Origin of the sequence: Enterococcus sp. 125944, from assembly GCF_051909435.1 — a bacterium.
GTDB classification, from domain to species: domain Bacteria; phylum Bacillota; class Bacilli; order Lactobacillales; family Enterococcaceae; genus Enterococcus_D; species Enterococcus_D gallinarum.
Map to the genome: position 1 here is coordinate 1 of NZ_JBQASY010000005.1, position 57,671 is coordinate 57,671.

The window sequence follows — 57,671 nt, forward strand, 5'->3', positions numbered from 1 at the left end:
AAACGAAATAATATTCCTAGAAAATCACTGGATTATCGAACACCTTTGGAAGTATTTTTGAGTTACGTAAGTATTGATGATCTGTCTAACTTAATTTGACAATTAAGATAATTAGAAAACTTCTTCAGCTCGTCAATTGACATCTTTTCACGAGAGATCTTTTCCTGGTCTTGTTTTGGCTCTAATAATAATAACGTAAAATAAAACATGCCCTTCACCTTTCTCATTTTCTAAATAAATTCATAGCCATGTGCATCATACCCATGCCGCCACCTTGACGAACTCTTGTTGAATACCACATATTTTGTAACGCACTCGGTGTTTTTATTAACAACAATGCACAACCAATCATGACCATGAAATTTCCTATCGAAATCTTTTCGCCCAATAACAAATACAAAAGCACGCCATATAAAATCAGTTTGACCAACATCGTTAACGTTTGCGATAACAATTCTTTGATCCAAATCGAAAAATAATTTTGTTCGTCAGTCAGTAAGGACAATGCGACAAAAGGCGTTAACATCGTCAATACTAAAAAATCTGCGTAGAATACGCAGATTGAGACAAAGTATTTTGCAATGGAATACGCAAAAAAGACAAACAAAATAAAAAGGATCACTGCTGGCAACTGTCCTCCAGAAAAAAATCCTGAAATGATCGTGTTAGTCAGCTTCGATCCTAGTGTATCGATATCAATTGTTTTAATTACATCTTGAATGACGTATTCTCCTAATGGCGTGACGATTTTAGTAATAAAAAATTTCAATACCCAAGGAAGAATGGCTAATCCAATGGCAGAATAAATGATTCGTTCCACTACTTTTGCGGCTAGGGCTTCTCCGCTTCCATTAGAGGCTTGTATCTGTGCCTCGATAACTTTGTATAACACAATACAAATCGCAAAAGTGGTCGTTGTCACGGTAAATACATTGGTAATCGTAGAAATTACTGAAATATTTGGAATATCGAACGTTACTTTATTGGCAAGATTCAATGCCCCTTCTAATAAATCTGTTCCCCAACTGCCTAATAACGTGTCAATGGGGTGAAGAGCCGCATCGACGCTTTCCTTCACCCCATTGACGATATCACTTATTTTATCTCCAACCGTATTAGTTATATTTGATATTGTTTCTGATAGGTTCATTGTTTACCGCCTCCCATTGTTCCCGTTAATTGCCAGAAACCTAGTTTCTCATTATATTGCATTACCGCAAAAACTCCAGCTAAATTTTCAATATTCTTTTTATCATTTGCCGTTAAAATAGTAATTACTTCGTGAGAAATATCATTGTCCCAATCAATTGAATTTAGCACATTCCCAAATTTATCTTTGTTTTGTTCTTTCTCTATAAATTTTTTCCAGTCCGTCCATTCATAAGGAAAATCATTACGTATCACAATTTTTGTATTTTTTTTATCTTTCTCTGTATCAAACAACCAAGTAATCAACCAATTATCAAAATCTCCTTCAAATGTCCACGTCAATCCTTTTTCTGGATCAATGGTTAGTGGATTCGCATTTAAAGCGTCTCTTAGAGAATTATAGTAGCTATCTGATAATAACGTGCCAAACTTATCTTTCATGTTCGTAACTAATTTTTCTTGTAAGTCATACGGACTTGTGCCGCTAGGATTTTTTAACAACTCTTCATTGATTTCTAGAATTGGCGTATCATTTTTAAACGAAGTGTACCAGTTTTTAAATGCTGCTGTAGCTTCATCTGCTCGTTCTTTGGCACTTAACTTTAATAAATGATCTGCTCCCATATCAACAGTAGTTTCAGTTGTTTTTTCTTGTTGATTGGTTTCTTCTTTCGTAGAAGAAACCACGGTAGAGGAAGCTTGTGGTTGATTTTTATTGTGAAAATAAAGCAATCCTGCTCCCAGAGCCAAAACGAATGTTGCTAGAATACCAATCACGACATGTAAGACTTGTCGGCTATGTTCCAATTTCTTCACCGCTTCTGTTGGTTGGATTCCCTTCTCTTCTAATTCTTTCTCTACACGACGATCAAAAATTTTCACCGCTTACTCGCCTTCTTTCCTTAATTCTTTTTCTAATTCGTCAGTCGTTGTTTTGATTTGTTGACTATGTTGAATTAGCACTTCTCGCGCTTGCATGTATTGTCGATCCAAGTATTTCTGATACGCTTTCGCTCCTGGTGTTTGAATCGGTCGATAATCTTGTTGTGACACACGATAAGCAGACAATAGATCCCCATATACTTCGAATTGAGGAACTTTAAACATCAAAAATGGTTTTCCTTGAATCACGACAATACTACGACGCCCACCGTCTAAATTTTGCAGATTGATAATTTCGCCTTCTGTCATTAGATCTCTTCCTGCAAAATTAAAATTGTCTGACCGTGTACTGCTTCGGTGTTGGGCAGAAGCAGTAGGAAGATTCCGGCTGGTTCCTTGGGTATGGATTTTCACGGTCGTTTTTCCTAATAGTTCTGAAAAATAACGTGCAGTTTCCTTTTCAACCCCTCCTAAACATATCCGTATCGCATGATTACCGATAATCGCTTCGGCAGTTTCCTTCCCATATAATTTTACCAACTGCGGAATCGATTGTAAAATCGTACTAACAGAAATCCCATACCCTCGACAAGTCGCCAAAAAGTTTTCATATGTTGGAAAATAACCTAAGTTAACAAGCTCATCTAACAATAGAACCAACGGATTCGGTAGCTTTGCATGGTGTAGATCTCCGAATCGGAAAAGTTCATTGAACATTTGTTGAAAGAATAGATTGACCAAGCCGTCCCAGGTACGATCTAATGGCGAAATCAAAACATATAACGCGATTTTTTCTTTTCCTAATTCCTCAAATAAGAAGTCATTTCTACTTGTCATTCTTGCTACATCTGCGTCTAAGTAATCCGTCAACGTTGTTAACAAGCTAATCAGAATATTCGAACGAACTTCGCTTTCTGCCTTTTGAAAGCCAAGTCGATAGCTCCGCTTGGCTGGGTGTCCTTCTGGAAGCTGTTCAAACTGCTGATCCAATTCAGAAACGCCTTCTTCATTATGTCGTGGATCATAGGCTTCTAAGAAGTCCAAAATACTTTCTATCGTGCGGGCGGAAGGTTCAAATTCATAATAGACATACTGAATCAACGAATTTAATAGACTTTGTTGGACATTGAACCAAAAATCTTTCTTCTTTGGATCATTTTTTGCAGAAACAATGACATTCGCAATCATATTGGTATCGGTTGGCTTACGAATATACGCCAATGGATTATAACAAGAACTGATGGCTAAATCTTTGAAATTCATCATAATTACTTTGTAGCCTTGTTTTCGTTTGATCTCACTCGTTAATTCATAAACTTCCCCTTTAGGGTCTGTTGTGACAATCGAACTTTTTCGGTTATTTACGACATTTGTTAAAATGTAACTTTGTGTTTTAAAACTACCTGGGCCACCAACCACGAATACATTTCGGTTACTAATTTTGCTTTTCTCGTGCTGAATGACATATTTTCCACTAGGCATTTTCCCCAATAACAATCCATCAGAATAGTTTGTAAAAAAGGGGATTTTTTCAGCGAGGTTTAGCATTTTTTTCACCTAATTCCATTGATTTTTCTAAATCTCTTTTGAGTCGTTTGCTACTCTTTCGAAAATGAACATTTTTTGGAGATCTTAATTCTTTATCAATTCCCCAACAAGCACTTCCATGAATAGGCATTGTTCGCCCAACAACTTGATATCCTGATTCTCTTTTAGGATTCAAATAAAGAATGAGAATGAACAAACCAATGACCTCCATAATGACAAAGACATACCAATATTTGTTGTTCGGAATTTCTTTGATTTTCTGGAGTGGCTGCTGAAAGGTTTGTTGAATATGCACCAATAGATCTATTGACTTATTCTCAATAATATAAGGTGTTAATTGATAGCCGACCAATGCAAGTGGGGTAAAAAAGAAAAAATACAATACGAAAAAAAGAATCCCTTTAATTTTTGAACGTCCTTTTTTCTCATCCATTTGCTTCACTTCCTTCTCTTGAAATTATTTGTCTTTGAACAATTTTTTTCGTGTAAACATCGAATGAAAGAATGTCTGTTTGTGTAAACCTTGTTTCTTCTCCATTAATTTTTTGAAGAACAGGAACAGAAACAAGATAGCTCAGTCGATTTTCTGCTGATTTTAAAAATGGGACAATTTCAATCTCTTTGGATTGAATCATCGACGAGCGAATAATATTTTGTTGCGGTGTTCCTTGTTGCGCTACATCAATTTCTTTTTTTATTTCTGCGTATACAGCTGAATCAGTCCATTGATTTAATTTCTCCAAATCAACTGTTTTTGCATTGTCTTGATACGTGTAGAGGGTTCGATAGAAAGAAACAATCGTTGATTCAAATTGTCCTTTTTGTGTCATAGCAGTTGTTGCTTTCTTTTCTTGAATGGCTAATTTATTTTTTAATTGATTGTTTTTGTATAGAAAATAACCTGTCGAACAAAAAAATCCCAAACTAAAAATTAGTGTGAGAACAAATAAAAATACTTTAGTTTTATCATACATCTTGTTTATCTCCCTTCTACATAGCTTGCAATAGCCGCGATCCCTTTTGGTACGACACGATAGGAAACCGTACCACTTCCTGGATTGACAACATTACATTCTGAAATTAATAATGTACCGTCCGAATTGACCACTTCCACAAATGCCACGTGACCATAAACTGGACTAGAACCAAATGAGCCTGGAGGAAAAGAAATTGCCGTTCCTACTTTTGGGGTGTTGGTCACTTTATAGACTAATGCACGCCCTTTTGTTCCCCATTCACCACCGTTTCCCATGAAGTCATCGACACGTTTACCAATTTGCGCCATGCGATTGTAAACGTACCAAGTACATTGTCCAAATGGATAACTGCCACTTGTATTGTAGTTGTGTCCGTCGTATTTAGGATAACGCAACTTGCTCTTGTACTCACTAGGAACTTCTAACACAACAGAACCTGTATTGTTTCCGTTGTTTTGTACACTTGATCCTCCGCTATCCTCGACGAGATATTGCAATAAATTTGGCACATAAAACATATTTCCGTAGTTATACCGATAGTTATAACCCATTGAAGTTGAAATAGCATTAATATATGTCACAGTAACTCCAGAAGCCATTTTCTTTGAAAATTCCTTTGCCAATTCAAAAGTGTATTTCCCCCCTCGTTCCTTGACGAAATGAATAAATCCTCCGCCGTAATTATAAGCTTGGAGTGCTGTATGCAAATCAACTCCTTGAGCTAATGCTCCTTTCACATTTTGAATAAAAAATTTGACACCTTGTTCAATTGAGCGAACAGGGTCTTGAATCGTGTTTGGTGGTAAGCCTAAACTTTCACTGGACTGCATCGGATCACCTCCACGACCTCCAGATTCAACTTGCATAAGTGCCAAGATATACGGAACATATTCTGACCCACCATATTGTTTGGCGTATTTTTCTACCAACGGTTTATATTTCAAAACTTCGGCACTCAAATTTTGTGTGTCTGTGGCTATTCCTCCATCTTCAATCGACTCTCGATTGAAAATCAGTAGAAAAGACACAATAATGAATACAAAAAAACCAATCACAACTTGTATGATTGGTTTTCGATACTGTATGAATAATTTAACTACGTAAGGATTCATTCGATTCCTCCTTATAGAAATGACCTGTTTTTAATCACGATAATATTACTGCTTCTGAGTCAATTGCTTTGTTAACTGATTGATTTCTTCTTGTATTTCATCGTTGAGCCGATTTAAAAAGCCTAACGACTCTTGAATCGCTTTTTGTTTGTCAGTCAATGAATCGAGTTGATGGTCTTCTACATGTGAAAATCCATTTGATAGTTGTTTTTCTAACTTTTCTGAATGCTTCTGTTTTTCTTTTAAATGATTTTTAGATTCTTCCAATAGTTGGAGTTCTCTATTTTTTTACGTTATGAAACTTACTGCAAATACTACTACCGTTGCTATCGGTAGTAGCAATAACAATAAAAAATTGTTCATTGTTTGATTTTCTCCTTTTGTTATTCCCTTGCTTTTTCTGTTAATAATTCATTATTCTCTTTTAACAGCTCGTTTGTCTTGGTTTTCTTCTGTTCTTCAGACAAACTAGAATCACTGTAAATTTTTTCAAGTTCGTCTGTATTCAGTTGGATCAACGTATCATAGATCGTTGAAACCAATTTTTGAGGCAATGTAATAGAAGAATTGTCGAGAAGTTGTGTACGTATCGTCGTTAAAATAGTGGCATCTTCTTGCTCAATGGCTTTTTTCGCAATTAATTCAATCAAGAACGAATCTGTATCTACTTGCAACAATGGCAATAAATCAGATAAGTCCTTGGTATTTAGAATCGTTTGAACGTCTTCTAAATAGGCACTTCCTGCAAGAGAAAGTTCGTTGATTTGATCGATTTTTCCTTGCTTATATAACATTTGGGTAATTTCCTTATCCGATTTTTTATCGATTTCATAAGCTTTTTCATATTCTCCAAGCTGAATATAAATACCAACTTGTTTCTCTTTGGATAGATTCATTTTTTTCATATCTGATTCAATATTTTCACTGTCGCCTTCAATGATTTTATTCAAAAATTGAACTTCAACCTTATTTTCCTCTTTGACTTGTTTAATAGCTTTTTCTTTGCTTTGGATCAAGAACAAGGTGGTACAAGAATAGAGTAAAATTCCTGCAACGATCAATGAGGATTTGAACAAACGATTGGTTCGTTTCATCAACTTATCTCTTGATTCTTGTCGTTGAATCTCTTCAAAGTAAACACGCTGTTCCGTCGTCAAAGAATCCCGAATCAATTGTTCAATTTCTTCAACTGAATGGCACTCAATCACCTGTAATAATAATGGATGATTTTCTTTCTTCACCGTTCGTTCGATATCCTTCTGATATTTTTCTAAAGAGTATTGACCAAATAAACTACAAATAAACACTTTGATTTGGTCGATCTCTCCCAATCGAGAATAAGGCAATTCGCCGTAATGATCTGCTTTGTAAACAAACAAAATATCTTTCGTATTTTTTACTAGAATATTTGCCATGTGATAAAAGGTTGGTTCTGTCGGACGTTGGTTCAAAATCGTTTGAACGATTTCTAGCTTGTAAAAATCTGCAAACTGCCTGTATTGATATAAAGGGCTATAATCGTTAGGACACGCGTAGAGTATCTCTAATTTCTTGTCTTTAAAGGTCATTTCTTCGATTTCTAAAAAGCCGTCTACAGATTCTTCAATATCAAAGATATGCTCTTGTTTCGGTAATACTTTTTCATTGATTTGAATCAAGACTGTTTCTTTCTGATAATAAACTTGTAGTTGATCGATTAATCGATAACGCATGCGTATTCCTCCTTATTGAATTCTTGCCAACCAATTGATAGATTGCGTAGCTGGTTGTTCGTATTCCTCGGTATAACGCACCGGATTCAATAACCGCAATTCCTCTGGTGTTAATTTCACCGTAAGCTTGGCTCGCTTGGTTCCATGGAAAATCAATCCTTCTCCTTGTCGTCTGGCAGTCAAATGGGCAGCTTCTTTTCTTGTGAGAGGCAAGCGCAACTCACGAATAATTTCCTCTGCTTCCGACTCTTCCAACCCAAAGAAGATTTTGGTAAAACTATTTCCAACAATCGCTTTTCCGACATTGTTGGCTGCTTGGAAGATATCCGCGATTTGTTGCGACGAAGCAGTACAAGCTGCGTTGTATTTCCGGAATCGTTTGTACGCTTGAAAAAAGAAGTCGGCACTCACTTCGTTTTTCAGTAGAAAGTGAAACTCGTCTGCATAAACCCACGTGCTGATTTCTGGATGGTTTGTGATATCTTCGAATAGATACTGAAAGGCGTTTAGATACGCAAGGTCTCGTATACCTATCTCTGTTTGTAAATCTCTCAATGAAAAACAAATCAATGGATTTCTTAAATCAATGTTGGTGTATCCATTAAAAATCGTTCGTGTACCGATCGCAAAATCTTCCAATGCGTCCACAAATGTCTCAATTTTTTCAAATCGACGATGATCTTCTTGTTTTAATGCATGTAAATGCTTGTATAGATCAGAAAAAATAGGAAAGTCTTCATTCGTTAATTTTTCTAAATTACGTATGTCATAGACTTTTTGATATAGCTTTTTGGCTTCTGTTTTGACAATGCTTAGTTGACTATCGGTTAATCTCGAATCGATCAACGTCAAATAAGGAACTAGGCTGTTTAATTTTTTATTGACCAATCGATCCACTTGTTCCAAAGACAAGGATTGACCAAAAGCATATCCTTCGTAATTCTCTATATAGTTATCGTATGCTTCATCCGTTGAAAAGGCACTCCGTTCTTTGTCTGGCAGTTGGTTTGAGAAAATCTGAAATGGATTGATTCTTATATCACTCATTGAGGATAATGGAATCACTTCGCCACCAAATAACTTTACACGTTCGACTTGTTCGTCTTCTGGATCAAAAAGAATCATTCGTTGTTGTAACTTCTTGGAATTGTCCGCAAACGCGAGTTTTTTCATCCAGTCACTATTGATGTAGGTTGTTTTCCCTCCACCAGAAGAACCAAAGATAAATTTGTTTCGATTAACGACAACTCGTTTGTTCGTGTAATCAATGGAAATAATATTTTCTGTGTCTTTGTTAACACCTTCAATCATCATATTCTCCGTAAACACACTTAATTCATTGTCATCGAATGGAAAAATACTACTTGCACTGATTGAATTTGCAATCGTATACGTATATTCAGGAACTTCATTTGTTTGTAATGGCAAACAACTCCAAAAGGCCTCATCAATACGTGTACAAGGTGTGATTGCTTTAATTCCAATTGCCGAACAACAGGTTTCAAACTTATCACACAAAGCATTGAGTCGTTCTTCGGTTTTCCCTTGAATCAAGGCATACGTGTAGAGATACAAATACGTCGTGTTTTCTTCTAACGCTTGTTCTAATTGCGTTGTGGCGATTCGTAATTCATTTTTTAATCTTAAAAGTGTCGCAGGATCATACGTCCGTTCAATTTGTGCTTGTTTATTCTTGATCGTTTGATTGTAGAAGTCATTTAAAGAATTTCCGTTTGCTTTCGTGTAATAATGTGAAAGCGTAATATCTCCGCTTAATTTCCGTAAACGACTAAACCAATTTCCTTTGGGTTTGTTATTGTATTTAGTGATTACATACGGTCTACTGTGCTGATTGTCACAAATCACTTTCTCTCGATTAAACTCAAAAATAAATGGCGCAAAATCTGAGACTATCTCTGTATCAATTTCTAAAATATCTTGTAATTGTTCTCTTGGAATGTATAAGTTTTGTTCTTTCATGTTTTCCCTTCCTATCGCATAGTCTAAAAATACTTATGAAAAATATTACGCGTTTCTTGGATCGTACAAATCGTTACCTGGCAATCAAATTTCCCCATAAATCCTTGTAGCCCTGAACGTACACCTCGTACCTTATCCCTTAAACTTTCATAAGCGATTTCAATTCCTTCTAGCGAAAGTTGTACTATTTTTTCACTTAACGTCACATAATGTTGCTTTTTAGAGGTTTCCATTGTTTTCTGTAATTTTTGATACTCTACCAAGTAGGAAGCCTTTAATTGTAATAACGCTTCATTAGGATTGCTTGCCTTCCGATAATTTTCAACTGATTTTTCCCATTGATCCAAAAATGGTTGAATCGTAATTGGACTGTTTAATGACGTGATTTGTGGTTCATACAAAATATTTTGAGATAAAAATGTCCCAAAATCTTCATTCAATCCTGCTTGTTCATGGACACTCAAACTATCCATATTCACCCCATCGACTCTTAGTAATTGGATCAAACAAAATTGTTTCTTTTCTACTTGATAAACTACTAATGCATCTTTGTATACACCTTGTATCCTTGAATCATCCTCAAAATACCGCTGCTGATTTTTCGTTGTTCGTAGTGTCTTTTCACCAATTGGTCCTTTTAGAAAATCAAATACCATTCATTACACCTTCTCTTTTACTTGTTCATTCGGGCGACAATAATAAACTTTTTGTTTTTGTTGGAAGACTTTTTGTTCTTTTCGATAGTCTGAAATAGATATGTTTGGGCGATCCGAAATCGGTTTAAATACTTTATAGCCCCACACACTAAAAAAACCAATTCCTCCCGCAAAAATATAAAGCAACAATGCCCAAATATTCGCACTTCTAAAAAGGAATACCATCAGAAGTAAACTACCAATACCTGTACTAATCGCTTGAATACTTTCTTTGACGGTAAGACCAAGTAGCAAAAGATAATGTTCATTTACATTCGAAGGGAAAAACCAAGTTTTCCCCTTCTCTGTATCTTCATGAAGAAGTTCGAGCAAAGCATTTCTTACATCTTCTGTATTCACAATTCCATCCCTTTCTTATTTGAATAAGCCGTATGCCCATGGAACAATCCATACCAATGCGCCACCAATTGCTGTTACAAGAAGAACCGTTGTTAAACTTTTGGACATATTATTCTTTTCCATCGGATCATCTAAGTAAGGTAAATACTTCACCACGATTTTCGTTGCAGCGATTGCCCCAACGACCATAACTAATGCCGTTAAAATCGCTTTGATTGTATTCCCTGCTTCTACAAGTTTTGCTAGAGGATCAACCGCATAAACAAATTCTGGAATGCCAAACGTACATCCTAAACTAAAAACAACTACTTCTAATTTCCAGTTTCCTTCTTTGATGATTTTGATTCCTTTTTGTAGTTGATTCATTAAATTCTTCGCTCCATTTCTACTTTTATCTTTTTGGACGTTTTTGATAACGTTCCTGTAGTTCTCGTTGTTGTTTGTCTTTACTTTTTGTTTCTCGAATCCATCGATCCATGTTTCGTTTCTTTTGTGGCACACGTCGTCCAAGAAGTGATTGAATCTGAGCCGTTAGACGGTAAAGGATCGTCTGTTCGTGATAGTGAGTCAATCGCTCCGTTCGTTGTTCTTCAATATCTTGAATAAAAAGTTCCTTGTCTTTTGGTGCAAGGTATCGATTCTTCTCAATCATTCGCTTTAAGTTTGATTGTGCCAATGGTGATAACGAATCAAGGTCTTGCATGCAATCTTGAATAAAGTACACACCGTGACAATCATTTAGTTGTTTACATGCTGGAATGTTTGAGAAGATTCCTCTTGACACTTCTAACATTTGATTTCTCTCTTCAATCGAGTAAGGAGACAACGGTAGTCCGTCGACAACTTCAATCGAATGATCTTCTACTTGGTAATACTTGAGATATGCCAAAATCATTTCGCCTTGCATAGTAGACGAGTCCAACTTGATTCCTAATTCTTCTAATTCATCGTTCACATATTGATTCAAGTTGTCTTTCATCGATTCGAATTGATTGATTTTAATTTGTAGTATTGCTCTTTCTTCGTCAGAAGTTGTTGGCTCGTTCATTTGATCAGTAAGAGTCTGGATTTTCTCTTCTAAGAAACGTGTCGTTTGAAACGGTTGATCTTTGAACAGCTGATACTCTTTTGCTTGTTCAATCATGGATTCTGTATCAGAAAGTTGTTCGATCATTTCTTTTGTTAATAATTCTTTTTGATCAATGGTTTCTGCCACGATTGCTTGTAATACTTTCGGCGAATAATCTTCTGTTTGAAGTTCTGGATAATGCTTTTGACAAAACCGTACCGCTTGTTTTGTTAAAATCTCTTCCGCTTGTTGGATCTTTTCTCGTTCATCTGAGATTCTCGAAAGTTGGAGACGTTGTGTTTGAATATCTTTTTTATTTCCAAATAGAAGTGAGTTCTCCCAACGTTTCAATTCATCCCAACGTTTCTCTAGGTTTTCACTGGAAACAAAAAAGCGTAGCTCTTTGGCTAACGCTTTGAGTTCCTTTTTCTCCATTGGCGAAAAAGTTTGGTTATAAAATTGTTTGGTTGGCTGTTGTTCCTGATCGATTAGAAGTTCTTTCTTCTCTTCCAAGTTATTCAGCTTTTGAACCGATTGATTATGTTCTCGAACAAGCTGATTGTGTTTTACTTGATCTGTAACAATCCCTCGTTCTTCCAATTTTCTGGAAAGAACCCCTTCATGAATCGTGGGTAATTCTTTTCTCCCCAGTTCTTTATGTGATTTATCTGTGATTTGTTCATTGATTCCACGTTCACGTAACAATTTGTTCGTCACATTCGCCCATTCTTTTCTTGCCTCTAATAACAATTCTTTCTTGTCCCAATCTGTCGTTTTAATTGATACGGTTTTTCGATGACCTTTTTCGTTGTAAACTTGTTTACCATGTTCATCTAAGAGCGGAACACGTTTACGCTTGTTTAAAATTTGTCCATTCTCGTCTACTTTACGCATCGTTAACATGATATGGACATGTGGATTATTAGAATCATCACGATGAATCGCAACATCTGCGATCATTCCTTTCGACACAAACATCTTTTGGACATATTTCGTCACCAATTCTTTTTGATCCTCATTGGAAAGCTCAACAGGCAATGCAATATTCACTTCTCGACATAGTTGCGCATTAGAAGAAGTTTCAGCCAACTCCATTTTATTCCATAAATATTCTCGATTACCAAATTCTTCTGGAACATAATCTGGCTTTAAGATAAATGCGTCTGGTTTAACTGAACGATGACCATAGTAATTTTCTTTCTCGTACAACTCACTATACAACCGTTCTCCACTTCGGTAAGCCGCCATCGCAATCAAACTTCGTTTCCCATTTCCTCTTTTAGCGACTTGCATTGAAAAGTGATAGATTGCCACTTTCTCCCTCCTTCTTTTTTCATTTTTGAATTTTCTATTTAGTACAGAAGCACTCATATTTTATTTGAACTGAACATGAGCGTAGCGAATTTTTCCACACGCCTGACGACACCGATGAACTTCATCGGTGTAGCACGACTCCATCAAACTCCGTTTGGTGGGTATAAGTGCGCACTAGTGATTTTCAGAGGGGCTCCGATTTTCGTTTTCAATTGAAATAGGGTCAAAATTTTGCGAAAAATCGTTCATTGCTTATTTCCTTTTCCCCCTCATTGAATATTTTTTTGACTTTTTTATTTCATAAGCTATTGGCAAGAAGTTGTTTATCAAAAGCAAAGAAATTTTTTGTATTTCCACAAGTTTTTCTTTACTCAATTAAGAGAAAGAAAAACGCTGCTCTAAAATACCCCTGTTTAAATGAATCACGGTTCTTTTGGATTCCTTTTTAAGTAAAACATCGTAGAATTTTTGCCAATCTTTTTCTAACTAGAGATTTTTTTCGACTTCTTTTCTTTCTTGTATCGTTGTGGAAGATTTCCTCGCACATAAGCAGAGAAAATCTTTAACACTTCTTCTGTTTCCTCTACAGTCAAATGAGAAAGATCAAAATATTTTTCTAGTAACGCTCCTTTCTGAATCAATCGACGCGTGCGTTTCTTTCGTTCTGTGGATTCAGTCGATTGCTTTTTGAGTAATTGTTGTTGTATTTTCTTTTTTTGAATCTGTTCTTCTAAAGTTAAAATTTCTTTGTATCGCTTTTTCATCTAACTAAGAACCGCTTTTAAATTTTCTTTGTTTTGTTCAATCATTTCTTCTAATTCTGAGAAAAACAAATCTGATTCTTCACTGATCTCCAAAAATGAAATATCGTTTCGTTCCAAAATCGCTAACACTTGTTTTCCTAATTCAGCGATTTGTTTCTTGTATAAAGTTTCTCGACGACGTTTCAACGCTTCAATCTCTTTATCCAAATCACGAACTGTTTTTTTCCGTGGTGACTTCTTTTTCTTTTCAACTTCTTTTTCTTTAGGTGATTCTTCTGTTGCTTTTTGAACGTGGGAGTGATTCGTTTCATTAGCGATTCGTTGATCACTATTTTCTTGATGAGCATTCTCATGATTGATTTTTTCTTGATTCATTGGTTACTTTCCTTTCTTCGTTGATTTCTTTTTTGTCTGCGCAAATGAAACAAATTCAAGATAGCCGTTTTCATTCTGACACACGATGGCGTCATAAGTTTTCTTTTCTTTTGTTTTAATTCCTGTGACAGTAGTTTCTTTTCCAGCAAGTAGCTCTTGAATATTTTTCTTCGTTAACTTCTTATGTCGGAAATTGTTTGTTAAAGTATAACGACAGGTTGGATAATTGGAACACCCATAAAAATCTTTTCGTTCAAGCAGAACACCTTCGCACTTCGGACAAGAACCAACGTTCACTGCTTTTTGTTCTTCTGAATGTTCTTCTTGATAGATCGTTAGATCCAATTCAGAAACAAAAGAAGGAACTTCTTTGATCAAGTGAACGAGAAACTTTTTAATGTTCGTTAAGAAGTGTTCTTGCGTACCTTCTCTTTGGCCAATTCGTTTCAGCTGCTCTTCCCATTTTGCTGTCATTTCCGCACTCGTAAACAGCTTCTCACCAGACACCGCCTGACAAAGAACCTTTCCTTTAGTCGTCATAAAAAGTTTATTCTTCCGTAATTCGATATACCTTTTGCTCTTTAGTGCCTCGATAATTGACGCTCGTGTGGCTTCTGTTCCGATTCCTTCCACTTCTTTTAAAATTTCTTGTTCGTTCTCATCGGCAACAGTCTTCCCCGCAGTCTTCATAGCCGTAATCAATGTACCTTCGGTATATGGTTTAGGTGGGATTGTTTCCTTTTCTACTACGCTAATAGAAAGCGTGACTGTTTCATTAGAGACTATCTTTGGGAGTTTGGTCTGAATGAAAATTTCTTCTTTCGTGTCTGTCTTTGTGTCTTCTTTTTTATGTTGAAAAATGCCTTTCCACCCTTGAACGGTTGGCTCTTGACCTTTTGCTTGAAACAGTAACTCTCCAACAGACACTTTCACAATGGTTTCTTCATACTCATAATCCGAAAGAAACATCGCAACCGTTGTTCGTGCGACTAAGAGATAAATATTTTGTTCCAAAGAAGAGAGTTTTTGAAACTGTTCATTCGTTGGCACTTGTTTCGTTAGAATGATTGCATGGTGTTCTTGTACTTTTTTATTGTTCACATATCGTTTTCTTGGTTCGAGTTGCGTCAATGGCAAGTCGACGGATAAGAAAGAACAATACTTCTCCACATGATTCTTTAAATAATCAAATTCATTTTCTGTAATATAAGGAGTATCTGTTCTTGGATACGTTAATAGCTGCGCTTCATATAATTTCTGAACTGCTTTTAACGTGTCATTGGCACTGGCTTTAAACTGTTGATTTGCTTTTGACTGTAAACTACTTAATGAAAACAATGCCGGACTTGTAGAACGCTTTTTTTCTTTTTCGACAGATTGAACGGTCGCCTCTTGTTCGCCAATTACAACGTTTTTTTCTTTTGTAAAAGAAAAAACCTCCTCTTTCGCTTTAAAGCGCTGAGAAGGTTCTAACGTGACTTTAAAGGATTGTTCTGGGTGTAACACAGTTCCTTCCAATTCAAAGAATGGTTCTTTTTTAAATTGATCGATTTGTAATTGACGTTGATAGATCATATAGAGAGTGGGTGTTTGAACTCTCCCCAAGGAAAATGTTCCACTTACGCCTTTTTCTTGTAGCAACAAACTATACAAAGGACTTGCGTTCATTCCAACTAACCAGTCACTGATTTGTCGTGTTTGTGCTTCTTCATAATAGGGCAGATAATCTTTTCCTTCTCTTAAATGTGTAAACCCGTCTCGAATCGCTTCTTTTTCTAAGCTATTGATCCACAAACGTTTGTAAACTTTATCTGGCGTATAAGCTTTCGCATGATGAATGATACTCCATGCAATATTTTCTCCTTCTCGGTCGCTGTCTGTTGCGACAATAATTGTGCTTGCTTTTTGTAATAATCCCACTACAATGGTAAATTGTTTTTGTTTGTCTTCCGGCACACTAAATTGATACCGTTCTGGAAAAATTGGCAACGTTTCTAGCGCCCATTTTTTCCATTCTTCCTTGTACTTATCTGGCGAATCTAATTCGACTAAATGTCCAAAACCAAATGTGATAAAAGTTTCGTCGTGGAAGATAGAATCTTTTACACGAAAATAGCCGTCTTCTTTTGTATACGAAGAAAATGCTCTCGCATATGCAAGGGCTTGACTTGGCTTCTCTGCTAGAATCACAGTAATCATAACAATCTCCCCCTTATTCATAATAAAAATCAATATGTTTAATTGTTTTTTTCCATAAATGAGTCATTAAAACTTCGTTCGCATCAGAGTGTTCAGTGGTTTCTTTTTCCCTGTCCCCAAAATTATGCAATGATTGTGCGTAGTGTTAATCAAAATACCAATACGTGTAAATGAAAAACTGTTCAAATTCTCTTTTTCAGATATATTTAAACGATCAACATGCTACTTTATATTTTCACCGCTGGAAACTTTACATAACAGTAATTACTTCTAAATACATGTTTTTTCCTTTCTGTATAATGTCATGCTAGTCAATAGGCTTTATTTTTGATTCAAAAAAATAGGAGCTTTCCTTCATCAAGAAAGCTCCTCATCGTTTTCTTATACTCGTTTTTTCCACCAAACAAAAGCTGAACCTAACGTGAGAAGACTACCTAATACCGTCATCATAACTGTTTGTTTTGTTCCTGTTTTTGGTAGAACTTTTAATTGGCCATCTGATCCTTTGACTGTAATATTTCCACTAGGTAATTGCTTCACTTCTGCCGTTATAGGCGTCAACGTTCCATCATTTGCTTGTTTGTATGCCACACCGTCTACAACGGAAACGATTTTTTCTCCCGTATCGGTTTCAACTGGCGTAGAAGCTGTTGGAATGTGTGTCAATTCATTCACATCATTCGTTTGAATAGGAGTCATTTGTGCTCCATTTCCCGATGAATTGATCGTCCCGTCTGAATTTACTCCCACATGAGTTGTAGGTGGAGTCGTTCCTGTATGTCCAGTGTCGGTATTTTCTGAACTTGGTGAGGTTGGTTTATTGATATCACTACTACCTGCATTACTATTCTCTGTATTTGGTGGCGTTGCTTGGCTTGGCTCACTATCGCCAGTGTTACCACTACCACCTGTTTCTAGCGGTGGGGTTGTACCTGTATCACTGCTTCCAGTTCCACTATCTCCTGGTTCTGGTGGCATTGTTGTATCTGTATTGCCTCCTTCAATTCCACTATCTCCTGGTTCCGGTAGCGTTGTTATACCTGTATCACCACCTTCAGTTCCACTATCTCCTGGTTCTGGTGGAAGAACTGGATCACTTGGGCTTGTACTGTCTTCAGTAAACGGTGGAATCACTTCTTCACTTGGTGGGGTTGTAGGATTACTAGGTAAATTTTCCTCCGCAAAAGCAGTGTGAGACACACCTCCTACTAATAAAGTTGCACTAAACAAACTACTTAATATAAATTTCTTCATTATTTCTCTTCTCCTTTACATTGATGGCATTTTTATTGAACGTTGTGGTGCTGATTGTATTTTAGATGTTTCTTGTGATTGAGTAGGTTGCCTATTTGGTTCGTTGAGTGATAGTGATAACTTCTTCAAATGTGCATTATTCGGATCATTCATTATCTCTTTTCCAAAGGAAAGCTCAATTTTTGTGAATAACGATTTTAACTGCTTGTTTTCTTCTGAGCCAATTATTGATTTTCCGATTTGATAATCAAGCTCTCTAGCAAAGACAACTGCTTCGTCACTTCGATTGAGATTGGGAAGAAACGGTTGATATTGATTAATTTTTTGAAACAACTCTGCTTCTCGTTCACTTAGCCCTTTATAAGTTTCTTGAATAGCTCGTCTTTGTTCTGTCTGGTTATCAAAATATCTATCGGTTACTTTGGGATTTCCAATTCTTAATTCTTTATACCGAGCCAGTGATTTGGAAAATTCTTTTTTATCTTGACGCAACGTACGTCTTTCTTGTAGCCCCAAACGACTAAATCGTTTCACCTTTTTCAGCTGTTCTTGACGTCGATTGATACTGACAGACAACATATTGATCTTTGATTTCAAAGAATTCATGATAAAATCATAGTAGGTCAATACACGTCCTCCTCTCTTTCTAAAAAATTGCGTTTTATCAAAAAACAACCTCGAAATCGCGTTCTCCGAGACTTTAAAAACATTTTCGACTGGGATTCTTCATCGATCACTTAAAACGCCTGAAATCGCAAAATACAGCTTATTTCCATAAATCAATGAACAGAACTAACACCTAATTCCTCTGCCGTATAACAAGCACAACAAGAAAACATCCCGATTCACCTCCACTTATAAATAAAAGACAGTACACCCATACATGAGTTGTGCTGCCTTTTACAGAAGAATAAGCAGTAAGGAGCTTTCCCCCTTTTAATATTTGGATTATTGTAAGTAATCCAATAACCAACTCTCATACTCTTACTTGATTATCCAAATCGTCTGAAAAAATTTAACCAAAAACAAGCGGCTAGTTGTCTAACCGCTTGTTCGTTCATTTTAGTTTTTGCCCTTGTATAATTCATAACCAATCAAGCCTGCCGCAAGGACAAAGATCGTGCCAATCATGATCCATAACCCATTGTCTTCAGACCCTGTTTTTGGCAACATTGGAACCATAACTGCTTCTTTGACTTCTGGTTGTGGTTGTTCTGGTTTCACTGGTTGTGGTGGTTTTGGCGCTTCCACAATTTGAACCGTTTGATCTTTATTCGTTAGATCGACATTGTGTTTCGCCACTTCTTCAAATGTTTCTTTCTCATCTTCCGTTTTCGCTTGGAGCCATTCCGCAAAACTCAAGCCTTTTCCTGCAAGATTACGTCCGTCCACTAAGAATTCAAATAAGAATTCCATGGTTTCTTTGTCTGCCGTAAAGATTTTTTCTGCATGTGTGCCTTCAAATGGCGTGCCGTCTGGTGTTAAATAGCCTTGGACAATCAATTGATAGATTTGACCGATTGCTAAACCGTCTACTTTGACCCATTCCAACACAGTTTGATTTGGCAAGGCTAAGATCTCTTTTCCACCATTTTTATTGGTGGCCTTGGTCGTAATGGTTGGATTGACGATTTTGATGGTTTGGTCTTTATCGGTAATATCCGCATGAGAGGCTAATAATACGCCTTCTCTGAAGAGATTTTCAAAGACAACCACTTCTTTTCCACGTAACGCACGTGCGTCTAGGATAAAGTCTAAGTTGACTGTACCGTCGGTACTTTCTGCCACAAACGTTAAGGTACTTGTGACTTCTTTTCCATCTACTAGTACTGGTTTTTCCGTTACTTTATCCATTAGAACACCGTTGACTGTGTATGTTTTTCCAACGATCAAATCGTGGTATTTCACAGCGTCTGTAATGGTGACTTTCGTTAATGGATTAACCACTTTTAAGCCAGTTGGTTTATGCGTAGCCGTTGTACGTACACTTGGGTTCGTCACACGTACAGTCTGGCCTTGATCATTGATGTCTCTGTGGTTTGCTAGTTCTTCGTCATTTCTAAAAAGACTTTCAAACACGACAATTTCACGACCATTTAAACCTGTCAAATCAAAGGTAAATGGTACGATTACCTTTTCATTTTCTGCTTTGGCAATAAAGCCAACAGCACTTTCTACCGGTTGACCATGAACAAGTAAGGCTTCACCGGTTGCTTTATCCATTAAGATTCCTTTGACCAAGTAAGCTTTTCCTGGAAGGATCTCATTAATTTCAACGGTATCATTTAAGGTGAACAGCCCCGTTGGGTCTGCGATCGTCAACCCGTCTTCGAATACAGCTGTGGTATGAACCGTTGGATTGTTTACCCGAACACTTTGATTGTCATCATTGATATCCGCATGTGTCGCAACTTCAATGCCATCACGGAAAAGTTTTTCAAAGACAACGATTGTTTGACCTTTCAGAACACTAGCATTAACCACAAATTCAAGATCTTTTGTGCCATTGGCTTTGTCTGCAATAAAGGTCAAGGTACTTGTGATTTCTTTGCCATCTTGTAAGATTGGCGCATTCGTTGCCTTATTCATCAATACTCCTGAAATAGTGTATTCTTTTCCGACAAACAAGTTTGTATACGAAACACTGTCTTTAATGACGATCGTTTCTATTGGATCAATCACTTTTTCACCATCGGCTTTATTTGACGCTTGTGTTTCTAGTTTTGGTGGAATCAAGTAATTACGTACAGAAACCACTAACGTTTCGCCATCATCTGGCGCATTTTGTTTGAATGCAACAGTGAATGCTTGTTTGTCTGTATTTGGTTGGAAACTTTCTAACGGGGCATTTTCCAAGAAATAATAATCCCCGAATACTAAGTCTTTAACTAGAATTTCACCGTTCTTATCAGTGGTGTATTCACCAAGAGCTTTTCCTGCTTGATTATACAGAGTAAAGGTGACCCCTGCAAGCGGTGTTTTCTGCTTGTTCCATTCTTCATACTTGAACAATTTCACGTTTTTCCGTGCTTGACGGTTCGCAAAATGAATCACTTTGATTGGTTCTGTATCATTGGTAATCGAGAACACCAATGGGTTTTGATTCAAAACGTAATTTACGGGTGCTTTAATTTCTTCCAAACGATAACGATCTTTTCCATAAGTAAGTGTACCGTTAGTTAAGAAAAAGCCTTTTTCATTGGTTTTAAAGATATCCGTCGTTTCTGTATCATTTGGAATCTCCATTGTGACATAACGATTGGCTAAGGTATCAAAAATCTTGAATTCTGTATTGGCAATTGGAATCACTTTTCCTGTTTCTTTATCCACTTTCACCACTTTAAGACGTTGTTCGATTACTTTGTCTTCTAAAACATAATGGAAGGTTTGACCTTGTTCAGAAATTGTAACTTCGAATGGTTCAAATAGTTTATACCCTTCTTTTCCTTTGGTTTCAGAAAGAATGTACGTATCAAAAACAACAGCATTTTTACCAAAGCTAGCGTAACCATCTTTATCTGTCACAACTGTTTTCACCACTTGACCAGTCGTTTTTGACGTCAAAGAGATTTCAATACCAGCTAATTTTGGTTTGTTGTCTGGATTGGTTGAATCGACTAAGGCTTTATTAGCAACTTTCACTAAATTAATGGTTCCTTTGATCACTTGATCTTTTACGGTCGCATTGACAGTTTTTCCAGGTTCAACGACAATTTCAATTGTTTCATCAGAAAGTACATAGCCTTTCGGCGCTTTGATTTCTTTTAAAACATATTTGCCAGGATCAAGATCTTTGATTTCTGCCTGTACTTTGCCATTGATATTTTTCATCGTGAATTCTTTGATTTTCTTCCCATCGGCTTGATACAATCCATACACCGCATTTTCTAAAGAAGCTGCGCCTTGTGCTTTCACACCGGTTTCTGCATCTTCTTTAAAGACACGAATATTTCCTTCTTTTAACACGTTTAGTTTTAAAATTGAAGAAAGAGGATCTGGATAGTTTAATATCCCAATAGTTTGAACTCCTGCTTTTTTATAAACCATTGGAGCACCATAAACTGTTAAACGATCTAAACTTATTGTCGCTTTTTCTGGTGCTTCTTTTGTTGCAGTAATCACTAGTTGATTCCCTTGAATTTTGGCAGTAATTCCTCTTGGTGTGTTGATTCTCACAACATCTTTTAACACATTATTGGTATCTGGAACTTCAATTGTTTGCCCAACTTTTACAGTTTTTGTTTGATTATTAAAAGAAGCTTTTTTTGTTGCGTTATTGATTTTTTGATCAATTTCTTGTTTAAATGCTTCAAAATTTAAAACTGGATTAGTTCCGTAAAAATTAGAGTTCAAAACTTCGTGAATATAAAACTGTGTCGCAATCCGACGTTCTAACGATTTATCTTTACTTCCAACATAACCAAAATAAGAAATCAAGGCAATTTTCTTTCTAATAGCCGCATCTTTGATATATGTTTCTAATGCAGATTTGTTAAACGTACCTGATCCACCCGGAACCCCTGGTTCCACACAAAATGCCACATGACCATCTACATCAAAAATTTCAATACGGTCATAAGTAAAAGATCGTCCATTCGGTAAAATTGTACTCCCCCAATTTAACCCATTACTTGGCGTAACTAATTGTGAATGAACTTGTCCAGTACTTACAGCACGTTTCATACGTACAGAACGCGTTGTGGACTCTGCCACAAATAAAGTAAGCTGTTCTTCTGTTTTCTTTTCACTTTCTTTTGATTCATTCACTACTTTGTCGGCCTCAGTTTTTGTTTCTTCAGAAACAGCGGCCTTGTTTTCTTCTACTACTGGTTGTGTAGGTTCTTCTAGAATTGACGCATTAGAAGGTGCTACGCCAATCGTTGCTTCATCTGTTTCTTTCTTCGTTTCTTCTGTATCTATATCAGAATTAGACACAGCTTTCTCTACAGATTTCTCAAGAGCAGTTGGTACTTCTGCTGGTTCAGAAGGTGCTCGAGGTGTTGTTTCTGGCGTTGTTACAGCTGACATTGGTGTTTCAACTGGACTATCCCCGGGTCGTTGACTTTCCCCAATAGTTTCATCAAGGACTGCTTTTTCTGTTGGTGCAGGTGCTTCTGTAGCGGGTGTCACATCTGCAGATACTTCTGGGCTCGTTACTTCTTCAGGCGCCGTTACTTTCGCTTCTTCAGAAGTTGAAAACACTTGAGAAGCTGTAACAGAAGGTTCTGTTTCTTCTGCATGTGTTGTCATAGTTCCTGTAAGAAAAGCCACTTGACAAACCACCGCTAGTAAAGCAAACTTCAACCAACTTGTTTTGTTTCTCGTCATGACAAAAACTTCTCCTTTGCTTTATTTTTTGTTTATATAAAAACGTCGCTATTTCAAATAATAACGACGTAAATAAGATTCTATTCCATTCAATCCGGAGATCTCACTCGTGGTAGTTCATTCATACTGATTCCTCCAAACAAAAAAAGCGAGAAAAATTCTCGCTTTTTTCACATCACTATTTTATTGATCTGTTTCATAAAAATCGACTGACCATTTATTAATCGGATCATGGTCTTTATTTAATAAACTAGGAACTCCGAAACCATAACCAAACCATTTACTATTTTCATCTTTGATTTCTTTCCAACCATATGCCATAGCCTCTTCTTCAGAATTAAAAACTTTCCCACTATTTCCAATCATTGCTGGAATAGGCTCCTGATCAACTACTGCAGAAGGATCAATTGCTTGAGTCGTGGTCGATCCACCTTGTTCACCACTTGTACTTGGTTGTGTCGGCGTCGTTGGTTTTTCTACTGATTGATCTGATTGCGTTGGTTGATTATCTGCTGGCTTACTTGGTTGAGCTGGTGTTTCTACTATTCCTGGAGAAACTGTTGTCCCAGCAGTAGAGCTAGTTGCCCCCTCAACAGAACCGCTTGTCACGGTTTGACTGCTGTTTGTATCACTAACAGCACCACTCATTTCTTGACTGCTTATAGCTGTTTTACCGCTATTTGCAGTTGTTCCTTGTGCTTTTTCTTCCGCTTGTTTGGCAGGCTCTTGCTTACCTACAGGTTTATTCGCATCATTCTTATCTTGTGGGGTTACCACTGATTGCGCAACCGTTTCTCCCTTATCATTCTTAGCTGTCACAACATTCCCATCAAAGACTAACGTATTGCCTGCGTAAATCAAATCGACATTCGCAATCTTGTTCAAATCTGCGAGTTTTTGTACCGTCAAATTCGTCGCTTGACTGATTCCCCACATGGTATCTCCCCAGACAATCGTATATTTGTTTCCTTGTGTTTTTGCAATGTCTTCTTTAATTTGATCGACTGTACGAGGTGTCCATTCAGCTGCTTCTGCTTTTTCAGTATTCATTGCTAACGCAAGTCCTCCCACAGTCACTCCAATAGCCAATACTCGTAAAATCTTCATTACACATTCCTCTTTTCATTGTTATTTTTTATTTTAAGCAATTATTATTGCTTATTTCTCTTTTTCATCTAAAGCATTTAGTTCTTCTTGAATTGCTTGATACTCACGATCTACCAACGTATCAATCACAATTCGATTAGAAATACGCACCTCAAAGTCTTTGGGTCGTGCATTCCATACACGCTTGATTGCATTTGGCTTTTCATGTGTCTCAGGGCTAATTGCAGCACTTGTTTCAGCCATCTTTTGAACTCCTCCTTACTCAATTTCTATATTCATTAGATCTACATAAGAAAAGGGTTTCAATAGGTTTTACTTTTTTTAGTACCGAATACATTTTATTTATTTTTCTATCTTCAAATCCCCTCAGCCATGACGAGCACGTCTTCGATTGGATTCTAAAACGCTCAAAACTTTTTTCGTATTGAATTGGTTATGAAAGAAAAGTAACGAATGACTTGCTACAATACTACTGTCAACAATTGCCCGACTTTGTTTCTCAATCATATCCTCATTCTTTTTCATTACATTGATCAATTAGGATCTTCACAGCGCACGTGCTTTACGGCGTGTTTAAAAATTGTCATATATGTTCCTGTTCGTGTTCCTTCTTTGTCTAGTAACGCGATCATAAAATCGTACGTTGAGATAAAGTATAGAATCCCCTCAATTCGCTTACTGTCCATAGTCACAATCGTTACTCTTTTATTCAAGAAAAAGTTTAACCCTGTAGGTGTTCGTTGCTGTCGTCGTTCATCCGTTCTTGTGTGCTTTGGTCCTCTGACTGCCACCCTAGGCTCTTTATTCTTATTCGTTTTTTTTATTGACATATTTCCATTCCCTTCCAATCGTTTTCTTTTGTAGACTAGCCTTTTTTCGTTTGCTAGTTTGTCTTTTTTACTTATTTTGACAGAAAAAACAAAGAAATGTCTGACCTCGCAAGGTTTCTAGCGTTCGCAACCTCAAACTCGTAGAAAGAAAGAATCGCTCCCTTGAAAACAAATGAACGATTACTCGTCATCTTTTGTTTTCGTACTAGCTGAGTCTTCGCAACTCTCCTCCCTAGTATGTGCCTCACCCATCCAAACGCACCGCTTCTTCTAGCCGTACTATTTTAGGCGTTTTATCCTTCCTAAGCTCCGAATAGGCACGCTGATCAGCTTAGAAAGTTCTGTTGATATTCAGTTGTCAAGGATCTGGAAAAACATATCAAAAAACAGTTTACGTGTGTCGCTTCAGTTCAACCCTAGTTCAAGGGATTCCTTCCACCAGGTAGCTTTGCTTTTTATCATCAAATGTTTCTGAAAAGCAAGTACGTTTCGTGTCCGTGCGCTGCTTTTTAATAGCTTTTCACGCTAGTTTTAAATAAACTAACAAACGAAAAAAGGCTAGTTTGTTGGTTCAGTATATTTCTTTTAATTTTGCATAGTGCTCTCGCAAAGTGGTTAACGGTTGTTGCGGACAACCACGACAAGCCACAATCTTTCCATCTAAGAAAATCGACTTGATTTGCGAAAAAAACAGTTCCGCTTCTTCATCAATCCCTAGGTCTCTTGTAACAATTACTTGCTTCTTTCCTGAATCATCCACAATAATCCGACTAAGCTTCCGTTGAGAGATTTTCCATCGCTGCCGATTGAATAGCGTTACTTCACAACAAATTCTTTCTAAATGTAAAGGCGTTAATTCCAACAAAATACCACCTCCTTATCATAGATATATTGTAAAAGGCAATTGGCGTATTTTACTTTCAGCCTGTATCGGCTTCAAATAAGTCTAGCTGATCACTTCTACGATACGCTTTAAAAAAAGGAGCGATTGTTGTTTCTAATTCTTCATTTGTTAGCAAGAATAACTGCTTTAGCCGAAACAAATACACTTGTTGCTTATCTCGCGTGCGTTTTAAACACTGCTTTAAAAATGTTCGTATCGACATCAAAATAATTCCTCCTCCTTTTCCACGCTTACTACGATAAAAAATTTTTCTTTCTTCTTTTAATTCTTTTAAAAGTCGATCAAGACTACGTGCAGGAATGCCTATCTTCTCTTGTAGCTCTTTTTTGGTACTTTCTATGTACGCTAATCCTTCGGCTTCTACTCGTTTTAGATAATCTAAAAGATCTACTCGCCATTCATGTTTGTGACTATATTCTCGTTGTTCTCGTGGCTTTTTGAACTTCCACCATCCTCGTCGCTGGATAAACAACTCTTTTTCCTGGATATCTGCAGCAATCCATTCTTGACACAATTCTAGGATAAAATCTCGTCGAGCTGCTCGATAATTGCTAGAGTAGGCACTCTTTACAATCGTTTCTACTTCTTTTTCAGCTAATGGTTCTCTCAAGCGTTCGTTGAATTCAAACATGTTGTACTCACAAGTTTCTTGCCCATAACCAGAAGAAAAATAGGCGAGAGAAAGAGTGAAAATCACATTATTTCTTCCTAAACGTCCCTCTCCTCCGATAATGTTGGCTTTTCGTAGTAACAAATCAAACCAAGGTTCGTCCACTTGGCGATATACTTTTTTCTCAGGAAACACAATTAATTTCGCGTTTCTTTCTGCTTCACCTCTCTGGTTAGAGGCTGTTTTCATCGACCAATTGATCCACTCTGAAAATGAATACTGATTCTCTGATTCGTAAAACACAATATTTCTTTTATTCGGAAATCGAGCAATACCAAAATGATTACAGCCACTATCTACACCGACTAACTGTTTTGCCAGCTGTGATCGGATAGTCATTGAAATTCGCTTTGCTACTTCGATTACTTTGAAATTGCTTTTACTTGTAACATAAGCCGGTGAACTTAATAAAAAATAGACTTGATAACCAAAATCGGATTCTAGAATCAACGTTGGCATAAAACCTAGCTGATCGATACATGCCAGGATAATTTCTCCTTCATGATTTTCTTTTGAATCGATATCAACAACAAACGTATTGATTTGACGCAGATTTTTTTCAAAATGTCCTTTAACAACTAATCGTCTTGTGTCAGTATATTCTCCATATCGATAAACATTTGGCGTCCAGTGTGTAATCGTATCAGCTTGTTCTTCAATCGCTTCTAAAGAAGTAATGACGATTCCTCTGGAAACAGATAAGGCTTCTTTTGAATAGTAAATAAAAATCGAGCCTTTCTTTTCTTCTTCAACAAAGCCTATCGGCTTCAGCTGACTATTCCTAAACTTGTAAGTACGTAATCCATTTTTCAAAAAAATTTTAAGCACTTTTTTTCTCCTTTCTGTTTTAAAATTGAGCAAACAAAAAACTCTGTATAAGGTTGCTTACACAGAGTTTTTAATCATTGTTATTTAATTTTTTGAGAGAATTCCAATTATTAGAAATTTCTAATTTAACGGTTGGCATTCAGGTAAAAATTAGACACTTACACTATTTTTTTTCAGAATTTTTTGGCAATGCTAGAATCTGGGCATAGCGATCTTGCCAGATCCGCTCATACCAATGAATGATTTCAGCAGCTGACCAGCCTTCGGATGCATAAGTAGTCGTTGCTTGCTGATACAACACATTCTGATACCCTAATCCATGGGCAAATTTGATCGTGCCATCCATACAAAATTCAGTCTGCGCACCGATCCATTCGATGCTGCGAACATGGTGCTTTGTCAACAAGGACTGTAAGGAGGTATTGAAAAAGCTATTCGCATGAGTCTTGCGCAAAAACAAGTCGGTTGCTTGCACAGCCAAATCTGGATGTAAGAGCCATTCATCTGTTTGGTAGCCGAGTTCTTCTTCCTCATGCTGCACAAATAAAACGGGGCGTTGTGCATGACGGTAAGTTTGGATCCGCTGGTTGGCAAACAACAGCAGCGAATCGAGATGATCCAGTTTGGTGCCATTGTTTGAACACACACCTTTTTGTAAATCAACGATGATCAGAATATCTTGCATCCACTTCTCCTTTAGTTTTGGTATAAGATTCCTTTATCAGCCAACAATTGCTTTGCTTGCTCTAACTCTGCTGCTTCTTGGTAGCGTAACGTATGGAGATGGATCCCATTGGTCAAATCAGAAAGCAGGCGGGCTTGTGAATGCTGGTATTTCCGCATAAAGTCTGCGACATCTTGTTCCGTTTTGATCCGCAGATTCCCTGTTAATTCCCCATAAATCTCATGTTCAACGATCACATCAATCACTTCGATTCCGCAAGAGACAAATGTCAACAATTCTTCTTCTGTTTGTTCCGGACGGTGTTGCACAGCAAGTTTGCTGACATGACCTGTCTCACTTGCAGCTTCTAAGCGGTAACCGCGAGCGGTAGCCACGATAGCCTCTCCTGCTGCTCGCAACAAGGCAATGTCACCAACGATGATTTGGCGGCTGACACCTAACTCTCCCGCTAATTTACTAGCACTGATCGGTTTCTCGGCGGCCTGCAACTGCTTGATGATTGCTTCCCGTCGTGTTGCTCCATCCATCATTATCCCTCCAATTGATTCTTTTGATAAGTGCGAGAATGTTCCATGATCGACTCAAAGGTTGCGACAATCGTTTCTTCGAAGGCTTTATTGGAAACGGACTGGCGAACATTGTTCAAAACAGCTTCTTCCCGAGATTCATCCAGAACTGCTGTCTGTTCCTGTTTTTTCCATTGGACGATTTCACTGACTGCTGTCATGCGTTTTTCTAATAATTCTGTCAGTTCTCGATCAATCGCATCGATCGTCTCCCGTTGATGATCGATAGCAGCAACGACTTCTGTCGTGCTTTTAGTGGCGGGAGCGACATCTTTTGCGATCTCTTCGATGGTTTCACCAGATTCAATGGTTTTGATGATCCGAGCTGGATTTCCAGCGATCACCACGTTATCAGGGAAGGATTTAGTCACGACACTTCCCGCACCAACGACCACGTTATCGCCTAAACGAACACCTGGAAGGATAACTGCACCGCCACCGATCCAAGCATTGTCGCCAACTGTAATTGGTGCGCCATACTCAAGGCCACTATTACGCTTGACTGGATGCAATGGATGAGAAGCTGTAAAGAGACGAACATTTGGTGCTAGCATACAGTTATCACCAAAGGTAATGGGACAAACATCTAAAAAGATACAGTCATAATTGGCATAGAAATTTTTTCCAACTGAAATATTATAGCCGTAATCAAAGCGGACATTCGGTTCGATATAGATACGGCCAGCCACTTGACCAAATGTCTCTTTTAGCAGTTGTTCTTTGATCATCGGTTCGGATTCCCGATTGATCAAGTGCATTTGTTCTCTGGCAAATTTGCGATCGGCAACTAATTCTGGATCTGGTGAAAAATACAATTCACCAGCAATCATTTTTTCTTTTTCTGTACGTTCTGTCATAATGTGCCTCCATACTCCTTTTCAATTTTAGTGTGAGAGTTTTGCAAAAACTGTTTCCCCACTTGCTAAAACTTGAGGAGTCGTATTTTGTTCAAGCATTGTTTGGTTGATGATCAAGCAATTCTGGCTATTTTGATACTGCAACAAACCAGCAAAAGGATAGACTTGTAATGAGGTGCCTACCACGACCACTAGCTGTGCATTGGCAACAGCGTTGATAGCTGCAGTAATTGTTTCTTCGCTGAAACCTTCTTCATACAAGACGATCGCTGGACGAATCTGTCCACCGCAATCGGCATGATGCCAGTCTGTCAAATAGGTTTGCCAAGGAACTTCTGCACCGCATTGACGGCAGTAACAGCGGTAAAGGGTTCCGTGAAAATCAATACGCTGCTGACTCCCCGCCTGTTGATGGAGGCCATCAATGTTTTGCGAGACTACCCAAACGTTCCGTTCTTGAGCGAACTCTGCCATCGTCTGATGGATCACATTGGGCTTTGCTTCAGGATGGTAGAGATGTTTGACAAATTGATAAAATTTATCCGGCTCTCTGACCATACAAGTATGACTCAACAGATATTCTGGCGCTTCAATGCCATGATAAATCCCTTTCAAAGAGCGGTAATCCGGAATACCGGAAGGGGTTGAAACGCCCGCTCCTGTCAAAAAAGTGATAGACTCGGCAGCTTGAATCTTTTCGACAGCTGTTTCAATCGATACTAACATTTTGCTGAACTCCTTCCGTGATTGTTCTACTTTTTAATAGTATACCTAATTTCCCCATTTTTTATAACCATCATCCGCGATTTTTCACAAACCTTCCCTTGAAAAAGCCTCAACAGGAAGGAAATCTTCACTTGGAATTTTCAGCTCATTTCATTGATTCTTTCATGACATTCTACAAAAAACGTGGTAAACTATTCACGAATCAAAGTGAGGTGAAATACATTGGTAGCATCTATTATTTATTGGGCAATGATCATCATCAGTTTCGGCTGGTTGGCAGTTAGCTTATACTTCTCTATTTTCTATTTATCTCGTAAAGAAAATGGAAATCTATGGGCGTTTGCTTTCTTAAATGTCATCACAGCAATCATTCAAGCACTCGTTCTATTGGTTTATCGTACATTAGGTCAAGACTGGGGCGTTACACAATACTCAAGTCTCATTTATTTAGCTCTAGGCTTATTACTAGGTCTGACAGTTATTCAAGCTGTCTTAGGCCGCGAACCAAAAGCCAAAGTTGCTTAAAGTAGCCGAAAGTAAAGAAAAGCAGTTCCCTTTTCCAAAGAAAAGAGACTGCTTTTTTTGTTGAAAAGAATTGACAAATCCACCTTTTTCTTCTACACTCGATTAAGTATCATAATCAAATACGAGTATCCTTTAACATTTAGGTAGAGGTCGCGAGGTTCATTAATCCTGCTGAGTGAAGCAACACGTCAAAAGCAGAGCTAGGGAACATCGCCGAAACAAAATGATTCTTGCTTGAATTATTTTGTTGGGACGCAAGTGAACAACTTGCGTACTGTCTTAGCTTGGCTAAGTTGCGCTATGTTTTGTGAAAGGTTTGTCGACGAAATTGTCAACAGCCGTTTTCCAATCATGGAGTACGGCTGTTTTTTTGTTACCTTTGCCTGTCTGTAGTGCCACTCGTGAAAGGAAAGAGAAAATGAAGAAAATGAATTGGTTTTGGGCATTTTTCGCCCTCTGTTTCACACTTGTCAATGTATCGATGACTGCTCATGCAGATGATCAAACTCCAGCTGATCAGTTTCGAGTGGGGATGGAAGCGGGTTATGCCCCTTTCAACTGGACCCAAACCACCGATGCCCATGGAGCGGTACCTATTTCTGGCGAGAAAGGGTCTGCCTATGCTGGCGGTTATGACGTTCAAATCGCGAAGAAAATCGCTGATGGTCTTGGCAAAGAATTAGTGATCGTCAAAACACAATGGGATGGCCTGGCACCTGCATTACAATCAGGGACCATTGATGCGGTAATCGCTGGGATGTCCCCTACAGCCGAACGACGGGAACAAATCGATTTTACCGATCCTTACTACGAATCGAACTTAGTCGTTGTCGTTCAAAAAGATGGTAAATTCGCAAATGCGAAAAGTTTAGCTGATTTGACAGGTGCAAAAATCACCGCCCAATTAAATACATTCCATTACACAGTGATCGATCAAATTCCAGAAGTACAAAAAGAACAAGCCATGAAAGATTTTTCTTCCATGCGCGTCGCGTTGGCTTCAGGCATCATTGACGGGTACGTCAGCGAACGTCCTGAAGGCGTCACTGCTACAGGGGCAAATCCTGATCTGAAGATGATCGAATTTGCCGAAGGTCAAGGTTTTGAAACCAACCCAGAGGATGTCCAAGTTGCCGTTGGTATGCGCAAAGGTGACCCCGATGTCCAAAAGGTCAACGAGATTCTAGCGACGATCCCTCAAAGTGAACGCACGAAACTCATGGATGCGGCTATCGAAGAGCAGCCTGCGGACACCAGCGGAGATTCAGCGAATCAAGGTCTGCTGGCCGATTTCAAAAAAATCATCGATGACTATGGTTCTCTATTTTTACGAGGGGCAGGATTGACGCTTTTCATTGCGATCGTTTCTACTGTCGTCGGATTATTGATTGGTCTATTAGTCGGTGTCTTTCGGACGCTGCCAGCTGCTGAAAATCCTGTAAGTCGCTTTTTCCAAAAATTGATCAATGCATTATTGACGATCTATATTGAAGTTTTCCGTGGCACACCAATGATGGTACAAGCTATGGTCATTTTTTATGGGACTGCTCTAGCATTTGGTGTTTCCATGAATCGTACGATTGCGGCATTATTGATCGTTTCTATCAATACAGGAGCCTATATGTCTGAAATCGTCCGTGGCGGGATCTTTGCAGTGGATGATGGTCAATTTGAAGCAGCACAAGCAATTGGAATGACTCACTGGCAAACGATGTTCAAAGTTGTCTTGCCACAAGTTATGCGAAATATCTTACCAGCAACAGGTAACGAAATCATCATCAATATCAAAGATACTGCCGTGTTGAGCGTAATCAGTGTCGCCGATCTTTTCTTCCAAGGAACATCGGCTGCCGGAACAAATTATCAATACTTCCAAACATTTGCGATCATCGGTGCAATCTATCTCGTTTTGACAATCTCTGCAACTCAAATTTTACGTTTTGTTGAACGCAAAATGGATGGTCCTAGTTCTTATGTCAAACTAGAAGATATCAACCCAGAATAAGGAGGAAGACAGATGTCAGCAATTATCGAAATCGATCATTTAAAGAAAAGTTTTGGCGACAATGTCGTTTTGAAAGACATTAGTCTTTCGGTCAATAAAGGTGAAGTCGTAACGATTATCGGCTCCTCCGGTTCAGGGAAATCCACACTGCTTCGGTGTATCAATCTTTTAGAAAAGCCAACCAGTGGAAAAATCATTTATATGGGCGAAAATGTCCTAGAAAAAGGATACAGCTTACCAAACTATCGGACTCATTTAGGGATGGTGTTCCAGTCCTTCAACCTTTTTAATAACATGGATGTTCTGGAAAATTGTGTCACGGGCCAAGTCACTGTTCTAAAAAGAAATCGCGCCGAAGCAGAAAAAATTGCTCGGGAGAACTTGGAAAAAGTCGGCATGAGCCGCTACGTCAAAGCAAAACCGGCTCAATTATCTGGTGGACAAAAACAACGGGTAGCCATTGCCCGGGCATTGTCAATGGATCCTGATGTGATGTTATTCGATGAACCAACTTCAGCTCTTGATCCAGAGATGGTCGGAGAAGTTTTGAAAACGATGAATGCGTTAGCTCATACTGGGCTGACTATGGTCATCGTGACCCATGAGATGGGCTTTGCTAAAGAAGTCTCTGACCGAGTGATCTTCATGGACAAAGGTGTGATCGCTGAAGAAGGCACACCAGAAGAAATCTTTATCCATCCAAAAGAACAGCGGACGAAAGAATTTCTATCGCGGGTACTTAATTGATCCTGTGCTGAACTAGGGTACAAGTTGCAGACAAAATGATTTAGACGAACAGTCAGTGCCTTCCTGTCTTACAAGAGGGCATTGCTCGTCCTTACCGAATCATCTTCTTGTCGCTTGTTCCCTGGTTTCTTTTTTTGGCCTTGGTCAACTAAGAGTTGCTATTTGATCATTTTTTTGTTATTTTTTTTAAAACTAGAGAACTATAGGAGTAAGTTGATATGAAGAAAAAGTTACGTATTCAAGACTATTTGTATGTTGGTTCTATGTTGTTTGGTCTATTTTTTGGTGCGGGAAATTTGATTTTCCCAGTGCATATGGGACAAGAAGCTGGTAGTAATGTAGCCCTTGCCAATTTAGGTTTCTTAGTGACCGGAATTGGGTTACCATTCTTAGGCGTTATCGCATTTGGTCTTTCCCAAAGTACGGGTGTCTTCGAATTAGCTTCACGGATCAACCGCCGTTATGCCATTATTTTCACTGTGTTGCTTTATTTAGTGATTGGTCCTTTTTTTGCACTCCCTCGGTTAGCCACAACTTCCTTTGAGATCGGACTTGTACCCTTTGTTTCCCAAGATCTCCAAGCACCCTTGTTGGCCGTATTTTCACTATTATTCTTTGGGGCTGCGTGGTGGTTCTCACGCAAGCCTAGTAAGATATTGGATTACGTAGGAAAATTCTTGAATCCCCTCTTTTTGGTATTGCTTGGCTTACTTTTAGTCTTTGCTTTTACGCAGCCAATGGGTACCATCCAAGAGGCGCCTGTTTCTCCGCTTTACCAAGAACACGCCTTCTTCACCGGCTTCACAAATGGGTACAATACGTTGGATGCACTAGCCTCATTAGCCTTTGGCATCATTATTGTGACTGCGATCCGTAACATGGGTATCACGAAACCTTCCGAAATCGCGAAAGATACGATTCTTTCTGGCTCTATCAGTATCTTTCTGATGGGGATCATCTACACATTGCTTTCCTACATGGGAGCGATGAGCCTAGGAAAATTTGCGATCAGTGCCAATGGTGGGATCGCTTTAGCACAAGTAGCCAACCATTACTTAGGCCGCTCTGGAAGTCTGCTCTTAGCATTGATCGTCATTTTAGCTTGTTTGAAAACTGCGATCGGATTGATCACCGCATTTGCCGAAACCTTTGCAGAATTGTTTCCTGCAAGAAGCTACTTGTTTTTCAGTGCTGTTGCCAGCATTCTACCGGCGATCTTTGCAAATGTTGGTCTGACGAAAATCATTGAGTTTTCAACTCCTGTTCTGATGTTTGTCTATCCGCTGGCCATTACATTGATTTTGTTGGCGATCATTAGTCCATTGTTCCAGCATCGTGCCAGTGTGTACCGTATGACCACTTATTTCACCCTGGTGGCAGCCATTATTGACGGATTAAATGCTTGCCCGGCATTGATTAGAGACACTGCTGTCGTTCAGCAGTTATTGAAATTTGCAGAGCAATACTTGCCGTTCTTCAAAATCGGCATGGGTTGGCTGGCACCTGCAATCATCGGTTTCATCATAGGTCTCGTTTGGGCTTGGTGCAAAAAAGAACCGAAATCCGTCAAAAATCATTAATTCATTAAAAATGACCTACCATTTTTGAAAGGTAGGCCATTTTTTTTGATAAAAGACTGACAGTTGAAACAAAAACAGGTACAATAGACCCATTAAAGGAGGATATTTATGTTTTACGAAGAACTTATGATGGATCCGCAAACGTTGATCAAATTTAAATTATTCCGGCGCATGCTTACTTTACAAAATCCAAATCATCCAATCGCGCAATTAGCCAAAGAAATGGACTTGAGCTATCAGCAAACATTCATTGAGTTGACTGAGATCGATCAAGATTTACACGAGTTGACCCCGGATCACTTGTCAATACTTGGACGTGGTGGCAAGCTGCAGCCCCAAAATATTGCGGCAACGATTGATGAGTACCGGTTTTATCTTTTGAACAAGAGCGTACCATTCTTATATGTTCTTTATATGCTGAATGAAGAAAATCCTACCATTACGGATTTTTGCAAGAAATATGATGTCAGCCGTTCAACAGTATCCCGAAAATTCGAACATCTAAAAAACCATTTGAAGCAGTTTCAATTGCGTTTTACTTATACAGAATCGAATCTCGTTGGCGACGAGCGCTTAGTGCGTCTTTCCTTATTCAATATCATTTGGTTAGGCGTCCGGGGGATCACATGGCCTTTTGCCGTTTCTGAGTCTGATGCAGAAGCTTTCGTCGATGAGTTTGCTAGCTATTTTCCTATCTCTCGTTCTTATCTAGGGAAGCTAGAGTTAAAATATTTTGCTGCGTTGGTCCTTTTACGCATTAGAAAAGCGAATTTTGCAAAATACGACCGCCGTTATAATTTTTTGATGAAAAACAATCGCTATTATGATTTCAATCGCTTGCGTACCACGTTGACTGCCGATACTGAATTAACAGAAAAACAGCTTAAAGGAGAATCAAGTTTTATCTATTTGCTCTCCCAAATGCTACCCTTCTACTTGTCTGAGGAAGATCCTTCCTTGCAACAAACATTGACATTCTATACGACTAAACAGAATCCGATCTATCCGTTAGTTTCTGATTTCCTTGCCCAAATGAAACAGACCTATTTTGCTGGACAGCAGGAACTTTTAGATGATCCTATCTTGATTGGTAATCTAATCAATGCGACCTTTGGCAACTACGTCTTTCGACAACCGTTTCCTAATATTTACCGGCTGCTCACCCTTTCCATGGGACATGGTCTGCCACAGGAACAATTGCATCAGCATATCGATCAATTCTTTACCGACTATCGCTCTTCCAATAATGTAGACTATATCAATGACACCAATCAAGAACAGTTAGCAGCGATGTTTACTCACGTCTTGTTACCATTCTATGATAAGATCCGCTACGCCAATCGGCTGCATGTCGGTGTCGTTTTGGAAGACAACTTTTTACTTGTCCAATCCTTGAATCAATTTCTGCAAGACCTGACCTTTGTGCAAGCGGATCCTTATGATCCGCAATTGAAGGAAACCTATGATTTAGTGATTAGTTCCAATCAATTGATGAAAAAAATGAACCCAACGATGGCAACTTATCTATGGGATTATGCAGCTGCTGATGCTCAATACATCGATCTTTATCGTACGTTGAAAAAATACTTCAATGAAAAAAATCAGCACGTGTAACCGAATCGTTATCTTTTCTTAAGAACTTCCGAAAACTTTTGTCACAGAATATTCATATTTAGTTAGTATAGTATAAGCATACCAACAAACAACCCTAACACTTTTTCATTTTTAACTCCTTCCCGCCGGCCACCCACCGGCGGGTAATTTTTTGCCTCTTTTTCTCTAGAAAGCAATCTTTAAAACTTTCCAAGCTTTTCTCCACAAAAAATTCACATTTGCCGACTATAGTATAAGCATACCAACAAACAACCCTAACTAACACTTTTCATTTTTAACTCCTAGCCTGTCAGCCACCCACTGACAGGCTCCTTTTTTTGTAAAATTCCTTTCTGTAGTACAATCAATACAAAAAGGGGGGGCTTTATGACAAACACCATTGAAACAGTTGATCAGTATATTGCTGGCTTTCCGGATCATTCCACTGTATTGCAGGAGGTCCGACATGTAATCAAAACAGTCCTGCCGGATGCCGAAGAGCGGATTCGTTATCAGATGCCAACCTATTTCCAAACAGAGAATATCGTCCACTTTGCCTGTGCAAAAGAGCACATAGGATTTTATCCAACACCCTCTGCCATTCTTGCTTTTGAAAAAGAATTGCAGCCTTATAAGACCAGTAAAGGAACAGTCCGTTTTTCGTTTACAGAACCTATTCCTTATGAGTTGATTGCTCGAATAACCGCTTGGCGTTTGCAAGAAGTTTTAGCGAAAACAACTACCGATTAACTAAAAAAGTGTAACAAAAAAGTCTGTGAGTGTAATAAAACAACGTCCTAAGATCAGCTTGATTGCTTCTTCCGCCTACATGGCTGTTATCTGCTGTCTTGGTCTCTTGTTTTACTTACGTCACAGACTTTTTTTACTTTTCGGGCCGCGTTGCTTTGACCTTTAATGTGCTGACCTTTAAAACGCTGGCTAAAGGGATCATACGAATTTGTTGCCGATCACTTTGCAGTTTCAAAACAACTTGTTCTTTCGCAACCGTTTTTCCAACGATCCAACCGGTAACGGTTTCAAAACTGCCAACCTTATCGGTTTTCACTTGTAAGACGACCAGATGTTTGTCACTGGCCGCTTTTTGCAAAATTTGCCGAATCTCATTGATCTTTTCAGTTTGATTTTTTTTATCGGCATTGTCACTGAAGAAAGTATCCAACAAGGTTGTCGAAGTCATGACAATCAACTTGCCCAGCTGTCTGATGGGAGATGATTTCTTTTCCATTGGTCTTTCCTTTCTGCTAACAGCAGCGGGTTTCTCTAAAACCGCACATACGTTCTCGTTTATTGCTTTTATTTTAACAAATTTTGAGGAAAAAACAAGCGAACATTCCCTTTATTGGGCAGCATTTTTTATTTTTTCTATCCAAAGGGGCAGTCCTGCTTGAATCAAGCGGTATGTTTGGTTGAAATCTCCTGTGTAATAAGGATCTGGAATATCTTCTCCCTCTCCAGGAACGACACTTAAGTACGTGTAAAGCTTATGCTGCGTACCTGCTGGAGCCATTGCTGACAGGTCCTCATAATTGTTACGATCCATGCCAATGATCCAGTCATAGGTTTCAAAATCCTCAGAAGTGATCTTGCGGGAAACCATGTTCTGCCAAGAAATCCCCGCATCTGCTAATAGTTGACGAGTTCCTTGATGAGGCGGATTACCCGCTTCCCATGAACTAGTGGCTGCTGAATCGATCTGCCAAGGCAATTGACGTTCTGCTATTGCTTGCTTGAAAAGCCCTTCTGCCATCGGTGAACGACAAATATTTCCTAAACAGACAAATAAAACTTTCGTCATGATTATTGCTCCTCTTTTTGATAAATTTGATAAGAAAAAAATTCCACATCTTTTGCCAAGCGAAAGAGTTGGGTCGCGATTTCTAATGGCATTTCCGGAAAATCATCACGAATCCAAGTTTCTAAGATTCCACTACAGCCATAAGAAAAGAAACGGCTGTAAAAAGCAATGTCTTGTTGCGACAATTGTTGCTCTTCATCGACTTCATCAAACAAGCGCTGAAATAACGGCTCCGTAATTTGATAAAACTCACTCATCAGAATATCTCGGTCATAAGTAACAGATTTCCGATAGAAGGTTCCGTTTTGCCGCATCGCCTTCAACATTTTCAAAGCTGCTTCTTCCCAATTATCTAGCGAAATGTTTTCAGATGTTAGATAAATCAGCGCATCTGTTTTGTAGATCCAACGAATCAATGCTTTTTTATCCGGGAAATGATAATAAAAGGTTTGTCGATTGATCTGCGCCTTCTCAGCCAACTCTTGAATGCTGATTTTGTTTAATTCTTTTGTCTCACAAAGTTCAACGAATGTTTGACCAATGACTGCTTTGGTTTGATTCCCTTCTGCCATGGTACACCTCTTTTTCAAATTCTCTCCTTATCATACCAAATTTCCAACTAAAAAAGTATTCTTGCAGAAAAAATCCCAGCTATTTCACTAGCTGGGATCAAAAAAAGAGCTGAAAACAATTTCAGCTCTTTTTTTAATGATGCAATCCTTCACGTCCCAATCGGTTGGGTGAACTTATTTCTCAAGTTTTTTTTTCAAAAATTCTCTGCGGATGCCCACGACTTTCTCGGTAAAGTTGACCCAATCCACTGGACGCGGCGGCGCCAGCCACAAAATATGATTGATCCCCATTGCCCCATAAAAAGGCATGTTTGAAAGAGTCAGATGAGTCTTTTCATCCGGAAAACTTTGAAACTGAATATTCAAATCGAGAATCTTTTCAATATTGTTGCGAATCATTTGATTATACGAACGACCATAGGAGAAATCGACACATACATAGAGAGGAACAGATATTTCTTTTAATGGTATCGTTGAGATCAATAAAATCAGATAGCGAAAGAATAAGAATTCCTTATTGTTCCACAAAATTGGTCGATTCCGGTTGGCTTCAAGGTAGTTCCGACAAAAAGCCACATATTCAGGGTATGTTTCCAAAAAGTAGGTGACGTCCAAATGCTGATACTCACATCGCGAACTGAAAGAAAAAGAAAGCAGTTGGTAATGAATGCTCGTCAATTCAGTTGTAAGTAATGCCAGAAGTTCTTGTGAAAGAGTGAAACGTCCACTAAGTTCTGTATAGAAATGTTCATTTAATTGCGTGATGTAATGATTTTGATCAATGTAACGGTCATTTTCTATTAACCAGCCTTCAACGATCAAGAAACGCAATATTTCCCGCGCTTCCCGCTCTAACGTAGCAAGACTCGCCATAGGAACGATCTTAGACAACCACGTCTTCAGCTCTTCAATGATCCGTAAGTGTTCTGCATTAATCAATCCGTCTTCGACGGTATTTTGCAGGAAATGACCATTGCACATTCGGGTAATAATGATTCCTAAGTATTGTTCTTTGCGGATCTTCATTCGAGCAGATTGCTGTGGATTCAACCAGCCTTGACTATTAAGCATATCGAATGTCTTTCTTTTCGTCTCGATTTCTTTCGGAAAAACCGATTGATTCAAATAGTATTCTTTCATAAAAAACAATAAGATGAATTCTCTTATTTCATTTTCTTCACCGGTCAATCGAAATTCCTTTGTCACCTCAATGTCATAGTCGTTAAGGATCTGCTTGAATTGTTTAAATTCCTTATAGACAGGCGTATGGCTCAAAAAATGGTTCGTAGCGAATTCATAAAGTGAAGAAAGCTGTTCAAAAAAACACTCTTTCAGCATGGAAAATTTCAAGGACTGGTCTAAATAGTAGGTCAAAACTGTATCAGAGGTTGCCAGACCCGAAGCATTTAATTTGATCACTGTCCCATCAGTCACAATGCCAAATTCGTCATCCAAGCCAAATTCATAGAAGTCTGTATTTAATTCTTGAACGGTTTTGTTGATCAGAAATTCGGACATTGTCAGATTATCCATCAATGTCTCTTTTGTCTCGGATAAAGAAACCGCATTTTCCAAATATTGAAGCAGCACCAATTTTCGCTTATCCGCTTTATTCAAAAATGTCAAAAACATGCGTTTTCAGGCCTCCATCATTCTTTTGCCCATAAAGGACACTTCCGGTAAATAAATAGCACAAGCTCGTGAGATAAGACGGCTTGTCGTTGCCATCACCATCTGAATCATCATCTGGCATCGCTAGGTCGACCGACAGACTATTTGCAAGGAAGATATCTTCGACCGTCACGCGTTTTGCCAGCTGCTTGCCATCAGCCAAAAACGGTTTTTCTATATTCGACAATGGCTGTACCTTTTGATTGTTCTCTTTTGATTCGGGTTCTTCCTTAGGCGATGCTGGCTCTTCTGTTTTTGGTGCCTTCTTATCGACAGGCGGCTCGTTTATTTCCGGAGGATCTTTCGGAACGATTTCTTCTGAAGGATTTAACGGATTGTAAATGGTAGCGAATACGACCTGTTCTGTGACCAGATCGATCATTCCGATAATAATACAGGCTCCTAAAACAAAGCCAAATTTGCGTTTCATTGATCATTTCACCGCCTTAAAATAGTTGTATCTGGAATCAATCACTTGTATCTGTCCCCACGCGCCATCAATCGATGGGCATACCAGAGACACCCGCACATAATTAGGAGAAACAGGAGAAGAAAGAACCAGCTTTTTCTTACTTGCCGCTGCCAAATCTGTTTTTGATACTGCCTGCTCTTCCACTGCTGACTCTTTTCAACGGTTTTCTCTGATTGCTCCGCATTTTTTGAAAGCGTTAAGGTCGGCTTTGCCGAAATTACCAATCGCTCATCTGTCCTAGAAGGTGTAGGACAAGTGATCAATGTTAAAAGGGGCTGCTGATTTTCAATCACTGTTAAATCTGTTTCATTGACTTGCTTGACTTCGTCAATCGTATAGGTTTGCGTTTGGTCTAAATAAGTGACACTCACTTCCATGCCGGTTTCAGCTTGCTTCAACAAACCGAACAATAAACTTTGTCTGCCTAAATGATGGCCTAAGATCACAAAGTTATCTTGGGTCAGCGTTCGCTTTGGAAACATCACAACACCGCCTTGCAGCAGCTGTTGATTCGTCAGTTCTACCAAAAGAGGTTGCTGAAATTGGAGCGCTTCAATCGATACGAATCCATAGGCAGTCAATTCCGCTGGTTGAGGCGTAAGGACATCTTCCATCGTTGGAATCTGAATCTGCTCTTCTTCCATAAATTCATCAGGTAATTGATCTGATACGATCAATTGCTTTTGTCCTAACTGGATCCCGATAAGATTTTCTTTGAGAAAAGGGAGAGAGAGAAAAATGAACCCGCAAAGAATCAGTCCATCGATCATCACTTTCCAAAACCAGTTACTCTGCTTCATTCTTTTTCTTTCGGCGATACCAAATAATCAGAAATGCAATGATCAATAAGAGCAAACCAATCAAAAGATACAGCCATGTGTTTTCTTCTTCAATGGTGACATCTTTTCGATTGAGATCCCGCGCAACATCACCAGCTACTGTAAACTCTTTTTCAAATTCCCATTTGTATAAATATGTTTCTTCTTCATCGCCATTCTTGACTTTATACTGTCCTTCATCATTTTTTCCGCTGTAGGCAACAGATTTCAATACGTACGTACCTGCTTCAAGCTTTTGGCCTTCCAATGAGATGGGGTAGGAGAAATGGGAATTCGGTGCCATCTGCATACCAGAAGTATCAGAAGAATAGCGGCTGTCGCTTTGACCTTTTTTAGTGACTTCGTTGATCAAGCGAAATGAATTCAAATAGGTAGCTGTCGGATTTTGTAAAGTCACATTGATTACATTGCGGGCATTCACTTGACTTGGTTCGACGGCTAACAAATTCAAATCTGGAACGACTTCATCCGTTGTTTGACGCAGCAAAATCGCGACGACATAAGCATATTCATTTTTGATAGCTAATCCTTGCTCCTCGGACTGATCAGAGGATTCTTCCTGCTTTTCTTTTAATGTCAAGCCCCCGGAAATCATGCCTGTAAAAGATTCTGAAGGCATGCTTATTTTTAAAGGCACTGTCACTTGAGACTGTTTAGGAATGGTGATGGTCTCTGCAACGTCTACCAAATCTTTCAAATTGTGCTTTAAGGTTTCATCAGGTTCGATATCATTCTGACCGTATTCAACAACACCGTTTAGATTGGTCGTTGCGGAAGCGATCTTAGGTTCGATTATCACGTCTTTATCCGTATCATTTCTTAATTGAACCTCCACCGTTTGAACAGAGCCTGGCGACATCTTCAAATCAAAATAAGTTTTAGATTTGTCTATTTGGTTCTCTGGTATGACTGGATTTACTGCAAAATTGAATTCAGAGGCCATGCCCTTTACCGAAATAAACAAGAAAAGACTTGCCAAAATCAGCGTAACGAGCTGTTTACTTTTTTTCATGATGAATTTTTTCCTCTCTATCTATGTATCGCCCTTAAATGTCAAAATCATACACCTAAGGGCGCTGACTGCTATGGATTTGTTGGTGTATCTGTTAGCAACCAGGTAAATGTGGTACTGTATTTCGCGGCATATTTCGTTGTTGAGCCTGGTACTTCTAATTCAATACTATCTACGGCTGCAGATAAACTGTCGCCCCAGCTCATGAGATAAGTACCGGCCCCTTCCCCTTCTTGGGCACTCATAACTAATGATTCAGCACCATTGGGATTCAATGTAATCGCGCTTTTAAAATTAGAAGGTTTTGGTGATTCCGATGGGGTAACGATCGTACCGTTATTCAAGCGAATTTGAGCTGCTTTTAATTCTTGGTCTTCTGCCGTTTTAAACTGACTATTTTGTTTGACATGCAATGTCCAGCCACTTTCCGTTCCCCGGTTGTCTGTGACTTGCACAAAATTCGGTCCTTCTTGCTCCGCACCTGCTGCATCCACATATTTTTGCAATGCAGCATGGTAGATCTCCGTTTTTGAAGTGATTTTTTGCGTGCCAAAATACAAACTGGAGGCAAAATCGATCGATAACGGCCCATTGGTTCCTGGTTCAGGTTTGCCATCTGGTGTTGTTGGATCGACTGGTTTGATTGGATTTTCTGGATCTGGGTCTGTTGGACTAATTGGATCCGTTGGCTCTGTATTTGGTTCAAAGACGATTTGTCCATTTGAATGATAAGCTGCCACTTCTGCTGCCTGAGCAGTGATCGGTATTGTCAATCCCAATCCTACGAATGCTACTGCGGTTACTAATTTTTTCATTTTTTTCTCCTTCTTATACTTCATTTCCTGGTGTATCTGATAATGTCCAAGTCAGCGTTGTTTCATAGCTGACCGCGTCTTTTGGCGTGTTGCCAGGTACGGTTAATGAGATCGCTTTAGTGATCGCTGATTCAACTTCTTGACCATTGCTGTCATTTTCTCTCACTGTTTCGACAGCTCCCCAAGCGTTGACCCAAGTTCCCGCACCAGATTGAGCAGCGGCTGTCATCACGATTGCTTCAGAACCGCTCGCATCTAATGTGATCGTCTCCGTTGGAACCGGTGCAGTCACCCCTAGCGCATTGGATTTTACAGCAGGTTCCGTTAATTTAATGACTGAACCTGTTAATTCTTGATTTAATGTGTTCTCATTTTTGAATTGACCATTTTGTTTTACAGTCAGACGCCAGCCAGCATTATTTCCCCGATTATCTGTGACTTGTACATAATTTGCTGTTTTCAACATTGCTGCCGTCCCATCATCGTTCAAGTATGTTTGTGCTCGAGCGTAATAAGTTTCATTTTTATTCGAGATTTTATTGACCCCAAAATCCAAACTTGACGCATAATCGATCGATAATGGCCCGTTTGTTCCTGGATTCGGCCCATCTGGATCCGTTGGGTCGACAGGATTCACTGGCTTTTCTGGATCAGGATTTTCCGGATTGACGGGATTTGTAGGATCGGTATTAGGGATAAAATCAACCGCCCCATTTGACCGATAAGCCGCTGTTTCTGCTGCGGACACATTCACTGCCCCCACAGTAATGCCTAAAGCAATTCCCACTCCTACGAATGCTCTTTTTTTCATTTTTCTACTCCTTCTTATTCAGTCCCTGGTACATTTTTGAGGTTCCAAGTCAACGTTGTTCGATATTCTTTGGCTAACTTCACGGAACGACCAGGAACGTTTAATTTTACAGCTGCCGCTCCTTCTGATGCATCAGCACCAAACCGATAGATCCAAGTCCCCATCCCCTTGCCTACTGGAGCATTCACCAAGTTCATTTCACTATCAGGGACAAATGTATGGTTCTCCACCACAGTTGGTGCGTAGTGCATATCTGTCACGGAAATCGCTGTTCCGTAAGAAATTGACAATGAAGCACCTTCTAGCACTTCATTCTGTGCTGTCTTAAATTGACCGTTCTGTATGACGCTAAGAGACCAGCCTTCTTGAGTCCCCCGTTTATCTGTGACTTGCACATAATTCGGTCCTGCTGAACCTGAAGTGAATTCTTGTAGCTTTGCGTAGTAATCCATTGTTTCTGATGTGATCTTTTGATTACCAAATTGAAAACTGGAGGCAAAATCAATTGACAATGGACCGGCTGTCCCTAGATTTGGCCCATCTGGGTCTGTTGGATCGACCGGGTCAACCGGTTTTTCAGGATCGGTAGGATCCACTGGTTTAGTAGGATCATTATCCGCTTCAAAAGTGATTGCTCCATTTGATGTATACTCTGCTGCAACTGCAGTAGTCTGCAAGAATGCTGAACTAATGAGGACGATACCCGCTGTTAATAAAATCTTTTTCATTTCGTATGCTCCTTTTTGATAAAATAACTAGTGCTGCCAACAAACAAGCTCCCCCTGTGAGTTGAATGGTACTGTAATAATCAGAACCTGTTGCTGGCAAGATTTGATTCCCTCGATGGTCGAATTGTTGATTTCCCGGTACTTTTACCGGTGGTTCTGGATTTTCTGCCGGATACTCATAAACGCCATAAAATGACGTTACTCCATTGCTGTCATATGCGCCTATCTCAGCAGCTAAGGTAGTTGCAGAAAACAAGAATAACCAGCCGAGCATACTTCCAATAATGATTTTTTTCATCTTTCCTCTCCTGCCATTTATGGATTTCCAGGGGCAGATACTAGTTGCCAAGATAATGTTCCGCTATATTCGCCTATTTTTTGCTTTTCTACCGGAACAACTAATTTAAGACCTTTATTCGCTGTTTCTCCCCAATCTTGATTCACATGATAGTCGCCGTTTTCTGTCAGTTCCGTCTCTTCAACGATAATTTCCCCATTTGTTAGTAATTGCTCTTCCCCATTTTTTACAAAGAACAACGTATTTTCTAAATGATCTGTCCCATTACTCAAGCTCTGCTGTTCTTTCACAGTGAGCCGCCAAGGACTTCGTTCAGATCCTCGTGTATCTTTGACAATCAAATCTCCTTGAATGTCAGGCCAATACGTTTGAGTGGTGGTAGTGATTTTTTGTGCCCCAAAATCGATAGTTGTCGGTACACTGCTCAAGGTCAACTCACCAGCGATCGCCACATTCACTGTTTTTTCAGCTGTTTGCCCATTTTCGGTGTAATGATACGTAGTTGTGACATTTTTTAGCAGCTCTTCTTCGCTTGTTTGCTGGATCGATTCGAGTGCTTCTGGTGCAACTTGCGGCAACTGCTCGTCTCGACCATCAGCAAAAATCGTTGCGGCTTCCGTATATGCTGCTAAATCAGCTTGATTCGTGATAGCCGTTGCTTCCCCTAAAGTCAAGCGGCTATCTTTGGCAAAGACAGCGAATTGCCGATTGCTTGCCAAGGCACTCTCATTTTTCACGACTACCAGATTGACTGCTTGTTCTACAGATGATTGATTTGCTGCTCCTGCTTTGAATGAAACAAGATGCTTGCGAGAAGTTGCTGACCCCAATGGTTTTTGAATCTCTGCTATTACTTCTTCCGTCAGACTATCTGTAAAGAATGGGCGTCCTTGTGCCTGCAAATAGTCCAATGCATCTTCTTTAGTGAGGTTCTCAGCTTCTTGTTCTGTAATGATTGCGTTCTGAGCACGAAGTTCAGCTTGATTCGAGTAAGAAACCTTCACTTGATAGCTGTATTCACCATCGGGAATCTGCCAATTGACTGGATCTGAAGACGATTGTTCTGGGATTGTTTCTGTCGCACTAGCAACTTTGCTTGACTGGATCTGTCCAGCATAAAACCAAGAACCTGTATTCTGGGTTTCTGGTGTAAAGGTCAGTGTCGGTAAATTTGACCCAGTATATGGAATAAGCAGCCGCCCTTTTTGAACCTGGATGCCAGCAATATCTGTTCCCCATGCTTGAATCACAAGTGGCGCATTATTTTCTTTAACGCCTGTCACGTCATGAGTAATTGAACCTTGCCCATCAGCGATACCGGGCATTTCGACTTCATAGTCGATCACTGAACCAGGAATCGCAATTCCGTAGCCATTGACTCCCGTCACATCATTGTCCCCAATGAATGTTTTACCAGTCGCTTTTTCGATGCCGCTAAAAGTGATTGGCGTGATCGGCGTCGCATTGTTTGCAACTGGATTGATAGTCAATACTTGGTAGCTTGTGACTTCTCCAAACCAAGTGCCCTGACTTTTTACTCGTGCTGCAGCATCATTCTCCGTATTTTTGATCCAAGTCAAATGATCTTTTTTTGAATCTGGCACTTCAAAATCGGAAAGATTGATCCGACCAGTACCCGGAGGAGATTCAATGGTTGCCTCATCTTCGATGGTTAACTTACTGCCTGAAATCATGTTGTTTGCTGAAGAAATTCCAATACCGGCATTTTTCGACAGCTGGATCGTCCCAAACTGGTGATAAGTCGTACTATGATTGGCCGCTGTAGCTGAGCGCCCATTTTTGATATCCCCACCGGTAGCCATCAATGTCAATCCGTTAGTCACAGTTAATTCGGTAAAATTCACGAGACCTAATCCTGTCATAGATATGGGCTCATCTTGGTAAGCATTGGTTCCATCTACATTCTCGCCAAAAATCATTTTGACTTGATTGGTGCTGTTAGTAACGATTGCATTGGTGAAATTGTCCGTTGCATTTCCGCCAGAGATCCCATTGATACTTTTCGCCCCTTGAATACGCATCTCTACATCGCGCAAAATCTGATTAGAGGAAATATTCGAGTAATAGGTGGTATATAAATTACCAATACTGGAATCTTCCGCTTGAATGTTCATCATGATCTTGCCGCTTCTCGTATTGCTAGCAGTTCGGCCGCCATCCCCATAAATCGTGGCACCGTTCAAGACATCCGATCCTGGTTTTGTATAGATGTTCAGCGTAATCGTATTGGATGTATCTGTTCCGACAATATTTGTACTGTTGAATGGATTTCCACCTGAAATATTGGTCCCGCTAGGCAGCTTAAACTCACCGTCATAATTTCTTAAATCCAATGTTAAACTTGCATTTCCCAACAGTCTGCCATTGTTAGTCACACCACCAGAAAAACCATTAGAGCCAGTTCGTGGGGTACCAGAAAAGTTCCCGCCGAAAATCCGATTATTCGAATTTCCGTTGATCGTATGAGAACTGGCAACACCATAGGATGCTCCCATTGAGGCGTTGATCACTCCATCGTAAACCGTTACTGCTACATCGCCACCGATCAGAAGATCGTCCCAACCGCCGCCAGACAAGAACCAATCCACTTGTCCGTTATTGACCGTCGTTTCACCATTACCATAGACTCTTCTACCGGTATAGCCAGTACCTTCAAGGGTGTCTACGATCCCTGAGTTCAATGTATTCGATGCATTTCCTTCAATAACTCCAGAGAAAGAGCCGCCATAGGTCCAGCGAGCAACCGTATTATTTAGAATTGTTTTAGTATTCCCTTTGATATAGATGTCCCAGGCAGTTCCTGGATAGCCGCCACCCCCGACAATATCCCAGCCAGATAGTTCCCCTCGATTTTTGGTTGTTGTGGAATAAGCAAGGTTGGTCGGTTTTGATCCTTTATAAGCAATACCGTCTCCACCTGGACTGCCATCTGCTGTAATCGACCCCACTTCAATCGTGGTATTCCCATCAATATAACCGCCGCGACCTGCAGCTGTAGTATATGTTGCACCATTTGAAAAAGAACCGCTGACCAGATGGGAGGTAATATTGCCGTATACTTTGAAACTTGCTCCCGCTTCTGCTAATTGAGCCCGTTGTGCGGGAGTATAATTGTCGTAAGTCGTTGTATTCGAAGCTCCCATCGAACTTTGTGAGAGCGTGCTGACATTGTTCCCGCCGCCGCCATTGAAATCACCGATCCCACCGACACTAGCGCTAGGACCCGCTTTGACCGTATTTACGATGTTTCCATTGATTGTGCCAGAGTATCGATTACCACCTTCAAAAGTTGCCCGGCCTGTAGAATAGAGACTCGAATCAAGATTCGTTACGATGGCATCTTTAGCAGGTTCCGAGCCAATATTTCCATAATAGGAACCGCCGATAAAACGATTGGCTGTCCCAGTCCAGCCTCCACTACCGGAAACAGTGCTGTTGATTCTACCGTCGATCGTTCCATACTGAACCCCTCCGACAAACGTTCCCAACCGAAAATTGGCATTTTCTGTAGCAATCGTCGTTTCAACATTCCCAGTCACATTGGCTGCATTTGTAGCACTTGATCCAACACCACCGCCATAATAGTTTGTCAATGTGCCATTCAATTGCTTGATCGCTACTTTTGTATTGCCATCGATCGTTCCAACATTGGCTCCCCCTGCAATGGTACTTATCCCAGAGACGGTATTGTTTACGTTGATCGTTACATTCCCCTTCAACGTTCCGCCGCTTTGGTTGCCCCCATAAATATTCCAAGTACCTGAACCCGTGTTATTCACATGGATCGTCGGATTGCCTTCCAGATCCCCACTGTTTGTGCCACCATATATCGTAAAGCCATTTCCAACGGCACCCCCATTGAGGAAAAGACTGTGCCCGTTCATGTAAATCGTCGATCCCCTATAGTCGATATTGCGAAACACGATATCCGAGCCAAAATAATTATTCGTTGAGAAATCAACCCGTCGACTGCCTGAAGCCAATGTTGTCGCATCTGTGATGGGATCGTTAGCATGACCAGTTAATATCAAGCGACTAACTTTCCCTTGTAATGCATAAAACGTGATATTGCTACTGTCTACTGTGCTTGGTATTGTTTTGGCTGTCAGATCAGCCGGTAAAGTCAAGGTACCCCCTGATCCGACATACAAAGCAAACTCACCGCCATTGCCATTTTGATACATATCAAACAAGGCTTGCCGAAAGCCATCGACACTATTTGCATACTCAGCGTAAGTTTCCCCATCGCCTGCAGGACTTGGAACGGCAACAAGTCGTGAAGGATCTGCACTTGCAATAATATCTTTGATGGACAGGTCTACTAAGGAACCGCTAGACCGGACACTCACGCCCTGTTTAAAAACTGCTAGCAGGATCTGATCATGATCTAGGTCCACGTTTTGCAATGCTTCATTACTATAAATTTTTCCTTCTAGCTGCCAGCCTTCAAAGGATGCCGGATTTTTAAAGGAAGGAATGTCCGTTGCTGTAAGACGTTCCCCTTTTTTCTTGCTGATTTGAAGGCTTGTTTCTCCTGTTTCCAACAAACGCCCTTCAGCACTTTTGAAGGTTATCGTCAGTTCTTCTGACTCTTGTGAAGAACTAGTAACAGATTCTTGGGAATGAGATTCAGATGCTGAATGTGCTGGCGATTCATCCGATTCTGCTGTTTCAGTCGCTTCAGATGTTTCGTTTGTTTCGTTATCCTGACTTGCGGTACCTTCACTGCTTTCACTGCTACTTTCTCTGTTACTCGTGATACTTTCCTTATTATCTATATCGCTAAGCTTTTCTAACTCGTTTAAAGTATCCGTTGTTTCACTTTTTTGCGCGATACTTTCTGCATGTGCAACTACCTCTGTATATGAAAAACAAGGAGAAGATACTAATAGAAAAACAAGAAAATTGGTTAAAAAACGATTCACTTTATCCCTCCTGACTGAGTGAAAATGAGTAAAATATTGCGCAATACACGCATTATGCTATCCATAGTCTATATCCAAATAAAAAAAGGATTATAATTTTTTTTTCATCCATTCCAAAATTATGATTATAAATTGACATCCTAACCGCTTGTTTCTTCTCATTTTTGGCCTTGTCAGGCAGTTTGTTTGACATTTACTTGAAATGCTTGGAAAGGATAAATTTAGAGTTAATTTCACCTAGCATACTAAAAAAACGTAAGAGTTCAAGAGATATAATTAGAATAAGATTATAAAAATCACATAATAAAGCAATCTTTACCACTGAAAAATTAATCTATTATCCGAATTATTTGTACTTGATGCCCCTATATAGAAATCGCTAACATCATTTATATTTCATAGAATTAATAATGTTATAACGAATAATAATTCACTGTATTTTCTAAAATAAAATAACTCAAAGTATAATAACCGAAAAAAAATTTATAATTTTTTCTAAACAACATTAGAAAAATAATACAATCATAAAAAATAAAATAACTATTAATCTAATTTAACAGCATGTATTTTTATTTCCGTGCGCAAAAAAAGCACCAAACAGTCCTCTGTTTGGTGCTTCATTTTCAATTATTTGGAAAAGAACGTCCATCAATAAATGTTGTATAGATATGCTCGTCCTCTACTTGCTCTCCTTGAATCGATTTGACGATTTTCTCTGAAGCAATCATTCCCCAACGATGCTTCGAGTAAGAAATTGTCGACAACCGCGGCTGTATAAACGCCCCTAATTCTGTATTGTCAAAACCAATGATGCGGATATCTTCTCCGATTTTTAAGTCTGTTTTACGTACATACTTATAAACCCCGATGGCCATTTCATCGTTTAAGGCAAAGATATCGATTGGTCTTAGCGGATTTTTTGCTAAAATTTCTTCTGCTCCCCGATACCCTGAGGGTTCAGTAAAATCACCAGCTATTACATCATAGGAAATGCCAAATCGGGTAAGCTCTTTGATACTGGCTTCTAACCGTTCTTGACTATCATAACTTTTTTCAGGACCAGCAAGTAAAAAGACATGTTGGCTGCCACCTGAAATCAATTTATCAATAGCCAGTGCCGCACCACCTTTATTATCCAAAAGGACTTGATGGATATTTTCATGATCGAGGATCCGATCTAGTACAACGATTTGATGTCCCCGCTGAGCATACCGCTCAATTTCCTCTGAAGGAAAAGTCCAATCTAAAATGATGGCTCCATCGATCATACGCTCTGGTATAAACAAATGGGATTTTTTGCCGCTGCAAACAATCATTTCGTAACCAAAAGTCTCGAGACTTTTTTTAATCCCGTCTAGCAACTCTCCATAGAAACTCCCCGCGTAGTCTGCGAGGTACACGCCAATGATGTTCGTTTGTCTGCGCTTCAGTGTACGAGCAGCCATGTTCGGAACATAATTCAAGTCACGAGCAATCGCTTGGATACGGGCGCGCGTCTCCTCCGTCACTTTAGGGCTGCCGTTCAAAGCATAGGATACAGTGGAAATAGACACACCGGCTTTTTTAGCAATATCTTTGATCCCTACCATGGCTCCTCCTTTCTATCGATAAATATCGATATGATTTATTTCCTTATTGAACAACGGCAGCACTGCTGATTTGTCTAAACAAAAGGCCCCTTTTCGATAGCTGTTTTCTGCTAGTGTATAGTCTACCGGTTGGCCATTGATCAATACCTGTTCTTTTGACGCTTCGTGAAAATGGATCTTAACCGGTTGATCAAAGACCCGGTAGGTCATCGTTAAGTCAGATAACTCAGTTGGCAAGACAGGATCAAGGAACAAATCATCTGCCATTTCGCGAATGCCCAAGACATTGCTGATCAATTGATTCAAATAGATACCTGGTCCGCTGGAGTACACGCGCCAACCGCCTTTTACACCGACGCTTCCATCTCTAAGTTTACCAAAATTCTCTTGGGCTTCAAGCCTTGTTTTGAAATCGCCGTCAGAGCTGCTGAAATAGACATTGGCTTGTCGCAGTTCTGCATTTGGCACGCGTTCTTGCAACTGAATAGGATTGATGACCCCTAAAGCATGCCAAGTTTCTTCTTTTTGTCCCAATTTGGCCATTGCTTCAGTAAAACGGATGTGGGCATGAACATATTGCAACCCGATTTCCCGACCAAAGTTCGCTGCTTGCTCTGCACGTTTGAAATTCGTACTGACCCCACCATGATAAGCCGCTGGACGATTCATCAAGCGAACGCCATCTGGATGTTGCAAGTGTTCTTTGATGATGCCTAAATGGTGCTCGGCTTCGTCCGGAGAAAGTAATTCACCGATCATGCTTTGCTGCATCGGCAACAATCGGTACTGAATCCCTGTCTTTTTGTCTTCTGGATGGATCATCAATTCCACATGTTCAGGGTCTTCCATATAAACAAATCCTGGGATGGTTCCTGAGGACAAAATGTATTTATCAAAATCTGTACGAATGCCGCTGACGATGGTTTGTAAATGATCAGCATAATTTGGATCATAGTCTTTCAGCTGTGCCGCTAGTTTCTTCATCACTTCATAAGTTAATGCAACTGTCCAACTGCTGGCCATCTGCTTTTTCAATTTGCTATTGTTTGGCTGCAGGGTATCATCCCAGTCCCCATCCCCATAACATGAAAGATACGTACCTTCCAAGAAATTCGCTTCGATATATGCAATCTCTTTCTGTAAATGATCATAAAGAGAAGCAGTTTGACTTGTCTTTAAGAACGTTTCGCGATCTGTATAAGGTATTTGCGTTTCTAAAATCGCGAAGTCCTTCGTTTTTTCCAAGTAATCGCTGACGACTTTCATTGGCCACACAATCACATCTCCATGACTTTCGTCGGCTTTTTGTTTTTCGTAGCGGTCAAACATAAACCATTGCGGCCAATTGCCATCGTCGGCAAATTGATTGGCAAAGAGGTGTTTGATGATCGACGCAACGATCTCTGGACGATTGACTGCTAAGAAAAATTCTGTTGGTCCTTGTGAGACATCTCTGGTCCCCCAAGCAGCACCGCCATACTGTTCCAAACCATGAGGAGACAAATAATGGACCAGCATGTTGTGCGTGTACCACCGAGAGAGCAAATTAAGAGTTTGGACTTCTGCTTGGTCATGGGTCAATTCAAATTGATTCAGCAGTGAATCAATGAACGTCACATATTTTGCTTCTTCTTGCTGCTTAGAAGACGCTTGTTCTCGGTAAGGATCTCCGGTCAACGTTCCTTGAATCTTAAGGGTAACTTCTGACTGATCCGCAAATGTCAGAACAGTTAGTGCGCCATCACTGTTTTCTTGTAAGAACAAGGAATCATCTGTCACATCAAAAGGCTGATCCGCCTGCAGATAATAAGTTAATTCTGGATACGCTTCTTTTACTGGTGACATAGTCCCGCTTGTGATCACTACTTGCTGCTCTTTTTTCACAACCGCTGTCGGTGCTTCTTCATCTGGTCCCATCAAAAACTGGTTGCTGATGGCCCATGAATAAGCCTTTTTGCTATGGATCGTCGTTCGGATCTCACGGCTGTCAAGCAGTGTATACGTCGTGACCGTGATCAAATCATCTGCTGTTTTGTAATACCACGTTGCAGAGTTCAGCCCCATCTCGAACGCAGATGGCATCGTCAATAAGCGCCACGTATCCTGTTCTTTCAAGTAGATCCGCTGTCCTGATCGTTTCATGACATTCAACGCATTACGGCTGTTACTCAATAATTTATTCATTGACGTATTCCCTAGAACGATCTGCGAATTGAAAATACCATACATATAAACCGTCGTACTAAGCAACGGCTGATCTACCACTAGATCACTGCCACTCAGCAATATATGCCCATGAGCCCGTTCCACGGCACTTTCTTTTTCCTTCAACACAACGTGACGGTAGTTTTCGGTAAAAAATGAATACATTTGGCCATCGATTCGTTCCATTGCTTCCTGTTTTGGAAATAGCGCGGAAATATCTGCTTCTGACAAGGTCTCTCCAGTCAATGCTGCTCCGAGTTGTTTTGCCGGAAGTAGCTGTGTCGTCAATGACTCAAAAGTCAATTTTTGAAACTGTTCCTTCAGAGAAGGGCGGTCGAATTGCGGACCGGATACTGCTTGTGGCTGATCTGCCTTGACAGCACTATAAAAAATGACTTCTGTTGTTTCGTCAGATAGCTGATAAGACTCGGACTGCAAAGCAATGTAGGCAAATTCATATTGATACACTTCATTCGCTAATGTTTCGTGCGCTAAGGCTTGCGCCAAATTAGTCACCTTGTATGTTCTGCCAAAAAATTGATACCCATCTGTTGAATAACTCCGCAAGGGTTGGAAACTTCCTTGTTCGACTAATGGAAATTTGCCGGATTGCGGTTGATTTTGACGAGAAGAGACGACGATCGTTCCGTTATCCTGAGTCACGTGGTGATCCAGATATTGAGAAACATACGCTTCATTGGACTGAACTGCTCCTTTTAGTGCATTGCCTATATCTTGACCATAAATGATATCTGCTTTTCCAGAACCCGTTAACTGGATTCGCCAAAACCAGCAATCTTCTGCCAGTTGCAAGTCCACTTGATAATGAACGTCCAAAAACTCTCCTGACCAAGACAACTGCTGTTGGGAATACCCAAACTTACTGGCTGAATTAGAACCGACCATCGGTGTCCAACGAATCCCTTCTGATGTATAGACTCGCAGATACAATTGATTCAAACTGCCGTCTAACGGATTGCCATTTAGTTGATTGATCATCATGCCATTGCTATCTATTTCATACAGATCCCCGGTTTTCAAAAATCTCAGGCGTGTCTGATTCTTTTCAAGAGTAATATATTGTGTCATATAAACCTTCCTATCCTTATCTTACGAATTTGAATGTAGCCATCTGCAGATCGCGACTGTTGCTGCCGACCATGGCTTGGAATGTGCCAGCATCACTGGATGTTTCCTGATTGCTGTGGACGTAACGCAACATATCTTCCGTAATTGAAAAAGTTACTTCTTTGGTTTCCCCTGGTTCTAACCATACTTTTTGGAATCCTTTTAATTCTTTGATTGGTCGGACAACTTCACCAACGAGGTCTCGCAGATATAACTGGACGGTTTCTTCACCAGCAAAGTCGCTATTATTCTTGATCTGAAGGGATACTGTCAGTGTCTCTTCAGCAGACAGTTGTGATTTATCTAAACTTAACTCACTATACTGAGCCTCGTGATAGCTCAAACCGAAACCAAAAGGATATTTTGCATAGTTGGAGACATCCAAATATTTCGAGACATATTTTTCATCAGGTGCACTTTCATAAGGACGACCGGTAGTTTCAGTATTGTAATAAACAGGTACTTGACCGACTGTTTCTGGGAAAGACATACTCAAACGGCCGCTTGGATTGTATTGTCCCCATAAAAGATTTGCTAATGCGTGACCACCTTCTGTTCCAGGGAACCATGCTTCAACGATGGCTTTTGCTTCATCAATGCCTTGAAGATCTAATGGACGACCATTATACAAGGTCACAACGAGTTGCTCATTGACTGCCTGCAATTGTTTGAATAATGCTAACTGCGCTTCAGGCAAGCGAATATCGCTGCGGCTCGCTGCTTCTCCGCTCATCCAGTCTTGTTCACCTAGTGCGAGAACCACTTTATCTGCTTGTTTAGCTAATGTAACAGCTTCATTGATCGCTGCTTCTGTTGGCGCAAAATAATCGAATGGTTCTTTTCCATAAAGAATGTTCTCTGAAACTGCTTTGCTCCCTTCGATCAATGAAACGGCTTCTTCTTGTTTCCCTTGCCATGACCATGCACCTAAAATATCTTTAGAGTGAGCCGCTGGTCCAATGATCGCGACCGTCTCCGTTGATTTAAATGGTAAGATGTTCTCATTCTTCAATAAAACCATTGATTTTTGAGCGATTTCTCTCGCGGCTGTTCGATGTTCTTGCGAAAGTACGACCCTAGCTTCAGCAGCTTCATCTGCCCCACGATGAGGATTTTCAAAAAGACCAAGATCATTTTTAAGGGTCAAGATCCGCAATACTGCTTCATCCAATAACTCTTCCGCAACAGCGCCTTCTTCGATCAATTCTTTCAAATAATCGTTGTAGCAAGTCGTCATCATTTCAATATCGACGCCTGCTTTGATCGCTAATTCTGCCGCCTGTTTCTCATCCTCTGCTGCGCCATGGGCAATGATTTCTTTGACCGCACCCCAGTCAGAGATCACTACGCCATCAAAACCAAATTCTTTTCGCAACACATCACGGAACAACCAGCGATTCGCTGTAGCCGGAATCCCATCTACCGTATTAAAGGAAGTCATCACCAATTTTGCCCCAGCTGCTAGTGCGGCTTGGTAGCCTGGTAAGTAACTTTCCCGCAATTGACGCTCAGACATATTGACTGTGTTGTAATCACGACCGCCAATTGCTGCGCCATACGCCGCAAAATGCTTCACACAAGCGGCGACCCGTTCAAAATCATTGGTCAAATCTTCTCCTTGGTAGCCTTTCACGAAAGCCTCCGCAAGGCGACTGTTCAAGTAGGGATCTTCTCCGGTAGATTCCATCACTCGTCCCCAACGAGGGTCTCGGACTAAGTCCACCATTGGCGAGAACATCACATGGAGCCCAGACACAGCGGCTTCTCTAGCTGAAATTTCGGCCATTTGTTCCGCAGCATTCAGATCCCACGAACTACCTAGAGCCAATGGAATCGGGAAGATTGTTCGAAACCCATGGATAATATCTGCCATTAGAATCGTCGGGATCTGCAGGCGATTGTTTTTGATGTATTCTTGTTGTACTCGGATCGCTTCTTTGGCACCGGAAACGCCTAGCGTTGTTCCAGCGTTGTTGATGGTTTCTTGGGTCAGTCCCAGATCACTCATCGGTCCGGTTTTTTCTTCCGCTTTGTCTGAATAAAACGCAGCAGCCAGTTGCAATAATTGATCGATTTTTTCATCGATAGTCATTTGTTCAAGTAAGTGCGTCAATTTTGTCTTTTCCATTTTTGTTCCACCTTTATCGTTCATCGAATCGGAGATCTGCTTCCAACGGGAAATGATCGGAAGGAAACCGTCCGTCACAAGAATCCGTCAAACACCCGGTTTTAATGATTCGAAATCCTTTAGTATAAATATAATCAATTTCTTCTAACTGGTTCCATGGGAGTTGATAGTCAAAATTTTGATAGGAACCTCTGGGACCGTAATGTCCTTTTTCATTTTGTTCTTTTGCGTTAACAAAAATCGTTTGCAGGGATTCATGGACGCGTTCAACTGCTTCTGCATTGAGATCCCCCATTAGTA

50 protein-coding genes, 1 pseudogene and 1 riboswitch (1 of these 52 running past the window's edge) are annotated in these 57,671 nt (G+C 39.7%); of the genes and pseudogenes, 7 read left to right on the top strand and 44 right to left on the bottom strand.

The features are described from left to right. Positions 1-99, top strand: a pseudogene (locus ACTFWY_RS05845) (IS30 family transposase); the annotation flags it as partial. 124 nt (positions 100-223) lie between these two features. Here the strand turns inward: ACTFWY_RS05845 and ACTFWY_RS05850 are convergent. The 28 genes from ACTFWY_RS05850 to ACTFWY_RS05985 all read right to left on the bottom strand — a co-directional run bounded on the left by ACTFWY_RS05850 (position 224) and on the right by ACTFWY_RS05985 (position 29,891). Continuing rightward, positions 224-1,150 carry a conjugal transfer protein TrbL family protein gene (locus ACTFWY_RS05850; protein ID WP_171313854.1) on the bottom strand — a complete coding sequence of 309 codons (927 nt, stop codon included), beginning with the start codon at positions 1,148-1,150 and terminating at the stop codon, positions 224-226. Further along, entirely contained in the window at positions 1,147-2,031 is an 885-nt protein-coding gene (locus ACTFWY_RS05855) for a hypothetical protein (RefSeq protein WP_171313855.1), read from the bottom strand. Before ACTFWY_RS05855 ends, ACTFWY_RS05850 begins: the two co-directional genes overlap by 4 nt. 3 nt (positions 2,032-2,034) lie before the next feature. Beyond that, positions 2,035-3,579 carry a VirD4-like conjugal transfer protein, CD1115 family gene (locus ACTFWY_RS05860; RefSeq protein WP_171313856.1) on the bottom strand — a complete coding sequence of 515 codons (1,545 nt, stop codon included), beginning with the start codon at positions 3,577-3,579 and terminating at the stop codon, positions 2,035-2,037. Then, complete coding sequence (locus ACTFWY_RS05865) at positions 3,563-4,012, bottom strand: hypothetical protein (RefSeq protein ID WP_010709801.1); 450 nt, start codon at positions 4,010-4,012, stop codon at positions 3,563-3,565. The genes ACTFWY_RS05860 and ACTFWY_RS05865 overlap by 17 nt, the downstream gene beginning before the upstream one ends. Further along, entirely contained in the window at positions 4,005-4,553 is a 549-nt protein-coding gene (locus ACTFWY_RS05870) for a hypothetical protein (protein ID WP_171313857.1), read from the bottom strand. Before ACTFWY_RS05870 ends, ACTFWY_RS05865 begins: the two co-directional genes overlap by 8 nt. Before the next feature lie 5 nt (positions 4,554-4,558). Beyond that, entirely contained in the window at positions 4,559-5,668 is a 1,110-nt protein-coding gene (locus ACTFWY_RS05875) for a lysozyme family protein (RefSeq protein WP_171313858.1), read from the bottom strand. A 45-nt stretch (positions 5,669-5,713) separates the two neighbouring features. Then, the gene (locus ACTFWY_RS05880; protein ID WP_171335547.1) at positions 5,714-5,935 is read right to left on the bottom strand and encodes a hypothetical protein; all 222 of its coding nucleotides are present in this window, start codon (positions 5,933-5,935) and stop codon (positions 5,714-5,716) included. A gap of 116 nt (positions 5,936-6,051) precedes the next feature. Then, positions 6,052-7,380: a conjugal transfer protein TraF gene (locus ACTFWY_RS05885; protein WP_311831283.1), complete on the bottom strand. Its 1,329-nt coding sequence runs from the start codon at positions 7,378-7,380 to the stop codon at positions 6,052-6,054. Between the two features lie 12 nt (positions 7,381-7,392). Then, positions 7,393-9,360: a VirB4 family type IV secretion system protein gene (locus tag ACTFWY_RS05890; protein WP_171313861.1), complete on the bottom strand. Its 1,968-nt coding sequence runs from the start codon at positions 9,358-9,360 to the stop codon at positions 7,393-7,395. Positions 9,361-9,383: 23 nt separating this feature from the next. Then, a complete protein-coding gene (locus ACTFWY_RS05895; RefSeq protein WP_171313862.1) occupies positions 9,384-10,016 on the bottom strand; it encodes a hypothetical protein in 633 nt (210 codons plus the stop codon). Between the two features lie 3 nt (positions 10,017-10,019). Further along, the gene (locus ACTFWY_RS05900; RefSeq protein ID WP_010709810.1) at positions 10,020-10,415 is read right to left on the bottom strand and encodes a hypothetical protein; all 396 of its coding nucleotides are present in this window, start codon (positions 10,413-10,415) and stop codon (positions 10,020-10,022) included. A 15-nt stretch (positions 10,416-10,430) separates the two neighbouring features. Next, entirely contained in the window at positions 10,431-10,781 is a 351-nt protein-coding gene (locus ACTFWY_RS05905; RefSeq protein ID WP_171313863.1) for a CagC family type IV secretion system protein, read from the bottom strand. A gap of 25 nt (positions 10,782-10,806) precedes the next feature. After that, positions 10,807-12,798 (bottom strand): MobQ family relaxase, encoded by a 1,992-nt coding sequence (gene mobQ, locus ACTFWY_RS05910; protein WP_311831280.1) that lies wholly within the window; start codon positions 12,796-12,798, stop codon positions 10,807-10,809. A 482-nt stretch (positions 12,799-13,280) separates the two neighbouring features. Further along, the gene (locus tag ACTFWY_RS05915; RefSeq protein WP_171313865.1) at positions 13,281-13,562 is read right to left on the bottom strand and encodes a hypothetical protein; all 282 of its coding nucleotides are present in this window, start codon (positions 13,560-13,562) and stop codon (positions 13,281-13,283) included. Further along, on the bottom strand, positions 13,563-13,937 hold the full coding sequence (locus tag ACTFWY_RS05920; RefSeq protein ID WP_171313866.1) for a hypothetical protein: 375 nt from the start codon (positions 13,935-13,937) through the stop codon (positions 13,563-13,565). A 3-nt stretch (positions 13,938-13,940) separates the two neighbouring features. After that, positions 13,941-16,136 carry a DNA topoisomerase 3 gene (locus ACTFWY_RS05925; RefSeq protein WP_311831279.1) on the bottom strand — a complete coding sequence of 732 codons (2,196 nt, stop codon included), beginning with the start codon at positions 16,134-16,136 and terminating at the stop codon, positions 13,941-13,943. 381 nt (positions 16,137-16,517) lie between these two features. Further along, positions 16,518-17,390, bottom strand: a complete 873-nt coding sequence (locus ACTFWY_RS05930) for an LPXTG cell wall anchor domain-containing protein (protein WP_171313868.1) — start codon at positions 17,388-17,390, stop codon at positions 16,518-16,520. A 15-nt stretch (positions 17,391-17,405) separates the two neighbouring features. Continuing rightward, positions 17,406-18,017, bottom strand: a complete 612-nt coding sequence (locus ACTFWY_RS05935) for a hypothetical protein (protein ID WP_171313869.1) — start codon at positions 18,015-18,017, stop codon at positions 17,406-17,408. 435 nt (positions 18,018-18,452) lie between these two features. Continuing rightward, the gene (locus ACTFWY_RS05940; RefSeq protein WP_439926665.1) at positions 18,453-22,718 is read right to left on the bottom strand and encodes a VaFE repeat-containing surface-anchored protein; all 4,266 of its coding nucleotides are present in this window, start codon (positions 22,716-22,718) and stop codon (positions 18,453-18,455) included. 183 nt (positions 22,719-22,901) lie between these two features. Next, positions 22,902-23,825 (bottom strand): LysM peptidoglycan-binding domain-containing protein, encoded by a 924-nt coding sequence (locus tag ACTFWY_RS05945; protein WP_253263785.1) that lies wholly within the window; start codon positions 23,823-23,825, stop codon positions 22,902-22,904. A gap of 51 nt (positions 23,826-23,876) precedes the next feature. Continuing rightward, positions 23,877-24,068: a hypothetical protein gene (locus ACTFWY_RS05950; protein ID WP_010709820.1), complete on the bottom strand. Its 192-nt coding sequence runs from the start codon at positions 24,066-24,068 to the stop codon at positions 23,877-23,879. 290 nt (positions 24,069-24,358) lie between these two features. Continuing rightward, a complete protein-coding gene (locus ACTFWY_RS05955; protein WP_060814850.1) occupies positions 24,359-24,655 on the bottom strand; it encodes a hypothetical protein in 297 nt (98 codons plus the stop codon). A 571-nt stretch (positions 24,656-25,226) separates the two neighbouring features. Further along, positions 25,227-25,520: a type III secretion system protein PrgR gene (locus ACTFWY_RS05960; RefSeq protein WP_171335556.1), complete on the bottom strand. Its 294-nt coding sequence runs from the start codon at positions 25,518-25,520 to the stop codon at positions 25,227-25,229. 55 nt (positions 25,521-25,575) lie between these two features. After that, positions 25,576-27,000, bottom strand: a complete 1,425-nt coding sequence (locus ACTFWY_RS05965; protein ID WP_025191765.1) for a primase C-terminal domain-containing protein — start codon at positions 26,998-27,000, stop codon at positions 25,576-25,578. A 220-nt stretch (positions 27,001-27,220) separates the two neighbouring features. Beyond that, entirely contained in the window at positions 27,221-27,742 is a 522-nt protein-coding gene (locus tag ACTFWY_RS05970) for an isochorismatase family protein (RefSeq protein ID WP_003128133.1), read from the bottom strand. A gap of 11 nt (positions 27,743-27,753) precedes the next feature. Further along, positions 27,754-28,272 carry a transcription repressor NadR gene (locus tag ACTFWY_RS05975; RefSeq protein WP_060813229.1) on the bottom strand — a complete coding sequence of 173 codons (519 nt, stop codon included), beginning with the start codon at positions 28,270-28,272 and terminating at the stop codon, positions 27,754-27,756. After that, positions 28,272-29,165 (bottom strand): chorismate mutase, encoded by an 894-nt coding sequence (locus ACTFWY_RS05980; RefSeq protein ID WP_060813230.1) that lies wholly within the window; start codon positions 29,163-29,165, stop codon positions 28,272-28,274. The genes ACTFWY_RS05975 and ACTFWY_RS05980 overlap by 1 nt, the downstream gene beginning before the upstream one ends. Before the next feature lie 27 nt (positions 29,166-29,192). Further along, positions 29,193-29,891, bottom strand: coding sequence for an NAD-dependent protein deacylase (locus ACTFWY_RS05985; RefSeq protein WP_003128130.1), 699 nt, complete (start codon positions 29,889-29,891; stop codon positions 29,193-29,195). 222 nt (positions 29,892-30,113) lie between these two features. On the opposite strand from ACTFWY_RS05985, the gene ACTFWY_RS05990 reads away from it, so the two are divergent. The 6 genes from ACTFWY_RS05990 (at position 30,114) to ACTFWY_RS06015 (ending at position 37,091) form a co-directional block, all read left to right on the top strand. Then, positions 30,114-30,416: a hypothetical protein gene (locus ACTFWY_RS05990; RefSeq protein ID WP_003128127.1), complete on the top strand. Its 303-nt coding sequence runs from the start codon at positions 30,114-30,116 to the stop codon at positions 30,414-30,416. A gap of 136 nt (positions 30,417-30,552) precedes the next feature. Beyond that, a riboswitch (Lysine riboswitch) is annotated at positions 30,553-30,725 on the top strand. Between the two features lie 109 nt (positions 30,726-30,834). After that, complete coding sequence (locus tag ACTFWY_RS05995) at positions 30,835-32,421, top strand: ABC transporter permease subunit (RefSeq protein WP_003128126.1); 1,587 nt, start codon at positions 30,835-30,837, stop codon at positions 32,419-32,421. A gap of 12 nt (positions 32,422-32,433) precedes the next feature. Next, complete coding sequence (locus ACTFWY_RS06000; RefSeq protein ID WP_003128125.1) at positions 32,434-33,168, top strand: amino acid ABC transporter ATP-binding protein; 735 nt, start codon at positions 32,434-32,436, stop codon at positions 33,166-33,168. Positions 33,169-33,386: 218 nt separating this feature from the next. Next, the gene (gene brnQ / locus ACTFWY_RS06005) at positions 33,387-34,748 is read left to right on the top strand and encodes a branched-chain amino acid transport system II carrier protein (RefSeq protein WP_409534088.1); all 1,362 of its coding nucleotides are present in this window, start codon (positions 33,387-33,389) and stop codon (positions 34,746-34,748) included. A 108-nt stretch (positions 34,749-34,856) separates the two neighbouring features. Then, complete coding sequence (locus ACTFWY_RS06010) at positions 34,857-36,362, top strand: helix-turn-helix domain-containing protein (RefSeq protein ID WP_252712230.1); 1,506 nt, start codon at positions 34,857-34,859, stop codon at positions 36,360-36,362. A 366-nt stretch (positions 36,363-36,728) separates the two neighbouring features. Next, positions 36,729-37,091 (top strand): iron chaperone, encoded by a 363-nt coding sequence (locus ACTFWY_RS06015; RefSeq protein ID WP_060813233.1) that lies wholly within the window; start codon positions 36,729-36,731, stop codon positions 37,089-37,091. Positions 37,092-37,224: 133 nt separating this feature from the next. On the opposite strand, the gene ACTFWY_RS06020 is transcribed toward ACTFWY_RS06015, so the two are convergent. The 16 genes from ACTFWY_RS06020 to ACTFWY_RS06095 all read right to left on the bottom strand — a co-directional run. Further along, positions 37,225-37,587, bottom strand: a complete 363-nt coding sequence (locus tag ACTFWY_RS06020) for a hypothetical protein (protein WP_409534085.1) — start codon at positions 37,585-37,587, stop codon at positions 37,225-37,227. Positions 37,588-37,698: 111 nt separating this feature from the next. Then, a complete protein-coding gene (locus ACTFWY_RS06025; protein ID WP_060813234.1) occupies positions 37,699-38,157 on the bottom strand; it encodes a low molecular weight protein-tyrosine-phosphatase in 459 nt (152 codons plus the stop codon). A gap of 2 nt (positions 38,158-38,159) precedes the next feature. After that, on the bottom strand, positions 38,160-38,729 hold the full coding sequence (locus tag ACTFWY_RS06030) for a TetR/AcrR family transcriptional regulator (RefSeq protein ID WP_005470091.1): 570 nt from the start codon (positions 38,727-38,729) through the stop codon (positions 38,160-38,162). A 174-nt stretch (positions 38,730-38,903) separates the two neighbouring features. Then, the gene (locus ACTFWY_RS06035) at positions 38,904-40,361 is read right to left on the bottom strand and encodes a helix-turn-helix domain-containing protein (protein WP_257602011.1); all 1,458 of its coding nucleotides are present in this window, start codon (positions 40,359-40,361) and stop codon (positions 38,904-38,906) included. Next, positions 40,339-40,830: a hypothetical protein gene (locus ACTFWY_RS06040; protein WP_347083040.1), complete on the bottom strand. Its 492-nt coding sequence runs from the start codon at positions 40,828-40,830 to the stop codon at positions 40,339-40,341. The genes ACTFWY_RS06035 and ACTFWY_RS06040 overlap by 23 nt, the downstream gene beginning before the upstream one ends. A gap of 41 nt (positions 40,831-40,871) precedes the next feature. Further along, the gene (locus ACTFWY_RS06045; RefSeq protein ID WP_439926661.1) at positions 40,872-41,672 is read right to left on the bottom strand and encodes a class A sortase; all 801 of its coding nucleotides are present in this window, start codon (positions 41,670-41,672) and stop codon (positions 40,872-40,874) included. Beyond that, positions 41,659-42,723, bottom strand: a complete 1,065-nt coding sequence (locus ACTFWY_RS06050; protein WP_409534082.1) for a DUF916 and DUF3324 domain-containing protein — start codon at positions 42,721-42,723, stop codon at positions 41,659-41,661. Before ACTFWY_RS06050 ends, ACTFWY_RS06045 begins: the two co-directional genes overlap by 14 nt. 71 nt (positions 42,724-42,794) lie before the next feature. After that, positions 42,795-43,538, bottom strand: a complete 744-nt coding sequence (locus ACTFWY_RS06055) for a WxL domain-containing protein (RefSeq protein ID WP_409534081.1) — start codon at positions 43,536-43,538, stop codon at positions 42,795-42,797. 13 nt (positions 43,539-43,551) lie between these two features. After that, positions 43,552-44,349 (bottom strand): WxL domain-containing protein, encoded by a 798-nt coding sequence (locus ACTFWY_RS06060; RefSeq protein WP_138371288.1) that lies wholly within the window; start codon positions 44,347-44,349, stop codon positions 43,552-43,554. Between the two features lie 14 nt (positions 44,350-44,363). Then, on the bottom strand, positions 44,364-45,077 hold the full coding sequence (locus ACTFWY_RS06065) for a WxL domain-containing protein (protein WP_156247558.1): 714 nt from the start codon (positions 45,075-45,077) through the stop codon (positions 44,364-44,366). Continuing rightward, positions 45,037-45,375 (bottom strand): hypothetical protein, encoded by a 339-nt coding sequence (locus tag ACTFWY_RS06070; protein ID WP_060813242.1) that lies wholly within the window; start codon positions 45,373-45,375, stop codon positions 45,037-45,039. The genes ACTFWY_RS06065 and ACTFWY_RS06070 overlap by 41 nt, the downstream gene beginning before the upstream one ends. Positions 45,376-45,392: 17 nt before the next feature. Then, positions 45,393-50,321, bottom strand: a complete 4,929-nt coding sequence (locus ACTFWY_RS06075; RefSeq protein WP_439926660.1) for a hypothetical protein — start codon at positions 50,319-50,321, stop codon at positions 45,393-45,395. A gap of 623 nt (positions 50,322-50,944) precedes the next feature. Continuing rightward, the gene (locus tag ACTFWY_RS06080) at positions 50,945-51,910 is read right to left on the bottom strand and encodes a LacI family DNA-binding transcriptional regulator (protein ID WP_003128108.1); all 966 of its coding nucleotides are present in this window, start codon (positions 51,908-51,910) and stop codon (positions 50,945-50,947) included. Positions 51,911-51,922: 12 nt separating this feature from the next. Next, positions 51,923-55,204 (bottom strand): GH36-type glycosyl hydrolase domain-containing protein, encoded by a 3,282-nt coding sequence (locus tag ACTFWY_RS06085; RefSeq protein WP_096710889.1) that lies wholly within the window; start codon positions 55,202-55,204, stop codon positions 51,923-51,925. Positions 55,205-55,220: 16 nt separating this feature from the next. Next, complete coding sequence (locus ACTFWY_RS06090; RefSeq protein WP_439926658.1) at positions 55,221-57,371, bottom strand: glycoside hydrolase family 3 N-terminal domain-containing protein; 2,151 nt, start codon at positions 57,369-57,371, stop codon at positions 55,221-55,223. 13 nt (positions 57,372-57,384) lie between these two features. Next, positions 57,385-57,671 carry the final stretch of an endonuclease/exonuclease/phosphatase family protein gene (locus ACTFWY_RS06095; protein ID WP_003128105.1) on the bottom strand. The gene runs 481 nt beyond the window's last position, so 287 of the gene's 768 nt are visible here — the last part of the coding sequence; the start codon falls outside the window, past its right edge; its stop codon occupies positions 57,385-57,387.

Excerpts from the sequence above, each read along its gene's own strand:
- ACTFWY_RS05905 (WP_171313863.1), bottom strand. The coding sequence starts at position 10,781 with ATGAATCAACTACAAAAAGGAATCAAAATCATCAAAGAAGGAAACTGG.
- ACTFWY_RS05885 (WP_311831283.1), bottom strand. The coding sequence starts at position 7,380 with ATGCGTTATCGATTAATCGATCAACTACAAGTTTATTATCAGAAAGAA.
- ACTFWY_RS05940 (WP_439926665.1), bottom strand. The coding sequence starts at position 22,718 with ATGACGAGAAACAAAACAAGTTGGTTGAAGTTTGCTTTACTAGCGGTG.
- ACTFWY_RS05970 (WP_003128133.1), bottom strand. The coding sequence starts at position 27,742 with ATGCAAGATATTCTGATCATCGTTGATTTACAAAAAGGTGTGTGTTCA.
- ACTFWY_RS05875 (WP_171313858.1), bottom strand. The coding sequence starts at position 5,668 with ATGAATCCTTACGTAGTTAAATTATTCATACAGTATCGAAAACCAATC.
- ACTFWY_RS06055 (WP_409534081.1), bottom strand. The coding sequence starts at position 43,538 with ATGAAAAAATTAGTAACCGCAGTAGCATTCGTAGGATTGGGATTGACA.
- brnQ (WP_409534088.1), top strand. The coding sequence starts at position 33,387 with ATGAAGAAAAAGTTACGTATTCAAGACTATTTGTATGTTGGTTCTATG.
- ACTFWY_RS06070 (WP_060813242.1), bottom strand. The coding sequence starts at position 45,375 with ATGAAAAAAATCATTATTGGAAGTATGCTCGGCTGGTTATTCTTGTTT.
- ACTFWY_RS05920 (WP_171313866.1), bottom strand. The coding sequence starts at position 13,937 with ATGAATCAAGAAAAAATCAATCATGAGAATGCTCATCAAGAAAATAGT.
- ACTFWY_RS06045 (WP_439926661.1), bottom strand. The coding sequence starts at position 41,672 with ATGAAGCAGAGTAACTGGTTTTGGAAAGTGATGATCGATGGACTGATT.
- ACTFWY_RS06010 (WP_252712230.1), top strand. The coding sequence starts at position 34,857 with ATGTTTTACGAAGAACTTATGATGGATCCGCAAACGTTGATCAAATTT.
- ACTFWY_RS05995 (WP_003128126.1), top strand. The coding sequence starts at position 30,835 with ATGAAGAAAATGAATTGGTTTTGGGCATTTTTCGCCCTCTGTTTCACA.
- ACTFWY_RS06025 (WP_060813234.1), bottom strand. The coding sequence starts at position 38,157 with ATGACGAAAGTTTTATTTGTCTGTTTAGGAAATATTTGTCGTTCACCG.
- ACTFWY_RS06060 (WP_138371288.1), bottom strand. The coding sequence starts at position 44,349 with ATGAAAAAAAGAGCATTCGTAGGAGTGGGAATTGCTTTAGGCATTACT.
- ACTFWY_RS05860 (WP_171313856.1), bottom strand. The coding sequence starts at position 3,579 with ATGCTAAACCTCGCTGAAAAAATCCCCTTTTTTACAAACTATTCTGAT.
- ACTFWY_RS06020 (WP_409534085.1), bottom strand. The coding sequence starts at position 37,587 with ATGGAAAAGAAATCATCTCCCATCAGACAGCTGGGCAAGTTGATTGTC.
- ACTFWY_RS05950 (WP_010709820.1), bottom strand. The coding sequence starts at position 24,068 with ATGGCTGAAACAAGTGCTGCAATTAGCCCTGAGACACATGAAAAGCCA.
- ACTFWY_RS05915 (WP_171313865.1), bottom strand. The coding sequence starts at position 13,562 with ATGAAAAAGCGATACAAAGAAATTTTAACTTTAGAAGAACAGATTCAA.
- ACTFWY_RS05870 (WP_171313857.1), bottom strand. The coding sequence starts at position 4,553 with ATGTATGATAAAACTAAAGTATTTTTATTTGTTCTCACACTAATTTTT.
- ACTFWY_RS05980 (WP_060813230.1), bottom strand. The coding sequence starts at position 29,165 with ATGACAGAACGTACAGAAAAAGAAAAAATGATTGCTGGTGAATTGTAT.
- ACTFWY_RS05975 (WP_060813229.1), bottom strand. The coding sequence starts at position 28,272 with ATGATGGATGGAGCAACACGACGGGAAGCAATCATCAAGCAGTTGCAG.
- ACTFWY_RS06050 (WP_409534082.1), bottom strand. The coding sequence starts at position 42,723 with ATGAAAAAAAGTAAACAGCTCGTTACGCTGATTTTGGCAAGTCTTTTC.
- ACTFWY_RS05865 (WP_010709801.1), bottom strand. The coding sequence starts at position 4,012 with ATGGATGAGAAAAAAGGACGTTCAAAAATTAAAGGGATTCTTTTTTTC.
- ACTFWY_RS06080 (WP_003128108.1), bottom strand. The coding sequence starts at position 51,910 with ATGGTAGGGATCAAAGATATTGCTAAAAAAGCCGGTGTGTCTATTTCC.
- ACTFWY_RS06035 (WP_257602011.1), bottom strand. The coding sequence starts at position 40,361 with ATGTTTTTGACATTTTTGAATAAAGCGGATAAGCGAAAATTGGTGCTG.
- ACTFWY_RS05985 (WP_003128130.1), bottom strand. The coding sequence starts at position 29,891 with ATGTTAGTATCGATTGAAACAGCTGTCGAAAAGATTCAAGCTGCCGAG.
- ACTFWY_RS05945 (WP_253263785.1), bottom strand. The coding sequence starts at position 23,825 with ATGAAGATTTTACGAGTATTGGCTATTGGAGTGACTGTGGGAGGACTT.
- ACTFWY_RS06030 (WP_005470091.1), bottom strand. The coding sequence starts at position 38,729 with ATGGCAGAAGGGAATCAAACCAAAGCAGTCATTGGTCAAACATTCGTT.
- ACTFWY_RS06085 (WP_096710889.1), bottom strand. The coding sequence starts at position 55,204 with ATGACACAATATATTACTCTTGAAAAGAATCAGACACGCCTGAGATTT.
- ACTFWY_RS05890 (WP_171313861.1), bottom strand. The coding sequence starts at position 9,360 with ATGAAAGAACAAAACTTATACATTCCAAGAGAACAATTACAAGATATT.
- ACTFWY_RS05930 (WP_171313868.1), bottom strand. The coding sequence starts at position 17,390 with ATGAAGAAATTTATATTAAGTAGTTTGTTTAGTGCAACTTTATTAGTA.
- ACTFWY_RS06040 (WP_347083040.1), bottom strand. The coding sequence starts at position 40,830 with ATGAAACGCAAATTTGGCTTTGTTTTAGGAGCCTGTATTATTATCGGA.
- ACTFWY_RS05955 (WP_060814850.1), bottom strand. The coding sequence starts at position 24,655 with ATGTCAATAAAAAAAACGAATAAGAATAAAGAGCCTAGGGTGGCAGTC.
- ACTFWY_RS06065 (WP_156247558.1), bottom strand. The coding sequence starts at position 45,077 with ATGAAAAAGATTTTATTAACAGCGGGTATCGTCCTCATTAGTTCAGCA.
- ACTFWY_RS05925 (WP_311831279.1), bottom strand. The coding sequence starts at position 16,136 with ATGATTACTGTGATTCTAGCAGAGAAGCCAAGTCAAGCCCTTGCATAT.
- ACTFWY_RS06090 (WP_439926658.1), bottom strand. The coding sequence starts at position 57,371 with ATGGAAAAGACAAAATTGACGCACTTACTTGAACAAATGACTATCGAT.
- ACTFWY_RS05895 (WP_171313862.1), bottom strand. The coding sequence starts at position 10,016 with ATGGTATTTGATTTTCTAAAAGGACCAATTGGTGAAAAGACACTACGA.
- ACTFWY_RS06015 (WP_060813233.1), top strand. The coding sequence starts at position 36,729 with ATGACAAACACCATTGAAACAGTTGATCAGTATATTGCTGGCTTTCCG.
- ACTFWY_RS05850 (WP_171313854.1), bottom strand. The coding sequence starts at position 1,150 with ATGAACCTATCAGAAACAATATCAAATATAACTAATACGGTTGGAGAT.
- ACTFWY_RS06000 (WP_003128125.1), top strand. The coding sequence starts at position 32,434 with ATGTCAGCAATTATCGAAATCGATCATTTAAAGAAAAGTTTTGGCGAC.